The 55,549-nt window shown below is 76.2% G+C and carries 59 protein-coding genes (1 of these 59 cut by a window edge); 35 read left to right on the forward strand and 24 right to left on the reverse strand.

Translation table 11 applies throughout. From position 1 onward, the window contains the following. Positions 1 to 112: 112 nt before the first annotated feature. Positions 113 to 1,606, reverse strand: coding sequence for a DUF349 domain-containing protein (locus tag ACI79Z_RS18875; RefSeq protein WP_456903484.1), 1,494 nt, complete (start codon positions 1,604 to 1,606; stop codon positions 113 to 115). A gap of 40 nt (positions 1,607 to 1,646) precedes the next feature. On the opposite strand from ACI79Z_RS18875, the gene ACI79Z_RS18880 reads away from it, so the two are divergent. Genes ACI79Z_RS18880 through dapF form a run of 3 tightly spaced genes read left to right on the forward strand, consistent with a single transcriptional unit; the run spans position 1,647 to position 4,152 of the window. After that, the gene (locus ACI79Z_RS18880) at positions 1,647 to 2,351 is read left to right on the forward strand and encodes a hypothetical protein (protein WP_456903485.1); all 705 of its coding nucleotides are present in this window, start codon (positions 1,647 to 1,649) and stop codon (positions 2,349 to 2,351) included. Next, complete coding sequence (gene miaA, locus ACI79Z_RS18885; RefSeq protein ID WP_456903486.1) at positions 2,348 to 3,265, forward strand: tRNA (adenosine(37)-N6)-dimethylallyltransferase MiaA; 918 nt, start codon at positions 2,348 to 2,350, stop codon at positions 3,263 to 3,265. Before ACI79Z_RS18880 ends, miaA begins: the two co-directional genes overlap by 4 nt. Next, positions 3,262 to 4,152, forward strand: coding sequence for a diaminopimelate epimerase (dapF, locus tag ACI79Z_RS18890; RefSeq protein WP_387993645.1), 891 nt, complete (start codon positions 3,262 to 3,264; stop codon positions 4,150 to 4,152). Before miaA ends, dapF begins: the two co-directional genes overlap by 4 nt. Here the strand turns inward: dapF and ACI79Z_RS18895 are convergent, their stop codons facing one another. After that, positions 4,153 to 4,356: a hypothetical protein gene (locus ACI79Z_RS18895; protein WP_387993642.1), complete on the reverse strand. Its 204-nt coding sequence runs from the start codon at positions 4,354 to 4,356 to the stop codon at positions 4,153 to 4,155. Between the two features lie 125 nt (positions 4,357 to 4,481). On the opposite strand from ACI79Z_RS18895, the gene hflX reads away from it, so the two are divergent. The 3 genes from hflX (at position 4,482) to ACI79Z_RS18910 (ending at position 7,875) form a co-directional block, all read left to right on the forward strand. After that, positions 4,482 to 5,972, forward strand: a complete 1,491-nt coding sequence (gene hflX, locus ACI79Z_RS18900; RefSeq protein WP_456903487.1) for a GTPase HflX — start codon at positions 4,482 to 4,484, stop codon at positions 5,970 to 5,972. 114 nt (positions 5,973 to 6,086) lie between these two features. Continuing rightward, complete coding sequence (locus tag ACI79Z_RS18905) at positions 6,087 to 6,833, forward strand: phosphatase PAP2 family protein (RefSeq protein WP_456903488.1); 747 nt, start codon at positions 6,087 to 6,089, stop codon at positions 6,831 to 6,833. Then, entirely contained in the window at positions 6,805 to 7,875 is a 1,071-nt protein-coding gene (locus ACI79Z_RS18910) for a hypothetical protein (RefSeq protein WP_456903489.1), read from the forward strand. Before ACI79Z_RS18905 ends, ACI79Z_RS18910 begins: the two co-directional genes overlap by 29 nt. Positions 7,876 to 7,903: 28 nt before the next feature. On the opposite strand, the gene lexA is transcribed toward ACI79Z_RS18910, so the two are convergent. After that, positions 7,904 to 8,683: a transcriptional repressor LexA gene (gene lexA / locus ACI79Z_RS18915; protein ID WP_456903490.1), complete on the reverse strand. Its 780-nt coding sequence runs from the start codon at positions 8,681 to 8,683 to the stop codon at positions 7,904 to 7,906. 236 nt (positions 8,684 to 8,919) lie between these two features. Here lexA and ACI79Z_RS18920 point away from each other — a divergent pair, with 236 nt between their 5' ends. The 5 genes from ACI79Z_RS18920 (at position 8,920) to ACI79Z_RS18940 (ending at position 16,162) form a co-directional block, all read left to right on the forward strand. Then, a complete protein-coding gene (locus ACI79Z_RS18920; RefSeq protein WP_456903491.1) occupies positions 8,920 to 9,555 on the forward strand; it encodes a LysM peptidoglycan-binding domain-containing protein in 636 nt (211 codons plus the stop codon). A gap of 117 nt (positions 9,556 to 9,672) precedes the next feature. Then, entirely contained in the window at positions 9,673 to 10,260 is a 588-nt protein-coding gene (locus ACI79Z_RS18925) for a hypothetical protein (RefSeq protein ID WP_456903492.1), read from the forward strand. A gap of 487 nt (positions 10,261 to 10,747) precedes the next feature. Next, positions 10,748 to 11,293 (forward strand): transcriptional regulator NrdR, encoded by a 546-nt coding sequence (gene nrdR, locus ACI79Z_RS18930; protein ID WP_387992657.1) that lies wholly within the window; start codon positions 10,748 to 10,750, stop codon positions 11,291 to 11,293. A gap of 136 nt (positions 11,294 to 11,429) precedes the next feature. Then, entirely contained in the window at positions 11,430 to 14,306 is a 2,877-nt protein-coding gene (locus ACI79Z_RS18935) for a vitamin B12-dependent ribonucleotide reductase (protein WP_387992660.1), read from the forward strand. Between the two features lie 401 nt (positions 14,307 to 14,707). Next, a complete protein-coding gene (locus ACI79Z_RS18940) occupies positions 14,708 to 16,162 on the forward strand; it encodes an FAD-binding oxidoreductase (protein WP_387992663.1) in 1,455 nt (484 codons plus the stop codon). A 115-nt stretch (positions 16,163 to 16,277) separates the two neighbouring features. On the opposite strand, the gene ACI79Z_RS18945 is transcribed toward ACI79Z_RS18940, so the two are convergent. Continuing rightward, positions 16,278 to 16,583 (reverse strand): hypothetical protein, encoded by a 306-nt coding sequence (locus ACI79Z_RS18945; RefSeq protein WP_387992666.1) that lies wholly within the window; start codon positions 16,581 to 16,583, stop codon positions 16,278 to 16,280. Between the two features lie 298 nt (positions 16,584 to 16,881). On the opposite strand from ACI79Z_RS18945, the gene ACI79Z_RS18950 reads away from it, so the two are divergent. Genes ACI79Z_RS18950 through ACI79Z_RS18965 form a run of 4 tightly spaced genes read left to right on the forward strand, consistent with a single transcriptional unit; the run spans position 16,882 to position 21,030 of the window. Beyond that, positions 16,882 to 18,573: a multicopper oxidase domain-containing protein gene (locus tag ACI79Z_RS18950; RefSeq protein ID WP_387992669.1), complete on the forward strand. Its 1,692-nt coding sequence runs from the start codon at positions 16,882 to 16,884 to the stop codon at positions 18,571 to 18,573. Then, positions 18,570 to 19,685, forward strand: a complete 1,116-nt coding sequence (locus ACI79Z_RS18955; RefSeq protein ID WP_456903493.1) for a flavin-containing monooxygenase — start codon at positions 18,570 to 18,572, stop codon at positions 19,683 to 19,685. The genes ACI79Z_RS18950 and ACI79Z_RS18955 overlap by 4 nt, the downstream gene beginning before the upstream one ends. Further along, the gene (locus tag ACI79Z_RS18960) at positions 19,642 to 20,520 is read left to right on the forward strand and encodes a DJ-1/PfpI family protein (RefSeq protein ID WP_456903494.1); all 879 of its coding nucleotides are present in this window, start codon (positions 19,642 to 19,644) and stop codon (positions 20,518 to 20,520) included. Before ACI79Z_RS18955 ends, ACI79Z_RS18960 begins: the two co-directional genes overlap by 44 nt. A 42-nt stretch (positions 20,521 to 20,562) precedes the next feature. Beyond that, positions 20,563 to 21,030: a hypothetical protein gene (locus ACI79Z_RS18965; RefSeq protein ID WP_456903495.1), complete on the forward strand. Its 468-nt coding sequence runs from the start codon at positions 20,563 to 20,565 to the stop codon at positions 21,028 to 21,030. Positions 21,031 to 21,052: 22 nt separating this feature from the next. Here ACI79Z_RS18965 and ACI79Z_RS18970 read toward each other — a convergent pair whose 3' ends face one another. Then, the gene (locus tag ACI79Z_RS18970; RefSeq protein WP_387992680.1) at positions 21,053 to 21,265 is read right to left on the reverse strand and encodes a hypothetical protein; all 213 of its coding nucleotides are present in this window, start codon (positions 21,263 to 21,265) and stop codon (positions 21,053 to 21,055) included. 169 nt (positions 21,266 to 21,434) lie between these two features. Between ACI79Z_RS18970 and ACI79Z_RS18975 the strand changes: the two genes are divergently transcribed. Continuing rightward, positions 21,435 to 21,632: a hypothetical protein gene (locus ACI79Z_RS18975; protein ID WP_456903496.1), complete on the forward strand. Its 198-nt coding sequence runs from the start codon at positions 21,435 to 21,437 to the stop codon at positions 21,630 to 21,632. 10 nt (positions 21,633 to 21,642) lie between these two features. Here ACI79Z_RS18975 and ACI79Z_RS18980 read toward each other — a convergent pair whose 3' ends face one another. Further along, positions 21,643 to 22,116: a hypothetical protein gene (locus ACI79Z_RS18980; protein ID WP_387992686.1), complete on the reverse strand. Its 474-nt coding sequence runs from the start codon at positions 22,114 to 22,116 to the stop codon at positions 21,643 to 21,645. 251 nt (positions 22,117 to 22,367) lie between these two features. Between ACI79Z_RS18980 and ACI79Z_RS18985 the strand changes: the two genes are divergently transcribed. The 5 genes from ACI79Z_RS18985 to ACI79Z_RS19005 all read left to right on the forward strand — a co-directional run bounded on the left by ACI79Z_RS18985 (position 22,368) and on the right by ACI79Z_RS19005 (position 26,272). Continuing rightward, complete coding sequence (locus ACI79Z_RS18985) at positions 22,368 to 23,063, forward strand: SemiSWEET transporter (RefSeq protein ID WP_456903497.1); 696 nt, start codon at positions 22,368 to 22,370, stop codon at positions 23,061 to 23,063. A gap of 55 nt (positions 23,064 to 23,118) precedes the next feature. Next, the gene (locus ACI79Z_RS18990; RefSeq protein ID WP_456903498.1) at positions 23,119 to 24,012 is read left to right on the forward strand and encodes an SDR family oxidoreductase; all 894 of its coding nucleotides are present in this window, start codon (positions 23,119 to 23,121) and stop codon (positions 24,010 to 24,012) included. 39 nt (positions 24,013 to 24,051) lie between these two features. Continuing rightward, positions 24,052 to 24,708 (forward strand): ATP-dependent Clp protease proteolytic subunit, encoded by a 657-nt coding sequence (locus ACI79Z_RS18995; RefSeq protein WP_387992868.1) that lies wholly within the window; start codon positions 24,052 to 24,054, stop codon positions 24,706 to 24,708. After that, positions 24,705 to 24,947, forward strand: a complete 243-nt coding sequence (locus ACI79Z_RS19000; RefSeq protein ID WP_456903499.1) for a hypothetical protein — start codon at positions 24,705 to 24,707, stop codon at positions 24,945 to 24,947. Before ACI79Z_RS18995 ends, ACI79Z_RS19000 begins: the two co-directional genes overlap by 4 nt. Before the next feature lie 347 nt (positions 24,948 to 25,294). Then, positions 25,295 to 26,272 carry an NAD-dependent epimerase/dehydratase family protein gene (locus ACI79Z_RS19005; RefSeq protein ID WP_387992698.1) on the forward strand — a complete coding sequence of 326 codons (978 nt, stop codon included), beginning with the start codon at positions 25,295 to 25,297 and terminating at the stop codon, positions 26,270 to 26,272. Here the strand turns inward: ACI79Z_RS19005 and ACI79Z_RS19010 are convergent. The 3 genes from ACI79Z_RS19010 to ACI79Z_RS19020 are packed head-to-tail and all read right to left on the reverse strand — an operon-like array spanning position 26,257 to position 30,038. Then, entirely contained in the window at positions 26,257 to 28,386 is a 2,130-nt protein-coding gene (locus tag ACI79Z_RS19010) for a phosphotransferase (RefSeq protein WP_456903500.1), read from the reverse strand. The genes ACI79Z_RS19005 and ACI79Z_RS19010 overlap by 16 nt on opposite strands. Then, positions 28,383 to 29,177 (reverse strand): SDR family oxidoreductase, encoded by a 795-nt coding sequence (locus ACI79Z_RS19015; protein ID WP_387992704.1) that lies wholly within the window; start codon positions 29,175 to 29,177, stop codon positions 28,383 to 28,385. The genes ACI79Z_RS19010 and ACI79Z_RS19015 overlap by 4 nt, the downstream gene beginning before the upstream one ends. Positions 29,178 to 29,231: 54 nt before the next feature. After that, positions 29,232 to 30,038, reverse strand: coding sequence for an alpha/beta fold hydrolase (locus ACI79Z_RS19020; RefSeq protein WP_387992707.1), 807 nt, complete (start codon positions 30,036 to 30,038; stop codon positions 29,232 to 29,234). A 163-nt stretch (positions 30,039 to 30,201) separates the two neighbouring features. Here ACI79Z_RS19020 and mgrA point away from each other — a divergent pair, with 163 nt between their 5' ends. Both mgrA and ACI79Z_RS19030 read left to right on the forward strand, forming a co-directional pair. Next, entirely contained in the window at positions 30,202 to 31,233 is a 1,032-nt protein-coding gene (gene mgrA, locus ACI79Z_RS19025) for an L-glyceraldehyde 3-phosphate reductase (protein ID WP_387992710.1), read from the forward strand. A gap of 31 nt (positions 31,234 to 31,264) precedes the next feature. Then, positions 31,265 to 31,825 carry a putative glycolipid-binding domain-containing protein gene (locus ACI79Z_RS19030; protein ID WP_456903501.1) on the forward strand — a complete coding sequence of 187 codons (561 nt, stop codon included), beginning with the start codon at positions 31,265 to 31,267 and terminating at the stop codon, positions 31,823 to 31,825. A gap of 19 nt (positions 31,826 to 31,844) precedes the next feature. Here ACI79Z_RS19030 and ACI79Z_RS19035 read toward each other — a convergent pair whose 3' ends face one another. Next, positions 31,845 to 32,351, reverse strand: a complete 507-nt coding sequence (locus ACI79Z_RS19035; RefSeq protein WP_387992716.1) for a MarR family winged helix-turn-helix transcriptional regulator — start codon at positions 32,349 to 32,351, stop codon at positions 31,845 to 31,847. Positions 32,352 to 32,439: 88 nt separating this feature from the next. On the opposite strand from ACI79Z_RS19035, the gene ACI79Z_RS19040 reads away from it, so the two are divergent. Beyond that, positions 32,440 to 33,147 (forward strand): GTP cyclohydrolase II, encoded by a 708-nt coding sequence (locus ACI79Z_RS19040; RefSeq protein WP_456903502.1) that lies wholly within the window; start codon positions 32,440 to 32,442, stop codon positions 33,145 to 33,147. A gap of 3 nt (positions 33,148 to 33,150) precedes the next feature. Further along, positions 33,151 to 34,032, forward strand: a complete 882-nt coding sequence (locus tag ACI79Z_RS19045) for a dioxygenase family protein (protein WP_387992722.1) — start codon at positions 33,151 to 33,153, stop codon at positions 34,030 to 34,032. A 137-nt stretch (positions 34,033 to 34,169) separates the two neighbouring features. On the opposite strand, the gene ACI79Z_RS19050 is transcribed toward ACI79Z_RS19045, so the two are convergent. The 6 genes from ACI79Z_RS19050 to ACI79Z_RS19075 are packed head-to-tail and all read right to left on the reverse strand — an operon-like array spanning position 34,170 to position 40,216. Further along, positions 34,170 to 35,354 carry an alpha/beta hydrolase family protein gene (locus ACI79Z_RS19050; protein WP_456903503.1) on the reverse strand — a complete coding sequence of 395 codons (1,185 nt, stop codon included), beginning with the start codon at positions 35,352 to 35,354 and terminating at the stop codon, positions 34,170 to 34,172. A gap of 13 nt (positions 35,355 to 35,367) precedes the next feature. After that, positions 35,368 to 36,132: an SDR family NAD(P)-dependent oxidoreductase gene (locus ACI79Z_RS19055; RefSeq protein WP_387992728.1), complete on the reverse strand. Its 765-nt coding sequence runs from the start codon at positions 36,130 to 36,132 to the stop codon at positions 35,368 to 35,370. Beyond that, positions 36,129 to 37,112: a fumarylacetoacetate hydrolase family protein gene (locus ACI79Z_RS19060; RefSeq protein WP_387992731.1), complete on the reverse strand. Its 984-nt coding sequence runs from the start codon at positions 37,110 to 37,112 to the stop codon at positions 36,129 to 36,131. The genes ACI79Z_RS19055 and ACI79Z_RS19060 overlap by 4 nt, the downstream gene beginning before the upstream one ends. Next, positions 37,112 to 38,050 (reverse strand): VOC family protein, encoded by a 939-nt coding sequence (locus tag ACI79Z_RS19065; protein WP_387992734.1) that lies wholly within the window; start codon positions 38,048 to 38,050, stop codon positions 37,112 to 37,114. Before ACI79Z_RS19065 ends, ACI79Z_RS19060 begins: the two co-directional genes overlap by 1 nt. A gap of 14 nt (positions 38,051 to 38,064) precedes the next feature. Continuing rightward, a complete protein-coding gene (locus tag ACI79Z_RS19070; RefSeq protein WP_387992737.1) occupies positions 38,065 to 39,195 on the reverse strand; it encodes an FAD-dependent oxidoreductase in 1,131 nt (376 codons plus the stop codon). Positions 39,196 to 39,205: 10 nt separating this feature from the next. Next, the gene (locus tag ACI79Z_RS19075; RefSeq protein ID WP_387992740.1) at positions 39,206 to 40,216 is read right to left on the reverse strand and encodes a cyclase family protein; all 1,011 of its coding nucleotides are present in this window, start codon (positions 40,214 to 40,216) and stop codon (positions 39,206 to 39,208) included. A 109-nt stretch (positions 40,217 to 40,325) separates the two neighbouring features. Between ACI79Z_RS19075 and ACI79Z_RS19080 the strand changes: the two genes are divergently transcribed. From ACI79Z_RS19080 to ACI79Z_RS19090, 3 genes are all read left to right on the forward strand, one after another. After that, positions 40,326 to 41,288 carry a LysR family transcriptional regulator gene (locus tag ACI79Z_RS19080; protein ID WP_387992743.1) on the forward strand — a complete coding sequence of 321 codons (963 nt, stop codon included), beginning with the start codon at positions 40,326 to 40,328 and terminating at the stop codon, positions 41,286 to 41,288. An 85-nt stretch (positions 41,289 to 41,373) separates the two neighbouring features. Next, entirely contained in the window at positions 41,374 to 41,955 is a 582-nt protein-coding gene (locus tag ACI79Z_RS19085) for a hypothetical protein (RefSeq protein ID WP_456903504.1), read from the forward strand. Between the two features lie 157 nt (positions 41,956 to 42,112). Further along, positions 42,113 to 42,484, forward strand: a complete 372-nt coding sequence (locus ACI79Z_RS19090) for a VOC family protein (protein WP_456903505.1) — start codon at positions 42,113 to 42,115, stop codon at positions 42,482 to 42,484. Between the two features lie 3 nt (positions 42,485 to 42,487). On the opposite strand, the gene ACI79Z_RS19095 is transcribed toward ACI79Z_RS19090, so the two are convergent. Then, a complete protein-coding gene (locus ACI79Z_RS19095; protein WP_387992749.1) occupies positions 42,488 to 42,640 on the reverse strand; it encodes a hypothetical protein in 153 nt (50 codons plus the stop codon). 60 nt (positions 42,641 to 42,700) lie between these two features. Here ACI79Z_RS19095 and ACI79Z_RS19100 point away from each other — a divergent pair, with 60 nt between their 5' ends. After that, positions 42,701 to 43,090, forward strand: a complete 390-nt coding sequence (locus ACI79Z_RS19100; RefSeq protein ID WP_387992752.1) for a hypothetical protein — start codon at positions 42,701 to 42,703, stop codon at positions 43,088 to 43,090. Between the two features lie 6 nt (positions 43,091 to 43,096). Here the strand turns inward: ACI79Z_RS19100 and ACI79Z_RS19105 are convergent, their stop codons facing one another. Beyond that, positions 43,097 to 44,668, reverse strand: coding sequence for a Na+/H+ antiporter (locus tag ACI79Z_RS19105; protein ID WP_387992755.1), 1,572 nt, complete (start codon positions 44,666 to 44,668; stop codon positions 43,097 to 43,099). After that, positions 44,668 to 44,925 carry a ubiquitin carboxyl-terminal hydrolase 14 gene (locus tag ACI79Z_RS19110; protein ID WP_387992758.1) on the reverse strand — a complete coding sequence of 86 codons (258 nt, stop codon included), beginning with the start codon at positions 44,923 to 44,925 and terminating at the stop codon, positions 44,668 to 44,670. The genes ACI79Z_RS19105 and ACI79Z_RS19110 overlap by 1 nt, the downstream gene beginning before the upstream one ends. A gap of 132 nt (positions 44,926 to 45,057) precedes the next feature. Here ACI79Z_RS19110 and ACI79Z_RS19115 point away from each other — a divergent pair, with 132 nt between their 5' ends. Further along, positions 45,058 to 45,987, forward strand: coding sequence for a hypothetical protein (locus ACI79Z_RS19115; RefSeq protein ID WP_456903506.1), 930 nt, complete (start codon positions 45,058 to 45,060; stop codon positions 45,985 to 45,987). 4 nt (positions 45,988 to 45,991) lie between these two features. Here ACI79Z_RS19115 and ACI79Z_RS19120 read toward each other — a convergent pair whose 3' ends face one another. Further along, positions 45,992 to 46,249 (reverse strand): mycothiol transferase, encoded by a 258-nt coding sequence (locus tag ACI79Z_RS19120; protein ID WP_456903520.1) that lies wholly within the window; start codon positions 46,247 to 46,249, stop codon positions 45,992 to 45,994. Here ACI79Z_RS19120 and ACI79Z_RS19125 point away from each other — a divergent pair. Together ACI79Z_RS19125 and ACI79Z_RS19130 are read left to right on the forward strand one after the other, a co-directional pair. Beyond that, positions 46,186 to 46,386, forward strand: a complete 201-nt coding sequence (locus ACI79Z_RS19125; protein ID WP_456903507.1) for a hypothetical protein — start codon at positions 46,186 to 46,188, stop codon at positions 46,384 to 46,386. The two genes, ACI79Z_RS19120 and ACI79Z_RS19125, sit on opposite strands and share 64 nt — an antisense overlap. Next, a complete protein-coding gene (locus tag ACI79Z_RS19130) occupies positions 46,383 to 47,189 on the forward strand; it encodes an SDR family oxidoreductase (RefSeq protein WP_387992767.1) in 807 nt (268 codons plus the stop codon). The genes ACI79Z_RS19125 and ACI79Z_RS19130 overlap by 4 nt, the downstream gene beginning before the upstream one ends. Here the strand turns inward: ACI79Z_RS19130 and ACI79Z_RS19135 are convergent. From ACI79Z_RS19135 to ACI79Z_RS19145, 3 genes are all read right to left on the reverse strand, one after another. After that, positions 47,186 to 48,583 (reverse strand): NAD(P)/FAD-dependent oxidoreductase, encoded by a 1,398-nt coding sequence (locus ACI79Z_RS19135; RefSeq protein ID WP_456903508.1) that lies wholly within the window; start codon positions 48,581 to 48,583, stop codon positions 47,186 to 47,188. The two genes, ACI79Z_RS19130 and ACI79Z_RS19135, sit on opposite strands and share 4 nt — an antisense overlap. Positions 48,584 to 48,735: 152 nt before the next feature. Then, entirely contained in the window at positions 48,736 to 49,686 is a 951-nt protein-coding gene (locus tag ACI79Z_RS19140) for a GGDEF domain-containing protein (RefSeq protein ID WP_387992773.1), read from the reverse strand. A gap of 96 nt (positions 49,687 to 49,782) precedes the next feature. Continuing rightward, complete coding sequence (locus ACI79Z_RS19145; RefSeq protein ID WP_387992776.1) at positions 49,783 to 50,727, reverse strand: S1C family serine protease; 945 nt, start codon at positions 50,725 to 50,727, stop codon at positions 49,783 to 49,785. Positions 50,728 to 51,052: 325 nt separating this feature from the next. On the opposite strand from ACI79Z_RS19145, the gene ACI79Z_RS19150 reads away from it, so the two are divergent. The 3 genes from ACI79Z_RS19150 to ACI79Z_RS19160 are packed head-to-tail and all read left to right on the forward strand — an operon-like array spanning position 51,053 to position 54,133. After that, positions 51,053 to 52,189 carry a carboxylate-amine ligase gene (locus tag ACI79Z_RS19150; protein WP_456903509.1) on the forward strand — a complete coding sequence of 379 codons (1,137 nt, stop codon included), beginning with the start codon at positions 51,053 to 51,055 and terminating at the stop codon, positions 52,187 to 52,189. Continuing rightward, positions 52,189 to 53,460: an erythromycin esterase family protein gene (locus tag ACI79Z_RS19155; protein ID WP_456903510.1), complete on the forward strand. Its 1,272-nt coding sequence runs from the start codon at positions 52,189 to 52,191 to the stop codon at positions 53,458 to 53,460. Before ACI79Z_RS19150 ends, ACI79Z_RS19155 begins: the two co-directional genes overlap by 1 nt. A 4-nt stretch (positions 53,461 to 53,464) precedes the next feature. Next, positions 53,465 to 54,133 carry an alpha/beta hydrolase gene (locus ACI79Z_RS19160; RefSeq protein ID WP_387992785.1) on the forward strand — a complete coding sequence of 223 codons (669 nt, stop codon included), beginning with the start codon at positions 53,465 to 53,467 and terminating at the stop codon, positions 54,131 to 54,133. 64 nt (positions 54,134 to 54,197) lie between these two features. Here the strand turns inward: ACI79Z_RS19160 and ACI79Z_RS19165 are convergent, their stop codons facing one another. Beyond that, positions 54,198 to 55,549, reverse strand: partial view of an NAD(P)/FAD-dependent oxidoreductase gene (locus ACI79Z_RS19165; RefSeq protein WP_387992788.1) — the 3' portion only. It continues 94 nt past the right edge of the window; the window shows 1,352 of its 1,446 coding nt (coding positions 95-1,446); its start codon lies beyond the right edge, outside the window — the gene reads right to left on this strand; it ends in the stop codon at positions 54,198 to 54,200.

The following is a 55,549-nucleotide window of genomic DNA, read 5'->3' on the forward strand; positions in this document are numbered from 1 at the left end:
CCGCCCGTCCCCGGCGGGGGTTGTTGAGGGTTTGCCCGGTCTGGGGCCACCCCGGCGACGGGGGGGGGGCCCCGCCGGGCCCGGGGGGGGGCCCCCTCCCGTGTGCGGACGGCTAGCGGCGGGAGGACCGTTCGGCCTCGGCCAGCCACTCGCGGCGGGTCTCGAGGTCCGCCTGCGCCCGGGAGATCCGCTTCGCGTCCCCGGAGGCCTCGGCCTTGGCCAGCTGCTCCTCGGCCTTGGTGACGGCGGCCCGCATCGAGGCGACCATCGGGTTCTCCGGCGCGGTGCGTACCCGGCCGGCGTCCGCGGCGCCGCGGACCCGCTGCTCGACGGCCTGCATGCGGTCCTCCAGCGAGCGCATCGCGCCGCGCGGCACGTGGCCGATGGCGTCGTAGCGCTCCTGGATCCGGCGCAGCGCGGCCTGGGCGCCGCGCAGGTCGGTCGACGGGTCGAGCTTCTCGGCCTCGGCCAGCAGCTCCTCCTTCGCCTGCTGGTTGGCCAGCTGCTCGGAGTTGCGCGCCTTGTCCGACTCCGCGCGGGCGGTGAAGAAGACGTCCTGCGCGGCGCGGAACTGCTTCCACAGGTCGTCGTCGCCGTCGCGGCCGGTGCGCGGCACCGCCTTCCAGCGGTCCATGAGCGACCGCATCGCGGCGCTGGTCGGGCCCCAGTCGGTCGACGTCGACAGCCGCTGCGCCTCGGCGATGAGCTCCTGCTTGGCCGCGCGCGCCTCGCCGCGCTGGGCGTCGAGGGCGGCGAAGTGCGCGCCGCGGCGGCGGCCGAAGGCGTCCCGGGCGGCCGCGAAGCGCGACCACAGCGCCTCGTCGGTCTTCCGGTCGATTCCGCGGATGGTCTTCCACTCCTCGACGATCGCCTTGAGCCGGTCGCCGGCGGCCTTCCACGACGTCGACTCCGCGGCGATCTGCTCCGCCTCGGCGGCCAGCGCCTCCTTGCGGGCGACCTGCGCGGCGCGGGCGGCGGCCTTCTCGGCGCGCGACTCGGCGGCGGCGGAGTCGGCGGTGTCGACCATCGCGCGGGCGCGGGCGGCCAGCCCGTCGAGGTCGCCGACGGCGGTGGCCGCGGGGATGGTGTCGGCCAGCGCCTGCGCCTTGGCCTTGATCTCGTTCGGGTTGCCGGTGTGCGCCTTCAGCCGGGCCTCGAGCAGCCCGACCTCGGTCGCCAGGTCGTCGTAGCGGCGGGCGAAGTGCGCCAGGCCCGCGGCCGGGTCGCCGGCCTGCCAGGAGCCGACCGCGCGCTCGCCGTCGGCGGTGCGCACGTAGACGGTCCCGTCCTCGTCGACCCGGCCCCACTGCGCGGGGTCCGACGCCGCCTCGGCGGCCGGCGCGGTCACCACCCCGGCGGGCGGCGCGGCCTCGGGGGTGACGGCCTCGTCGGTGGCGGTCTCGGCGGCGGTCTCGGCGGCGGGGGTCTCGGCGGCGGGGGTCTCGGCCTCGGGAGCGCTCCCGCCCGCCGCCGGGTCGGCCAGCGCCGCCGCGTCGGGGGTGGGCGCGGCGGGCGTCCCGGCCTCCGGGGTGACCGCGTCGGGACCCGCCGTCTCGGGCGTGGGGACCTGCTGCGACCCGTCTCCGGGGTTCGTCGTGCTCGACACGCACCGCAGTGTCCCACGCCGCATCGGCGAGACTGCTCCGGTGAGCAGCAGTCCCGCCGCAGCCGTCCCGGTCGCGTTCTGCCCGTGCCCGCCGCTGCTGCTCCCCGAGGTCGCCGGACGGGCCGCCGCGGACACCGCCGCGCTGCGTGCCGCGTGCACCGACGCGGTCGCCGCGCTGGTGGCGGCCGCACCGGGCCCGGTGGTCGTCGTCGGCCCCGACGCGGAGGGCCGGCACGGCCCGGGCGACGCCGGGGACCTGCGCGGGTTCGGCGTGGACGTCGAGGTGCCGCTGGACGGGGAGGTGCGGCCCGGCGGCCGGCGGTTGCCGCTGTCGCTGACCGTCGGCGCGTGGCTGCTGCGCCGCGCCGGACACCCCGGCCCGCGCGTCGGCGTCGGCCCCGGCGACCTCGCCGCCGCCGTCGCGGAGCTGCCCGGTGCCGGCCTGCTGGTCATGGGCGACGGCTCCGCGCGCCGCAGCGAGAAGGCGCCCGGCCACCTCGACCCCGCCGCCGCGCCCTTCGACGCCGCCGTCGCCGCGGCGCTGGCCGCCGGGGACGCCGCCGCGCTCGCCGCGCTGGACCCGGCCGAGGGGGAACGGCTGCTGGCGGCCGGCGTGCCGGCCTGGCGGGCGGCCGGCGCGCTGCTGGCCGGCCGGGACGTCGCCGCCGAGCTGCGCTTCGACGACGCCCCGTTCGGCGTGGGCTACCTCGTGGCGTCCTGGACGGCCGCCGGGACCACACCGTGACGCCGCCCGTCGTCGCCGTCGTGGGGCCGACGGCGACCGGCAAGACCGCGCTCGCGGTGACGCTGGCGCAGCGGCTCGGCGGCGAGGTGGTCAACGCCGACTCGATGCAGCTCTACCGCGGCATGGACATCGGCACCGCCAAGCCCGACCTCGCCGAGCGGCAGGGCGTGCCGCACCACCTGCTCGACGTCTGGTCCGTGCGGCAGGCGGCGTCGGTGGCCGAGTACGCGCGGCTGGCGCGGGCGGAGGTGGACCGGCTGCGGGCGCGCGGGGTGCTGCCGCTGCTGGTCGGCGGGTCGGGGCTGTACGTGCGCGCCGTCCTCGACGACCTCGACATCCCCGGCACCGACCCCGCCGTGCGGGCCCGGCTGCAGGCGGAGCTGGAGGAGTCCGGCCCCGCCGCGCTGCACGCCCGGCTGGCCGCGGTCGACCCCGCCGCCGCGGCGGCGGTCCTGCCGTCGAACGGGAGGCGGATCGTGCGCGCGCTGGAGGTCGTGGAGATCACCGGCCGGCCGTTCCGCGCGACGCTGCCCGAGCCGCGGCCGCACTACCCGGCGGTGGTCGTCGGCCTGGACCGCGAGCCCGCCGAGCTCGACGAGCGGGTCGCCGCCCGGGTGGACCGGATGTGGGCCGCCGGGTTCGTCGCCGAGGTCGAGGCACTGGTGGCCGAGGGCCTGCGCGAGGGTCCCACCGCCTCCCGGGCGCTGGGCTACGCGCAGGTCCTCGCCCAGCTCGACGGCGCGCTCACGCCCGCCGAGGCGCGCGAGCGGACGGTGGGCACCACCCGCCGCTTCGTCCGCCGGCAGCGCTCCTGGTTCCGCCGGGACGCGGCGATGACGTGGTTCGACGCCGCCCGCCCCGACCTCGCCGACGCCGTCGGGACGCTGCTCGCCGGCCGTACGATCGGGCGGTGAGCGACCGGTTCCTCCTCGGGCACGGCACCGAGAACGACTTCGTCGTCCTGCCCGACCCCGACGGGGACCGCTGGCCCGAGGACCGCCTCGACGCCGCCCTCGTGCAGCGGCTGTGCGAGCGCCGCGCCGGCCTCGGCGGCGACGGCGTCCTGCGGGTCGTGCGCAGCCGGCACGTGCCCGACGCGGCCGCCGTCCTCGGCGACGCCCTCGACGCCTGCGAGTGGTTCATGGACCACCGCAACGCCGACGGCTCGCACGCGGAGATGTGCGGCAACGGCATCCGGCTGTTCCTGCACGCGCTGGTCACCGAGGGCCTGCTCGACCGCGCCGCCTGCGCCGACGGCGTGCTGGTCGGCACCCGGGGCGGCCCGCGGCGGGTCGGCGCGGGCGCCGACGGCACCTACTGGGTCGACATGGGCCCGGCCCGGCCGTTCGGCCGCGGCGAGGCCACCGTCGGCGGCCAGGCGTTCCCCGGTCAGGCGGTGTCGATGGGCAACCCCCACCTGGTCTGCCTGACCGACGCCGACCTCGACGCCCTGGACCTCGGCCGGCAGCCGGGCTTCGACACCGGCCTGTTCCCCGAGGGCGTCAACGTCGAGTTCGTGCGGGTGCTCGCGAGCCCGGCCGAGGGCGCCGACGCGCACGTGCGGCTGCGGGTGCACGAGCGCGGGGTGGGGGAGACCCGCTCCTGCGGCACCGGCGCCTGCGCCACGGCGTACGCGGCGCTGGCGGCCGGCGCGGACGACGCCGCGGTGCGCGGCACCGTCGTCGTCGACGTCCCCGGCGGCCGGCTCACGGTGGACGTCTCCCCGGAGACGACGGTGCTGCGCGGTCCCGCCGTCGTCGTCGCCTCCGGCGAGCTGACCCGGGAGTGGCTCGGCGCCTGACTAGGGGTTGTCCGGGGTGTCGGCGCGGGTCTCGGGCTCGTCGGTCGGCGCCTCGGGCTTGTCGCCGGGGCCCACGTTGCCGGTGCCGCGCGGCTTGCCGGCCCCGGTGTCCTGGTCGGCGCCGCCGAAGGGGTTGCGCGGCACCTCGAGGCCGACGGGGTCGCGGCCGGGGTCGTCGGTGCCGGCGTCGCTGCTGGTGCTCACGGGAGTTCCTCCTCGGCTGTGGTGTCCGTCCCGCCCTACCCGCCTCCCGGCGGGATGCACCTGACCCGTTCCGGTGTTGTAGGGGGCGTATGACGACTGCAGAGACGACAACCCAGGTGACCGGCGTGGCCTCGCGTGTCACGCTGGACGTGATGACGACCGCCCCCGAGAGCACCCCGCTCGACGACGACACGCTCGCCGAGACCCGTCCCGCGCCGGCCGGCCAGTGGGACGAGGACGACGACACCACCGGCTCCTACGCCCTGGAGGCCCGTGGCGCGCTGCGCCGCGTCGCCGGGCTGTCCACCGAGCTCGCCGACGTCACCGAGGTCGAGTACCGGCAGCTGCGCCTCGAGCGCGTGGTGCTCGTCGGTGTGTGGACCGAGGGCACCCAGGCCGACGCCGACCGCTCGCTGGCCGAGCTCGCCGCCCTGGCTGAGACCGCGGGCTCCCAGGTCCTCGAGGCGGTGAGCCAGCGGCGGGACAAGCCCGACGCCGGCACCTACGTGGGCTCGGGCAAGGCCAACGAGATCCGCGACATCGTGGCCGCGACCGGCGCCGACACCGTGATCTGCGACGGCGAGCTGACCCCCGGCCAGCTCAACGCGCTGGAGAAGATCCTCAAGGTCAAGGTGGTCGACCGGACCGCGCTGATCCTCGACATCTTCGCCCAGCACGCCACCAGCCGGGAGGGCAAGGCCCAGGTCGAGCTGGCGCAGATGCAGTACATGCTGCCGCGCCTGCGCGGGTGGGGTGAGTCGATGTCCCGGCAGGCCGGTGGGCGTGTCGCCGGCGGTGGCGGCATCGGTACCCGCGGCCCCGGTGAGACCAAGATCGAGACCGACCGGCGGCGGATCCGGTCCCGGATGAGCAAGCTGCGCCGGGAGATCACCGGCATGGTCACCGCCCGGGTCACCCAGCGGCAGTCCCGCAGCCGCAACGCCGTCCCGAGCGTGGCGATCGCCGGGTACACCAACGCCGGCAAGTCCAGCCTGCTCAACCGGCTGACCGGCGCGGGCGTGCTCGTGGAGAACGCGCTGTTCGCCACGCTGGACCCGACGGTGCGCCGCGCCATGACGCCCGACGGCCGCGAGTTCACGCTCACCGACACCGTCGGCTTCGTGCGGCACCTGCCGCACCAGCTCGTCGACGCCTTCCGCTCCACGCTGGAGGAGGTGGCCGGCGCCGACCTGCTGCTGCACGTCGTCGACGGCTCCGACCCCGACCCGCTCGGCCAGATCGACGCGGTGCACGTGGTGCTGCGGGAGATCGACGCCGCGGCGGTGCCCGAGCTGATCGTCGTCAACAAGGTCGACGCCATGACCGAGGACGACGTGCTGACCCTGCGCCGGGCGCTGCCCGGTGCCGTCTGGGTCTCCGCGCGCACCGGTGAGGGCCTCGAGCAGCTGCGCGAGGTCGTGGCCGCCCGGCTGCCGCACCCGGACGTCGAGGTCGAGGTGCTCGTGCCCTACGACCGCGGCGACCTGGTCGCCCGCGTGCACCGCGACGGCGAGGTGCTCAGCGAGGAGCACGAGGCTGCCGGCACCCGGCTGACCGCCCGCGTCGACGGCGGGCTGGCCGCCGCGCTCGAGCGGTTCGCCGTCCCGGTCGGCTGACCGCCACTGCACCCAGGGCCGCCCGGGTGCCCGGCTCCGCGCCGGGTGCCCGGGCGGCTCGCCGTTCCGGCCCGCCGAGGTCACGGACGGGTCACGGCCCGGTACCGTGATCCGGTGACCAGCGGCGTGGTGCGGCGCACTCCCGGCGCGCCGGCCGGGCGCCCGGAGCGGGCCGCCCGGCCGCCCGCCGTGGTGGGTGCCGGGCGCCCGCCGTGGTGGCTGCTGGTCGTCGCGTTCGCGGTCACCGTCGGGGTGACCGTCGACCTGCTCAGCCGCGGGGTGCTCGAGCGGCTGGACCTCGAGGTCTCCGAGGTGGTCAGCGCCTGGGACCTGCGGAACTCCCCGGCCTACTGGCCGGTCTGGGCGGTCACCCAGATCGGCGGCCGCGGGACGATCCTCATCGTGCTCGCCGCCCTGGTCGGCTGGCTGTGCCTGCGGGAACGGACGCTGCTGCCGCTGGTGCGGGTGGTCACGGCGCTGGCGCTGCTCACCGTCGTCGTCTACGCGTTCAAGTTCGGCACCGGCCGCACCGCGCCCGCCTATCCCGGCTCCTTCTTCCACCGCGACGGCGCCAGCTACCCCTCCGGGCACGTGGCCAACGCCGTGCTCATGTGGGGCGTGGCGCGCTGGCAGGCGGTCGAGTACGGGCTCGGGCCGCGGGTGCAGCGCACGCTGTGGTGGCTGGCCGTCGTCGGGCCGGTGGCCACCGGGATCGCGATGGTCTCGCTGGACTTCCACTGGGTCACCGACGCCGTGGTGGGCGCGGCCGTCGGGCTGCTGCTGCTGGGCGTGGTTCACGCACTCGACGCGCTGGTGCTGTCACGCTGGGCGAGTGCCCGAGCCGGCCGCCCGTCCGCGTAGCGCCGCCCGGCGGGCACCGGCCGTCCTGCTGACCGCGGGCCTGCTCGCCCTCCCGGCGGCCCCGGCCGCCGCCGAGGAGCCGGCCGCCCCGTCGGTCCGCTGCCAGGTGACCGACCCGCGGCTGGCCGAGCTCTCCGGCCTCGTCGACGTCGGCGACCGGATGCTCGCCGTGGTCGACGGCGGAGACCAGGTGGCGGTGTACGTGCTCGACGACGCGTGCCAGGTGGTCGACGTGACCACCGCGCCCGTGGACCCCTACGACCCCGAGGACCTCGGCGTCGGTCCCGACGGCACCGTGTGGCTGGCCGACACCGGCGACAACACCACGGTCCGGACGACGGTCGCGCTCGTCGCGCAGCGCCCCGACGGCGGGACGGCGCTGTACCGGCTGACCTATCCCGACGGCCCGCACGACGCCGAGGCGCTGCTGCTGGCCCCCGACGGCACCCCGTACGTGGTGACCAAGGAGGTGCTCGGGGCCAGCCACGTCTACCGGCCCGCCGCTCCGCTGGTCGACGGCGGCACGGTCGCGCTGGCCGACGTCGGCACGGTCGCGTTCACGCTCACCGGCACGCCGGGCGGGCCCGTGGGCCGGGCCGGTCAGCTGCTGGTCACCGGCGGGGCGGTCGCCCGCGATGGCAGCCGCATCGCGCTGCGCACGTACACCGACGCCTACGTCTGGCCGCTGACCGGTGCCGACGTCCCGGGGGCGCTGGCCGGCGAGCCGGTGCGGATCGCGCTGCCCGAGGCGCCGCAGGGGGAGGCGGTGTCGTTCACCGCGGACGGCCGCGCGCTGCTGGTGGCGGGCGAGGGCGTGCCCGGGGACGTCACCGCGGTACCGGTCCCGGCGGGGTCCGCGCCGCCCGCGCCGGCAGGGTCCGACGCCGCCGACGTCTCACCGTCGGCGCTGCTCGGCGGGGACTCCACGGGCCTCTCGCCGGTGACCGCGGGCGTGGCCGCCGCCGTCGTCGCGACCGCGCTGGTGTGGATCGGCGGGCGGCTGCGCCGCCGCCGGTCCGGTGGTCCGCCCGCCGGCGCCTGAGCTCCGGCGCCGGCGGGGGACCTGCGGCTCAGACCCGCCGCAGGACCGTGACGACGCGGCCGAGGACGGTGGCCTCGTCGCCGGGGATCGGCTCGTAGGCCGGGTTGTGCGGCAGCAGCCAGACGTGCCCGTCGCGGCGCTTGTAGGTCTTCACGGTGGCCTCGCCGTCGAGCATCGCGGCGACGATCTCGCCGTTCTCGGCGGTGGGCTGCTGGCGGACGACCACCCAGTCGCCGTCGCAGATGGCCGCGTCGACCATCGAGTCACCGGCGACGCGCAGCATGAACAGCGTGCCCTCGCCGACGAGCTCGCGGGGCAGCGGGAAGACGTCCTCGACGGCCTGCTCGGCGAGCACCGGGCCACCGGCCGCGATCCGCCCGACCAGCGGCACGTAGGTCGGGGCGGCCGAGCCGTCGGCGGCCGCGGCGGGTGCCGCCGGGGCGGCCTCGCCCGGGGTCTCGCCGGGCAGCCGCACGTCGAGCGCGCGGGGCCGGTTGGGGTCGCGCCGCAGCCAGCCCTTCTTCTGCAGCACCGACAGCTGGTGGGCGACCGACGACGCCGACGACAGGCCGACCGCCTCGCCGATCTCGCGGACCGAGGGCGGGTAGCCCCGCCGCTCGATCGAGTCGCGGATGACCTCGAGGACCCGGCGCTGGCGCTGGGTCAGGCCGTCGCCGGCCTCACCGCGGTCGGGGAACGTGCGCACGGCGCCCGTGCCGTCCGCGCCGGCGCCGCGCTCCGCGGCCGGACGGCGGGTCGCCGTGCCGCCGCCCCGGGTGCCCTGGCCGGTCCCGCTCGTGCCCGCCACGTCTCCTCCTCGCCGGCCGCGTCCCCGCGGCCCGTCCGTCGCCCTCCCGGCCCGGGGCCGGTCGGCGGGCGGTGCGCCCGCACGGACCGTAGCGCGCCGGCGCCGCAGGTTCAAACGTGTGTTCGAAGGACACGCCGCGCCGCTCTCGCACTCGTCGGACCCGTGCGGTAGACATCCGGACAGACGTTCGATCGAACACGCGTTCGATGCGGTCGACCTGATCAGGAGGAGCGGTCATGGGCAGCGTGCGGCAGGCAGTGCTCGAGTTCGACGCGGCGGTCCGGGTCCCGTGGCGGCCGCCGCTCCGCGGGGAGGGCGTGACCGCGCCCGGCGGCGCGCGCCGGCCCGCGTCCCCGGGTGGCGCCGACCGGCCGGCGCAGCGCGCCGCCCTGCCGGGCTCCGGTCCCCGCGTCACCGGGCACCTGCGGCCGGTGCCCGACCGTCCCGCCACGGCTCCCGCGCGCACCGCCGGCCCGGCCGCCGAGGGGCCGCGCACCCGCCGCGACCCGGCCCGCCCGAGCGGGCGGCCGGTGCGCTCGGAGCCCGCCCGGGCCGGCGTCCGCGCGCGGTGCGCACCGGCCCCGGCGCCGGTGCGGCTGACCCGCCGCGGGCGCCGCCTGGTCACCGTGCTGGTCCTCGCCGCCGGTGTCGGCGGCGCCGCCCTCGGCCGCGAGTTCCTCGCCCCCGACGACGGCCTGCGCCTGGCCGGCGAGAGCAGTGTCGTGGTCGGGAGCGGTGACACGGTGTGGTCGATCGCCGCGGAGGTCGCCGGCGCCGGCCAGGACGTGCGCGCGGTGGTCGACGCGATCCAGGCACTCAACGACCTGGAGGGGGCGGCCGTCGTCCCCGGGCAGGTGCTGCGCCTGCCCTAGGTGCTCCGCCCGGCGTCGTCGTCACGAGAAGTGACGAGAGCGCGCCGGTGACTTCGTCAACCATCCGGGCCCGGTCGTTCACGGTCCGGAGTCATCAGGGCACCTACGGTCAGGAGCGTGTCAGCAGCCGTGAACAGCAGTGCAGCGGTGACCTTCCGCTCCCCGCAGGACGTCGAGGTCCTCGTGGACGGCGCCTGGGTGCCGGGCGCCATGCTCGGCTGGCGGCACGACGCGACCGGCGGCTGCGAGGCCCGGGTCCGGCTGCGCGACGCCGGGGTGGCCGTCGGGGAGCAGGAGGCCTGGGTGGACCTGGCCGCCGTCCGGCTGCCCGAGCGGCACCTGACGCTGGCGTCCGGCCGCGCCGACGGTGCCGCTGACGCCACGGGGACGGTCGTGATGCCGGCCGTCGGCCCGCGCGCCGTCGTCCCGGGGGCGCGCCCCGCGCGCCGGGGCGTCCGCCGGCACGGTGGCGACGTCACCGCCGAGCAGCCCGCCGTCGTCCCGTCCGCCGTGGGCCGGCACCGCGCGCCCGGCGGCTCGGGCCGGCACCGCGCGGCGACCGCCGAGATGCCGGTCGTCACCTGCCCGGCCCCGGCCGGCGGTGCGGTCGCCGACGAGCCGGACATGCTGACCCGCCCGATCCGGCTCGGTGACCTGGTGCCCCACCCCCGCGGCGGTCGTCCCGCCGTCCGCCCCACCGCCTGACCCGTCGCCGGGGGCGTGTCCCGGCGGCCCCTCCGCACACCTCCACCGGCGTCCCGGGGAGGCGCCTGCGCGCCCTCCGGGTGCCCGCCCGCGTCCCGCCGGCGGCGGCCGGATACACCCGCACGACCCCTCCCGCGCGCCGACACGCGCGGCACCCCGGCGTGTCGTGTGACGGGAGGGAGCCCTGCTCGCGCCTGGTCACCACGGGGTCACGGCCGGATCTCGGTGGAAGAGACACGCGGGTTCTCGTCTTGCAGATGTAGTGGAGCGCGGCCTACTGTCCCCCTACATCTAGTAGTTGCACCGATGGAAGTCCTCCACAGGCCGTCCTCAGGACCTCCACGGGGTGTCCACCGGATGTCCCCAGAGGGGTCCACAGACAGACGCAGGCGGGCGGGTCCGGCAGGACCGGACGAGCCCGCCGGCACGAGCCGCCCGAGCCGGGTCCCCGGCCGGGCGGGTCTTCCGCGGAGGGAGGTGAACCGCAGTGCGCTGCCCGTTCTGCCACAACCCCGACAGCCGCGTGATCGACTCGCGCGAGGCCGACGAGGGGGCCACCACCCGTCGCCGCCGCTCGTGCCCGGCCTGCGGCCGCCGGTTCACCACCGTCGAGGAGGCGGTGCTCGCCGTCGTCAAGCGCAGCGGGGTGAGCGAGCCGTTCAACCGGACCAAGGTCGTCGCCGGCGTGCGGCGTGCCTGCCAGGGCCGGCCGGTCGACGAGGACCAGCTCCAGCAGCTGGCCCAGCAGGTCGAGGACGCCATCCGCGCCAGCGGCGTGGCCGAGGTCCCCAGCCACGAGGTGGGGCTGGCCATCCTGCAGCCGCTGCGCGAGCTCGACGAGGTCGCCTATCTGCGCTTCGCCAGCGTCTACCGCGCCTTCACCTCGGTCGAGGACTTCGAGAAGGAGATCACCGAGCTGCGGGCCCGCCACCACCGCGGCGGCACCCCGCCGCTGCCCGGGCTGCAGATCGAGCCGCCGGCGCCGCGCCGCCGGGGCTCCGCCCGCACCCCCTCCACCGCCCGCGACGGCTGACCGCCGCCCGCGCGACCAGACGTGCGCCGGCAGCGTCGCCGGCCCTCTCAGCACCACCGGAACCGTCAGCAGGACCAGATAGGAACAGGGTGGCTCTCTTCCCCAGCCGCCCGCACCACTCACCGAGGGAGAGCTCGTGACCGAGATCGAGGACCGCCCGGCAGGCCGTACGCGCCGGGCCGCCAAGGCGCCGACCAGGGGGAAGGGCCTGAAGGTCAAGCGGGTCTACACGACCGCCGGCGTCCACCCGTACGACGAGGTGACGTGGGAGCGTCGCGACGTCGTCATGACCAACTGGCGTGACGGCTCGATCAACTTCGAGCAGCGCGGCGTCGAGTTCCCCGCCGAGTGGAGCATCAACGCCACCAACATCGTCACCACGAAGTACTTCCGCGGCGCCGTCGGCACCCCGCAGCGGGAGACCAGCCTGCGTCAGCTCATCGACCGGGTGGTGCTCACCTACGGCGCGGCCGGTCGCGAGCACGGCTACTTCGCCACCGAGGGCGACGCGGAGGTCTTCGAGCACGAGCTGACCTGGATGCTGCTGCACCAGGTGTTCAGCTTCAACAGCCCCGTGTGGTTCAACGTCGGCACGAGCGCGCCGCAGCAGGTCAGCGCCTGCTTCATCCTCGCCGTCGACGACACGATGGACTCGATCCTCAACTGGTACCGGGAGGAGGGGCTGATCTTCAAGGGCGGCTCCGGCGCCGGCCTGAACCTCTCCCGCATCCGCTCGTCCAAGGAGCTGCTGTCCTCCGGCGGCACCGCCTCCGGCCCGGTCAGCTTCATGCGCGGCGCCGACGCCTCCGCCGGGACCATCAAGTCCGGTGGCGCCACCCGGCGCGCGGCCAAGATGGTCGTCCTCGACATCGACCACCCCGACATCGAGGAGTTCATCGAGACCAAGGCGCGCGAGGAGGACAAGATCCGCGCGCTGCGGGACGCCGGGTACGACATGGACCTCGGCGGCAAGGACATCACCAGCGTCCAGTACCAGAACGCCAACAACTCGGTCCGGGTCTCCGACGAGTTCATGCGCGCGGTGGAGGACGGCACCGACTTCGGCCTGCGCGCCCGCCTCGACGGCTCGGTCATCGAGGAGGTCGACGCCCGGGGGCTGTTCCGCAAGGTCACCCAGGCCGCCTGGGAGTGCGCCGACCCCGGCATCCAGTACGACGACACCATCAACGACTGGCACACCAACCCCGAGACGGGCCGGATCAACGCGTCCAACCCCTGCTCGGAGTACATGAGCCTGGACAACAGCTCGTGCAACCTGGCGTCCCTGAACCTCATGAAGTTCCTCAAGGACGACGGGACGTTCGACGCCAAGACCTTCGTCAAGGCCGTCGAGCTGGTCATCACGGCGATGGACATCTCGATCTGCTTCGCCGACTTCCCGACCGAGCCGATCGGTGAGACCACCCGCGCCTACCGGCAGCTGGGCATCGGCTACGCCAACCTCGGCGCGCTGCTGATGGCCACCGGCCACGCCTACGACTCGCGCGGCGGCCAGACCCTGGCCGCGGCCATCACCTCGCTGATGACCGGCACCGCCTACCGCCGCTCGGCCGAGCTGGCCGGCATCGTCGGCGCGTACGAGGGCTTCGCCCGCAACGCCGACGCGCACGCCCGGGTGATGCGCAAGCACGCCGCCGCCAACGACGCCATCCGCCCGGTCGGCGCCGACGACGCCGACGTGCTGCGGGCCGCCACCGCCCAGTGGCAGGAGTGCCTGGAGATCGGCGCGGACAACGGCTGGCGCAACGCGCAGGCCTCGGTCCTCGCCCCCACCGGGACCATCGGCTTCATGATGGACTGCGACACGACCGGCATCGAGCCGGACTTCTCGCTGGTCAAGTACAAGAAGCTGGTCGGCGGCGGGTCCATGCAGATCGTCAACCAGACGGTCCCGCGGGCGCTGAAGAGCCTCGGCTACCAGGACGAGCAGGTCGAGGCGATCGTCGAGTACATCGCCGAGCACGGCCACGTCGTCGACGCCCCGAGCCTGCGCCCGGAGCACTACGAGGTGTTCGACTGCGCCATGGGCGAGCGGGCCATCTCCCCGATGGGCCACGTCCGCATGATGGCCGCGGTGCAGCCGTTCATCTCCGGCGCGATCAGCAAGACGGTCAACATGCCGGAGACGGCGACCGTCGAGGACGTCGAGAACATCTACTTCCAGGGCTGGAAGCTCGGCCTCAAGGCACTGGCGATCTACCGCGACAACTGCAAGGTCGGCCAGCCGCTGTCCGACGCCAAGGCCAAGAAGACCACTGCCGACGGTGGGGCCAAGGCCGAGGTGGAGGCCGCCCCGGTCGCCGCGACGTCGCACCCGGTCCGCCGCCGGCTGCCGAAGAAGCGGCAGAGCATGACGACGTCGTTCAGCGTCGCCGGCGCCGAGGGCTACATGACCGCCGGGATGTACGAGGACGGCAGCCTCGGCGAGGTGTTCCTCAAGCTCGGCAAGCAGGGCTCGACCCTGGCCGGTGTCATGGACGCCTTCTCGATCGGCATCTCGATCGCGCTGCAGCACGGTGTGCCGCTGGAGACCTACATCCAGAAGTTCACCAACATGCGCTTCGAGCCGGCCGGCATGACCGACGACCCGGACATCCGGATCGCCCAGTCGGTGATGGACTACATCTTCCGTCGCCTGGCACTGGACCACCTGCCGGTCGAGACGCGCGCGACCCTCGGCATCTTCACCGCCGAGGAGCGGGCGGCGCAGGTGTCGGGCACCTACGGCGGCTCCGCCTCGACGGCGGAGGTCGTCGAGGAGGAGGTCGACGTCGAGGCGCTGCGCGGCTCGGTGCCGACCGAGGCGCCCGCCAAGCCGGAGCCGGCCGCCGAGAAGCCGGTGAAGGAGGCCCACTCCTCGGCCGAGCTGCTCGAGCTGGTCACGGGCAACGTCACCGACGCGCCGCTGTGCATGACCTGCGGCACGAAGATGCGTCCCGCCGGCAGCTGCTACGTCTGCGAGGGCTGCGGCTCCACCAGCGGCTGCAGCTGACCTGACCGGTCAGCGACGTCCTGCACCGGCGGCAGGACGTCGCTGACCGATGACCGACCCGTCCACCGGCCCGGTCCCCTCGCGGGGCCGGGCCGGTGGCGTTCCGTGGGCCCGAGGAACGGTGGGAGCGACGTGGACCGGGTGCTCCGTCCCGCTCGGCTGAGAAGGCGAGCGGGCCGGAGGCTCCGCACGGGCACCACCCACCGCACGGCAGGTCTCCGGCATGACCAGGCGGCGCGCTGGGCCAGCCACGGGTCACCACACGCCGGGACCCGCCGGTCGACCGGGGATCCGGGGGAACGCGCACGGGTGTCCGGCCGCGGATCACGTGCGACGGTGCTCCATCGCTTCCCAGCGGTCACGGACCACCGGAGGCGATCTCGAGTCCGCAGGGAGTCGCCATGCCGCTCGACCATGCTGTCCTCACCCGCCTGGCCCGGTCCGTCGCCGGTGAGGTGCTGCAACCGGCCGACCCCGGGTTCGCCGCGGCACGGGCCGGGGCCGTCTGGAACGGCGCCATCACGCGCCAGCCGGCGCTGATCGTGCGGCCTACGTCGGCCGAGGAGGTCGCGCGGACCCTCGCTGTCGTGCGCGAGGAGGGGGTGGACCTGACCGTGCGCGGTGGCGGCCACAGCGGAGCCGGGAACGCCGTGGCCGAGGACGCCGTCATGATCGACCTGTCCCGGATCGCCGGCGTCCGGGTGGATGCGGAGGCCCACCGGGTGCACGTGGGAGGCGGCGCGACGTTGGCCGCCGTCGACGCCGCGACCGCGCCGCTCGGACTGGCCGTGGCCGGCGGCACGGTCAGCCACACGGGCGTCTCCGGCCTCACGCTGAGCGGCGGACTGGGCTGGTTGACGTCCCAGCAGGGGCTGGCGTGCGACAACCTGGTGGCCGCCACCCTGGTCACCGCCGACGGGCGCACCGTGACCGCCTCCGAGGACACGGAACCCGAGCTGTTCTGGGCACTGCGCGGCGCCGGCACCAACTTCGGGATCGTGACCGAGCTCGTGTTCGCCCCGCACGAGCTCAACCCCTTGGCGAACGTGGGCATGTTCTTCTGGCGACCGGACGACGCCCTCGAGCCGCTGCGCTTCCTCCGTGAGTACCTGTTCGACCTCCCGGCCGGGATCACCGGTGCCGTGGTCGGGATGTCCGCGCCGCCCGAGCCGTTCGTGCCCGAGGAGCACCGCGGCGAGCGTGGCGTCGCGGTGCTGGTCGCGGGCTGGGGCAGCGCCGAGGAGCACGCCGCGGCGATCCGGCCGCTGCGGGAGCGCGACCCGCTGTTCGAGATGGTCACCCCGATCCCGCACGTGGCGCTGCAGCAGATGCTCGATGACGCCAACCCGTGGGGCATCCGCGCCTACGACAAGGGGCTGAACCTCGACCGGCTGAGCGACGATGCGCTCGCGGTCATCCTGGAGCGGCTCCCCCTCATGCGCTCGCCGCTCTCCTACGTGCCGATGTTCCCGCTCACCGGCCGGTACAGCGAGATCTCCGACGACGCGACGGCGTGGGGCAGCCCCCGACGTCCGCACTGGGCGCTGGCTCTCCTCGCCATGGCCCCCGACGACGAGTCCTATGCGGCCGACCGCGCCTGGGTCCGCGACCTCTGGAACGCCTTGCGCCCCTACGCCCCCGACGACGGGACGTACCTGAACTTCGAGGCCGACACCGACGACCGGCGGGTGCGAGCCTCCTACGGGGAGCGCAAGTACCGCCGCCTCGCCGAGCTCAAGGCCGTGTGGGACCCGGACAACGTCTTCCGGCACAACCCCAACATCCCGCCCGCCCCGGCCGGCATCCCCTCGCCCCGCGAGGCCGTGCCGGCGCGGACCGGCGGGACCGTCCGCTGACGCCGGCGGCGCTCGTCGTCCGGCACGTCGGATCGGGATCGTTCCGGACGGCCCTCCACGTGGTGACCGAGACCGCTCCCGGGTCCCGTCCTCCGGGCCCTCCGGTGGAGTCCGGTCAGGGCAGCCGCGCGAGCAGCGCCCGGGCGAACGTCGCGGCCGCCGGGTCGGCCGGCTCGTGCGTCGCCGCGGCGCGCAGCCAGCCCGCGAGCGGCGCGGCCAGCGCGGGGGAGAGAGCCGCGATCCACGCGCCGGTCCCGGCCCGCGCCTCGGCCACGTGCTCGGTGCTCCCGTCGGGGAGGTGTGCGACCACCTCGGGGCGGGTCGCCAGCAGTCCGCCGGTCCGCCAGTCGCCGGGGGGCGTCCGGGCGGCGAGCGCCTCGAGGCGGTCGGCCGCCGTCCGCAGCAACTGCTCGGGGTCCACGGCCGGATGGTGCCCGACGCTGCGACCGGGGGGCCCGGGACCAGGGTCTCCTGCTCCGGCCGGGCGCCGGGTCTCGACTCCCTGGGCGCCGCCGGGCCGGACCATCGCCGAGCGTCTGGACAGCCCACACCCGGCGGCGGTGCACTACCGGTCCGCACAGGAGGCGCCATGACTGCGGAGCACGTCGTCGAGCCCGCCCGCGCCGGTGCACGCGGCGCCGCGGACTCCCTCGGATCCCCTCACGTCGCCGGCGGCACCCGGAGCTGAGGCTCCACGCTCACCGACAGGAGGACGTCCCGTGGACACCTTCCTCTCCACCGACCTCACCGACCTGCCCGAGGCCGTCGCGCCCGAGGTGATCGAGCTGCGGAACGGCGAGGAGCTGCGGCTGCGCCCGGCTCCGGTCGCCAAGCGGATCGGGAACAGCACGGTGCGGATGCTGGCCTACAACGGCTCGATCCCCGGTCCCACGCTGAGGGTCCGGCAGGGCTCGGAGGTCGTCGTGCACGTCGTCAACGGCACCGACCTCGACACCACCGTGCACTGGCACGGGCTGCGCCTGGAGAACCGCTACGACGGCGTGCCGCACGAGACGCAGACCCCGATCCCGCCGGGCGGGGAGTTCAGCTACCGCATCCAGTTCCCCGACCCGGGCCTGTACTGGTACCACCCGCACGTCCGCGAGGACGTCACCCAGGAGCTGGGTCTCTACGGCAGCATCCTGGTCGACCCGGCCGAGCCGGACTACTGGCCGCCGGCGCACCGCGACGTGGTGCTGACCCTCGACGACCTGCTGCTCGAGGACGGCGCGATCGCCCCGTTCAGCCGCACCGAGACCAACTACGCGGCGATGGGCCGCTACGGCAACGTGATGCTCACCGGCGGGGAGACCGACCCGGCGTTCACCGCACGGACCGGCGAGGTCGTCCGGCTGTGGCTGACCGACACGGCCAACAGCCGGGTCTTCCGGGTGGCCGTGCCCGGTGCCCGGATGAAGCTCGTCGGCGGCGACAGCGGCCGGGTGGAGCACGAGGAGTTCGTCGCCGACGTCGTGCTGGCCCCGTCGGAGCGGGCGGTCGTGGACGTGCTGTTCGACCGGGCGGGCGAGTTCGCACTGGAGCACCGCACCCCGAACCGGACCTACCGGTTGGCGACGATCACCGTCACCGGCGAGGTCGCCGAGCCGCCGCTGGCCGAGCGGTTCGAGGCGCTGCGGACTGCGCCGGAGCTGGTGGCCGAGCGGGAGCAGCTCGGTGCGTGGCTGGCCGCGGCGCCCGACGAGGTCCTCGCGATCGTCGCCGAGATGGACGACCGGGCCGCGCCCGCGACGGCGGGACCGGCGACCTACGCCTGCCCGATGCACCCCGAGGTGGTCAGCGACCAGCCGGGGCGCTGCCCGAAGTGCGGCATGAAGCTGATGGCGACCGCCTCGGGCGGGAGCCACGGTCACGACGCGGGCCACGGTCACGACGCGGGCCACGGTCACGACGCGGGCCACGGCGCCGACGCCGCGGAGACGTCGGCGACGGGTCACGACGCCGCGCACACCCACCACCCAGGTCCCGCCCCCGCCGACGGGATCGAGTGGGAGGACGAGATGGCCGAGACGAACCGGGCCACCACCACGGAGACGATGCGCTGGAAGTTGCTGGACCGCACCGCCGGCCGCGACGGGCTCCCCGTCGACTGGCACTTCACCGCCGGTCAGCGGGTCAAGATCCGGCTGGTCAACGAGATGGACTCCGACCACCCGATGCACCACCCGTTCCACGTCCACGGCGCCGGCCGCTTCCTCGTCCTCGCCCGGGACGGGACCCCCGAGCCCAACCTGGTGTGGAAGGACACCGTGCTCATCCCGACCGGTCAGACCGTCGACCTCCTGCTCGACGTCACCAACCCCGGCCTGTGGATGGCGCACTGTCACATCGCCGAGCACATGCACGCCGGGATGATGTTCAGCTTCACCGTGGACCGGGGAGCGACGCCGTGACGGCGCCGACCGAGCCGCTCGACGTCGTCGTCGTGGGCGGCGGTCAGGCCGGCCTGGCGGCCGCCTGGCACCTGCGCGAGCGGGGACTGCGCTTCCTGGTCCTGGAGGCCGCGGCGGAGATCGGGCACACCTGGCGCACGCGCTGGGAGTCGCTGCGGCTGTTCACCCCGGCCGAGCACGACGCGCTGCCCGGCCTGCCGTTCCCGGCACCGGCCGGCACCTACCCGGGCAAGGAGGCGGTCGCCGACTACCTGCGCGACTACGCCGCCGCCTTCGACCTGCCGGTGCGGCTGGACGCGCGGGTGACCGGGCTGCAGCGCACCGGTGCCGGGTTCCGGATCAGCACCGCCGCGGGGACCTACAGCGCCCGGCAGGTCATCGTGGCCACCGGACCGTTCCAGACCCCGTTCGTCCCGCCGCTGTCCGCCGGGCTGGACGGGTCGGTGACCCAGCTGCACAGCTCCGGGTACCGCAGCCCCGACGCTCTGCCCGAGGGGCCCGTGCTGGTCGTCGGCGGCGGCAACTCCGGCTTCCAGATCGCCGAGGAGCTGGCCCGGACCCGGCCGGTGCAGCTGTCGGTCGGCGCGGCGTACCCGGCGCTGCCGCAGCGGCTGCTCGGCCGCGACCTGTTCTGGTGGCTGACCCGGCTGCGGCTGATGCGGGTGCCCGCCGGTTCCCGGCTCGGCCGGCGGATGCAGTCCCGCGGCGAGTTCCTGATCGGCAGCAGCCGGCGGGGCCTGCTGCGGGCGGGTGTCCGGTTCCGGCCGCGGCTGGCCGACGCCGCCGGCCGCACGGTGCGGTTCGCCGACGGCACCAGCGGGGAGGTGGGCGTCGTCGTGTGGGCGACCGGCTACCGGCCCGACCACTCCTGGATCGACGTCCCGGGAGTCCTGCGCGACGGCCGTGTGGTCCACACCCGCGGGATCACCGACGTCCCCGGGCTGTACTTCCTCGGCCTGTCCTGGCAGCACACCCGCGGCTCGGCGCTGCTGGGCTTCGTCGCCGACGACGCCGCCCACGTGGTCGACGCCGCCGCGAGGAGCAGCGCACCCGTACCCGGGCCACGCGGTGCGCCCGACGCGCAGGCGACCCCCCACGACGTCCGGCACTGAACGCCGAGCACCGGGAGGAGACCGCCATGTCCGGCACGGAGGAGGTCCTCGCGTTCCCGGTCCACCCCGGCGTGACGCCGCTGGACCTCATCGGCCCGCTCACCGTGCTGAAGACCCCCGGCATCGGGGCGCGCGGTACCGCACCGTCGTGGTCGGCGAGTGCGCCGAGCAGCTGGCCACCGACACGCCGCTGGGGCTGCTGCCGGCCGCCACCTTCGCCGAGGTGCCGGACCCGTGGGCGGTGATCGTGCCCGGTGGCGGGGCGAGCACCCTCACCGCGACGGAGGACGAGGCGCTGCTGTCCTACGTCCGCTCGGCCGCCGTCGGGGCGGAGGTCGTCGGGTCCACCGGCAACGGGGCGCTCGTGCTGGCCGCCGCCGATCTGCTGCGCGGCGCGCGGGCGGCCGTGCACTGGGCCTACCGGGAGCCGCTGGAGAAGGTGGGCGCCATCGCCGCCCGGCAGCGGTGGCTCGTCGACGGCCGGCTGCACACCGCCGCCGGCGGCACCGCCACCACCAACTGGTTCTACTCCGGGATCCTGGAGCGCCTGGGTGCCACGTACCACCAGCGGAGGTGGGTCGAGGACGGCGACCTGGTCATGTCCGCCGGCGTCTCTGCCGGCATCGACATGGCACTGCACCTCGCCGCCCGCCTGACCGACGAGGCCACCGCCCGCCGGGTGCAACGAGCCGTCGACTACGACCCGCGACCACCCTGGGGCGGCATCGACTACGACCGGATCCCAGGTCTCCCCCGCGCCGTGCGCGGCGCGATCGGGCTGACCGCGCCGGTGGCCGCCGGGCGCGCCAGGCGGCTCACCCGCGCCGGACGCTGACCCGCGGTCGGACCGGCGTCGCGTCAGGGAGGGGAGGAGGGGGTGACCGCCTCCGGGAGCGCGCCGCACGCGCAGCGCCGCAGGGCGACGGCCGCCGGGGTGCGCGGCCTGCGCGCACCGATCGCCTGGGGCGTGGTCTGGGGCTGCCTGCAGGCCGCGTCGCCGCTGGCCTTCCCCTGGCTCGACGACGCCACCGTCTACTCGATGGGGCTCGTCCTGATCGCTGCGGTCTACATCGGGTTCAGCGTGGCCGACGGGCGGGGCAGGGTCGTCGCCGTCGAGACCGTCGTCGCCGGCGTCTTCGTCGTCGTCGCCGCGGCGGGGGTGACCGGCTCGGCCTGGCTGCTCGTGGCCGGCCTGGCCGGCCACGGCCTGAAGGACCTCTGGCAGCACCGCACCGGGTTCGTGGCCGGCACCCGCTGGTGGCCGCCGTTCTGCGCCGCCGTCGACGCCGTCGCCGCCGCGCTCCTCGCCGTCGGGATCGTGGCCGACGTCCACCTCGGGTGGTGAGCCGGCGCGGTGGTGCCGGCGCTCAGGCCGCGGTCGGCACCGTCCGGGCCAGTGCGGCGGTGAGGGTCAGCCGGAGGTCGAGCAGGTCGTCGAGCGCCTGCTGGGCCGCCTGGCACAGCGTGAAGCCCTCGCCGCTCGGGGAGTCGCGGAACCCGTCGCGGGCGGTGCCGAGCTCCTGGTAGGCGACCACGATGCGGCGGTCGACGTCGGGGACCTGGGGACGAGGGAGCGACACGTCGCCTCCTCCTGCGGTTCGGTGGTGCCGGGAGGGGGTTCCCGGTCGTCCGTGCGGCGCTCTACCCACCCGGGGCCGTGCGCACGCACGTTCCGCCGCGCGGGCACCGGGCACCCGGACGGGGGAACGCCGCCGGGGGAGTGTCGGTGCCGTTCCTACGGTGAGGACCGTGACCCGTCGCACCGTCCCGTCCTGCCCCGACTGCGCCGGGTCCCCGCGCGCGGTCCCGCTCCTCTTCGGGCTGCCCTCCGCGGAGGCGTTCGACGCGAGCGACCGCGGTGAGGTCGTGCTGGGCGGGTGCCTGCTGACCGAGGGCGAGCCGCTGCCCGACCGGGCCTGCCCGCAGTGCCGGCAGCCGCTGTCCTGACCGTCGCGGGTCAGCCGATCCCGCACTCGTCGCGCAGGTAGGCCTCGACGTCGTCGCTCGCCGTGTCCAGCCCGTTCCCTGCCTCCTCCAGTGCCGCGACCGAGTCCGCGTCGGTGAGGTCGAGGTCGGCCACCGCGTCGGCCATCCGGTCCAGTCCGGTCCGCATGGTGTCCCAGTCGTCGGCGATCGCCTCCGGCGCGGTGATGTCCCGCATCTCCTCGGCGAGCTGACGGAAGACGTCGGGGACCGAGGTGTCGCCGCCGGCCTCGTCCACGGCCGCCTCGACCCGCTGGTCGAGGTCGGCTGCCCGGGTGCAGAAGTCCTCCCCGGCCGTGTCCTCCGCGGGGGAGCTGGTCGCCGGGGAGTCGGCTGCGGAGCCCCCGCCGTCGCCCGAGCCGCCGTCGTCGCCGGAGCACGAGGCGAGCAGGACGATGCCGAGGACCGCGGCCACCCCGGCCCGGACAGGACGCAGCTTCTGGCGCATGGAGCGACCGTCCCGCGACCGGCGGCCCGGGGGCAGGGTCGAAGGACCGCTCGGGGCGAGCGGGGTCACAGCGAGCGAGGTCACAGGAGGATCACGGCCGATCGGGTTCCGTTGCGGACGGCGAGCGCCGATGACCCGTGCGGTCACCCGTGGATCCGCTCAGTGACGAGGGACCCGGCCCGGTGGAGCGCCGTCTCCCGGCCGGTGGCCGCGCCCCGCGCTCGTCCTCCTGAACGGATCCCCGCACCACCATGCCCGCCGTCCTCGGCATCGTCGCGTCCACCCTCAGCATCGCCGTCGTCTGGCCCCAGGTCCGGCTCTCCTGCCGGCACGGCCGGACCCGGGGACTCTCGCCCACGGGCAGCTGGCTGGCCGTCGCGCTGAACCTGGCCTGGCTGACGTTCGGCCTGCTGGCGCACGACCCGGCCCAGGTGGTCACCAACGCCGTCGTCGGCGCGGGCAACGCCGCGGTGCTCGCCGCCCTGCTGCTCACCCAGCCGGCGCTGCGCACCCGGCGGGTCCTGGCCCGCACCGCCTCCGGCGCCGCCGGGCTCGCCGCCCTCGCCGGGGGCTGCCTGGTCGCGGTGGACCTCGGCGCCGCGCCGGCCGCGGCCGCCGCCGTCCTCGCCTCCGTGGCCGCGGTCGTCGGAGTCGCCGCCGCGGTGCCGCAGCCGCTGGGCCTGCTGCGCGACCGCACGCAGGACGTCTCCGGGCTCTCGCCGGTGCGGTGGTGGCTCGGCGCCGGGTCCTGCGCCGCGTGGACCGGCCACGGCCTCGCGGCAGGGCAGGTGGCCATGGCGTTGTCGGCCGCGGTCGGGCTCGCGTGCGCCCTCGTCACCTGCGCGGTGCTCGCCTCCCGCCGGACGCCGGCGCCGGTCGTCCCGCTGCCGGTCCGCCGCCCGGTCCGCCCCGCCGAGGCGCGCCCGGTACTGGCCGCCGCGGCCTGAGGACGCCGCCCGGGCGAGGATCGGGCGACGTCCGCACCCACCCCGAGGAGTCGCGTTGAGCCCGAGCCCCGTCGCCGTCACCGGCTCGACCGGACAGGTCGGGGGCCGGGTCGCCCGCCGGCTGTCCGCCGCCGGCGTCCCGCAGCGCCTGCTGGTCCGCGACCCGTCCCGCGCGCCGCGGTTGCCGGGCGCGACCACCGTCGTCGCGCCGTACGCCGACGGCGACGCCGTCCGCCGGGCGCTGGAGGGCGTGGGGACCGTCTTCATGGTGTCGGCGTCGGAGTCCGCCGACCGGGTCGACCAGCACCGCGCCTTCGTCGACGCCGCCGCGGCCGCCGGCGTGCGGCACCTCGTCTACCTGTCGTTCCAGGGCGCCGCCCCGGACGCGACCTTCACCCTCGCCCGCGACCACTGGGCCACCGAGGAGCACGTCCGCGCCCGCGGGCTGCGCTCCACGTTCCTGCGCGACGCGCTCTACGCCGACTTCCTGCCCGGCCTGGTGGGGGAGGACGGCGTGATCCGCGGCCCGGCCGGCGACGGGCGGGTCGCCGCGGTCGCCCAGGACGACGTCGCCGACGCCGCGGTCGCCGTCCTCCGCGAGCCCGCCGCCCACGCCGGGCGCACCTACGACCTCACCGGTCCGGAGGCGCTCACCCTCACCGAGGTCGCGGCCACGATCACCGCCGTCACCGGCCGCCCGGTCCGGTACCACGCGGAGACCGTCGAGGAGGCCTTCGCCTCCCGCGCCTCCTACGGCGCTCCGGACTGGCAGGTCGAGGCGTGGGTGTCGACGTACACCGCGATCGCGGCCGGGGAGATGGCCGCCGTGAGCAGCGCCGTCCCCGGCCTGACCGGTCATCCGGCCACGCCGTTCGAGCAGCTGCTGCGGGCCGGCGACCGAGCCGCCCGCGCCATTCCGCCGACAGCGGAAGAATTGCGCGAATGGTGAAACGGGACCATTCGGGGGCGCATTCCTGCTGCGTTCCCGATTGACTGCGGCCGTCCGACCCCGGCGGCCCAGGAGGTACCGACCGTGCAGACCCCGACCGGCTCCCCGTCCTTGCACGACGCCGTCGCCGACCGCCTGCTCCGCGAGCGCATCGTCGTGCTCGGCAGCGAGGTGGACGACGACGTCGCCAACCGCCTGTGCGCGCAGATGCTGCTGCTCGCGGCCGACGACCCGCGACGCGACGTGCACCTCTACGTCAACTCACCCGGCGGCTCGGTGACCGCCGGGATGGCCGTCTTCGACACGATGCAGGCGATCGGCTGCGACGTCGCCACCTACGCGTTCGGGACGGCGGCCTCGATGGGGCAGTTCCTGCTGACCGCCGGCACGCCGGGCAAGCGGTTCACGCTGCCGCACACCCGGATCCTCGTGCACCAGCCCTCAGGCGGGCTCGGCGGCACGCAGTCCGACGTCGCCGTCCAGGCCGAGGCGCTGCGCCGGCTGAAGCGGGACCTCGACGAGCTGCAGGCGCTGCACACCGGGCAGACCGTGGAGCAGATCGAGCGGGACTCCGACCGGGACCGCTGGTTCACCGCGCAGGAGGCCGTCGCCTACGGGCTGGTCGACCACGTCGTCGCCTCGGCCGCGGCGCTGCCCGGCCCGGCGCTGGTCCCCACCGGGTGGGGCGCGCCGTGACCGACTGGCTCACCGCGACCCTCGACGGCGCCCGCGCGGCCGAGCTCCGGCGGTCGGTGCGGCACCACCGCCGGGTCGCCGCCGCGGCCCGCCGACGCCGCGCCCGCCGGCTGGCCGCCCGTGCCGCCGCTCTCGCCGAGCGCTCCGCCGTCCTCGCCGCCCGGGCGGCGCTGCTGTCGCCCGGATCCCGTGCGGGTGCGCAGCCGGGGCGCGGGGCGGACCGACGGGCGGTCGTCTGACCTGCGCTCTCCCCTGTGGATGCGTTGCCGCCACGTCCTGCGGCACCGGGCTGGCGGCACGAGTCGGCCGCCGACGGCACCCTCACCGTCACCACCCCCACCGGCCTCACCGCGACGACCAGCCCACCGCCCCACCAGGCGGGGCCGGGAATGTCCCGGCGGACGGTGCGTTGGAGAGGGTGCCGGTCCGGTCCATGCCCCCGGGCCTCACCTCCTGCCGCTGCGAGCGGCCACTCGCCGAGAGGCGGCTATCGGGCCGGCGCTGAACGGTCCGGCCGCCCGGTCCACCAGGACCGGGCGGCCGTCCGCGTGCGGGGACCGGCCGGGGACGTGCCAGGGTGGCGGGCGTGCGTGTCCTCGTCACCGGGAGCTCCGGCCACCTCGGCGAGGCGCTGGTCCGCGTGCTGCGCGACGCCGGGGACGACGTCGCCGGCCTGGACCTGCTGCCCTCGCCGTGGACCGACGTCGTCGCCTCGGTTACCGACCGCGCTGCGGTCCGGGACGCCCTCGCCGGCGCCGACGCGGTGCTGCACACCGCCACGCTGCACAAGCCGCACGTCGGCACGCACGGCCGGCAGGCGTTCGTCGACACCAACGTCACCGGGACCCTGGCCGTCCTCGAGGAGGCGGCGGCCGCCGGTGTCGGGCGGGTGGTGGCCACCAGCACGACCAGCGCCTTCGGCCGCGCGCTGACCCCCGCGCCCGGCGAGCCCGCCGCGTGGGTCACCGAGGCCGTGCCGCCGCGGGTGCGCAACGTCTACGGCGCCACCAAGGTCGCCGCCGAGGACCTCTGCGAGCTCGTCGCCCGCGACACCGGCCTGCCCGTCGTCGTCCTGCGGACCTCGCGCTTCTTCCCGGAGGGCGACGACAGCGACGACGTCCGCAGCGCCTACGCCGACGACAACGTGAAGGTCAACGAGCTGCTGTACCGGCGGGTGGACCTCGCCGACGTCGTCTCCGCCCACCGCGCCGCCCTCGACCGCGCGCCGGCGCTCGGGTTCGGCCGCTACGTCGTCAGCGCCACCACGCCGTTCGGCCGGGACGACCTGGTGCAGCTGCGCACCGACGCCCCGGCCGTCGTCGGACGGCTCTTCCCCGACGTCCCGGCGCTGTACGAGCGGCTGGGCTGGCGGCTGTTCCCGTCGATCGACCGGGTCTACGTCAACGCCGCCGCCCGCGCCGACCTCGGTTGGACGCCGGAGTGGGACTTCCGCGCCGCTCTCGACGCCCTCGCCGCCGGGCGCCCGCCGCGCAGCGAGCTGGCGCGGACGGTCGGCGCGAAGGGCTACCACGCCGTCCCGACCGGCCCCTACACCGTCCGCTGACCGGGGGACTCCAGCACCACGACGTCGTCCTCGTGCAGGCCGGAGGCCACCAGCGTGCCGCCGCGCTCGGCGACCGCGGTGACGAAGCCGTAGCCGGCGTCGGTGGCGCGCAGGTCGTGCACCCGGCGGCCGTCGACCGGGTCGAACGCCATCACCCAGGCGATCGGCGTCGCCTCCGGCCGCACCCGCTCCGGCACGTTCCACAGCAGCAGCCGCAGCACGCCCGGCAGCGGCAGCAGCCGGTCCAGCAGCGCGTTGCGCGGCGCGGCGATCGCCACCCACAGCAGCCCGTCGCTGCCGAGCGAGGCGTTGTCGGGGAAGCCGGGCAGGTTCTCCACCAGCGGCTCGGTCGTGCCCGCGCGCTCCCCGGTCAGCCAGTACCGCAGCACCCGGTAGCGGGAGGTCTCGGCCAGCAGCAGGTGCGAGCCGTCGGGCGCCCGCACCAGCCCGTTGGCGAAGCCGAGCCCGGACAGCACCGTGGTCACCGTGCCGTCGGGGTCCCGCCGCACCAACCGCCCGGTGGCCGAGTGCTCGAAGAAGTCACCGAGGTGGTGCTCGACGTCCCACCGGGTGGTCGACGTCGTGAACCACACCGTCCCGTCGGGCGCCGCGACGACGTTGCTCGCGAAGGTCACCGGCTCGCCGTCGACCTCGGACACCAGCACCTCCACGTCGCCCGAGACGCCCACCCGCAGCAGCCCGAGGTCGTGGTCGCAGACGAGCACGCTGCCGTCGGCGCGCGGCTCCACCCCGAGCGGGCGGCCGCCGGTCCGGCCGACCGGCGTCCGCTCGCCGGTGACCGGGTCGATCCGCACGACGCTGCCGTCGCGCAGCCCGGTGACCACCAGGCCGGCGTCGTCGAAGAGCACGTCCTCGGGGCCGGAGTCGCCGGTCGGCAGCCGGCGGGCGACACGCAGCGGCGCGGTCGGGCCGGGGTCGGCGAACGCCGGCGGCGTCCACCGGCGCGGCCGGATGCGGCGGCGGGTGAGCAGCGGACTGCCGACCTGCGCCGCGGCGCGGTCGGGGGTGAGCCGGCCGGCCCGCCGGATCACCGCCAGGCAGCGCCGCTCGAGCAGCCGGACGGCGAGGCCGAAGGAGCGGAACGCCGGGTTCGTCGTCTGCCCCGCCCGGTAGCGCGCCCACACCTGCTGGGCGATGACCGCGACGCGGAACAGGCCGAACACCTCGTACCAGGCCCACTCGGCGTTGGTGACCCGCTGGCCGGTCCGCGCGCTGTAGTACGCGACCACCTGCTCGCGGGTCATCATCCCGGGCAACGTCGTGGGCTGGCGGCTGAACCGGCGCATCAGCGGGCCGTCGTCGGCCTGGATCCAGTAGCCGAGCGCGCTGGCCAGGTCCACCAGCGGGTCGCCGACGGTGGCCAGCTCCCAGTCGAGCAGGCCGACCGGGCGGGTGGGGTCGGCGGGGTCGAGGACGACGTTGTCGAACCGGAAGTCGTTGTGCACCAGCGTGTGCGGCCGGTCGGCGGGCTGGTGCTCGGCCAGCCACGCGGTCACCCGGGCGAAGGCGGGCACGTCCCGCGTGCGGGCCCGCGCGTACCGCTTCGTCCAGTTCTCCTCCTGGCGGCGCACGTAGCCGGGGCCGCGGTCGAGGCCGGCCAGCCCGGCGGCCCGCACGTCGACCGCGTGCAGGTCGACCAGCATGTCGACGACGTTGCGGCACAGCCGCGCGACCTGCTCCCGGTCGAGGTCCACGCCCGGCGGCAGCGAGCGGCGGGGGATCGGCCCCTCGACCCGCCGGACGACGGAGAACGGCGTCCCGATGACGGCGGTGTCCTCGCACAGCGCGACGGTGCGCGGCACGTGCGGGAGGACCCGGCCCAGCGCGTCCTGGACGCGGTACTCGCGGGCGACGTCGTGCGCGGTGCCGGTGTGCTCCCCGCGCGGCGGGCGGCGCAGCACCAGGTCGCCGTCGGGGTAGCGCAGCAGGTAGGTCAGGTTGGAGACGCCGCCGGCGAACTGGCGCACCTCGGGGACGGCGGACAGGTCGACGCCGGCCCGCGCGGGGTCGGCGTGCGCGGCCAGCCAGGCGGCGACGGCGGGGACGTCGAAGGCGTCCTCGGCCCGGACCGGGCGCGCGTCGGTGGCGGTCACGAGAGCCGCCGGACGACGGAGAGCGGCAGCACCCGCATCGCGACGCCGATCGGCACCCACGGCCAGGCCGGCACGTACGCCTTCGCCCTGCGCGCCTCGATCGCCTCGACCATCGCGCGCACGCCGGTCCCGGTGTCCACCCTGAACCGGGTGGCCTGCTGCACGTGCTCGTTCATCTCCGACCGGATGTAGCCCGGGTACACCACGGACACGTCGACGCCGGGGATGCGCTCGGAGCGCAGCCCCTCGGCGAGTGCCGCCACCCCGGCCTTGGTGGCCGCGTAGGTGGTCGTGCCCCTCCGCATCCCGCGCAGCGCGGACATCGACGAGACGAGCACCAGGTGGCCGCGGCGCTGCCGGCGGAACACCTCCAGCGCCGCCTCGCACTGCGCCAGCGCGCCGACGAAGTTGGTCATCGCCGTCTCGCGGTTGGCGTCGGCGCGGCCGGTGCCGAGCGGGGCGCCCTTGCCCAGGCCGGCGTCGACGACCACCCGGTCGAGCCCGCCGAAGGCCTCGTCGAAGCGGCGGAACACCGCGGGCACGGCGTCGGCGTCGGTGACGTCGAGCGCCGCCGTCTCCACCCGCCGGCCGCTCGCCGTCCGGATCCCGTCCGCGAGGGCGTCCAGCCGGTCGGTCCGGCGGGCGCACAGCGCGAGGTCCCAGCCGCGGGCGGTGAACTGGCGCGCCATCTCCGCGCCGAGCCCGGAGCTCGCCCCGGTGACCAGGACGACGCCCCTGCCCGGGCGGGCCTGGGGGGAGGACGGACCGGGGCCGGGGGAGGAGGAGGGCACCGGGGCACGCTAGATCCGGCCGGTCCCGGCCCGGTGCCCGGGGCCCGGGCGGCCTCAGGTCCGGACGGCGGGACGCACCTGGGCCAGCACGAAGGCGGCGACGACGTCGTGCACGGCGTCGCGGTCGTGCTCGTTGAGGACGTCGTGCAGGTCGCCCGGGAAGGTGCGCAGCGTCGCCCGCGGCAGCCGCGCGACCAGCGCGCGGGAGTTCTCCAGCGGGACGACCGGGTCGGCCCCGCCGTGCAGGACCAGCGTCGGGACGTCGGGCCGGCCCCGGGCGAGCCCGTCGGCCACCGCGGACCACGAGCGGACCACCGCCTCCAGGGTCTGCCGGGGCACCGGCCCGCGGTTCACCAGCGGGTCGGTGCGCAGCGCCTCCAGATAGCCGGGGTGGGTGCTGAACACCTCCGCCGGGTCCGGGGGCTCGACCTCCCCGGCGAGCATCGCCTCGATCACCGGCACGGGGAGGGCGGGCGGGTCGGAGACGACCAGCGCCTCCGCCAGGTCGGGGGACCGCTGGGCCAGCAGCAGCGCGGCCACGCCCCCGCCCGAGTGGCCCATCAGCACCAGCGGCCGGCCGGGGTGCCGGGCCCGGGCGATCGCGGCCAGCGTGCGGAGGTCGTCGGCCTGGTCGTCCCGGCTGAGCATCAGATCGCGCGCGCCGTCGCTGCGGCCGTGGCCGATCGCGTCCAGGGCGTGCACGGCGATCCCGTCGGCGGCCAGCCGCCGGCCGAGGGGCGCGTAGAGGCCCAGGTGCTCGCCGAAGTCGCCGTGGTGGAGGACGACGACGGCGCGGGCGTCGCCGTCGGGGAGCCAGGCGTCGTGGTGCACGCGGCCCCGGGTGCCGTCGAAGAAGGGCATCGCGGCCCCTCCCTCCGGGTCGGGCGGACGGGCCCCGCGCCGGTGATCGTCCTCGCCGTCGCCCCGGTGCAGCGGGGTCCCGCCCCCTCCCGGGGGAGGGCCCGGCGCTGCGTCACCGGGGGCGCCCGGTTCGGCTCCCCGCGTGCCGGGCAGGATCGTCGTCATGACGTATGCCGCAGCCGAGGGCCGCTACGACTCGATGACCTACCGCCGGACCGGCCGCAGCGGCCTGGACCTCCCGGCGATCAGCCTGGGGCTGTGGCACAACTTCGGCGACGACGTGCCGCTGGACCGCCAGCGCGCCATCCTCCGCCGGGCCTTCGACCTGGGCATCACGCACTTCGACCTGGCCAACAACTACGGCCCGCCCTACGGCAGCGCGGAGACCAACTTCGGCCGGCACCTGCGCGACGACTTCCGCCCCTACCGCGACGAGCTGGTGCTCTCCACCAAGGCCGGCTGGGACATGTGGCCCGGCCCCTACGGCCAGGGCGGCGGCTCGCGGAAGTACGTGCTCGCCAGCCTCGACCAGTCGCTGCGGCGGATGGGCCTGGACTACGTCGACGTCTTCTACTCGCACCGGCCGGACCCGACGACGCCGCTCGAGGAGACGATGGGGGCGCTGGACACCGCCGTCCGGTCGGGGAGGGCGCTCTACGCCGGCATCTCCTCCTACTCGCCGGAGGACACCGCGAGGGCCGCCGCGATCCTCGCCGACCTCGGCACGCCGCTGCTGATCCACCAGCCCAGCTACTCGATGCTCAACCGCTGGATCGAGACCGAGGGCCTGCTCGACACCCTCGCCGACGTCGGCGCCGGCTGCATCGCGTTCTCGCCGCTGGCGCAGGGGATGCTCACCGACAAGTACCTCGGCGGCATCCCCGAGGGCTCGCGGGCCAGCCAGGGCAAGTCGCTGTCGCCGGACCTGCTCACCGACGAGGCGATCACGCACGTCCGCGCGCTGGGCGAGCTGGCGGCCGAGCGCGGGCAGTCGCTGGCGCAGATGGCGCTGGCCTGGGCGCTGCGCGACCCGCGGGTGACCAGCGTGCTCATCGGCGCCAGCAGCGTCGCCCAGCTCGAGCAGAACGTCGGCGCGCTCGAGCGGCTGGACTTCAGCGACGAGGAGCTCGCCCGCATCGACCGGCACGCCGTCGACGCCGGCATCGACCTGTGGGAGGGCGCCCGCACCGCCTGAGTCCGTCGGTGGCCGCGCCTAGCCTCCGCGCATGGACCCCCGGGTGGTGGCGTGGCGGCGGACGGACGAGGACGCCGGGCACAGCCTGGCCCGCGTCGAGCGGCGGGACGGCGGCTGGCTGCTCCACGGCACCGAGGTGCTGGCGGGCCCGGGGACCGTCCTCGCCTGCACGTTCCGCGTGCGGCTCGACGAGACGTGGGCCACCCGCGCGGTCGAGGTCTCGTCGGTGTCCGCCGCCGGAGAGCGCCGGCTGGCCCTGTCGGCGGACGACCACCGCCGGTGGACCGTCGACGGCGAGCGCGCCCCGGAGCTCGACGGGTGCGTGGACGTCGACGTCGCCGCCACTCCGTTGACCAACACCCTCCCGATCCGGCGGCTGGCGGACCTCGGCGTCGGCGAGGAGGTGACGACGCCGGTCGCCTGGGTCGACGTGCCGGCGCTGGGGGTGACGCGGGTCGACCAGACCTACCGCCGGCTGGGCCCGCTGCGGTGGCGGTACTCCGACGACGCGCACGGCGCCTTCGAGCTCACCGTCGACGACGACGGCCTGGTCGTCGACTACACCGGCATGGCCACCCGCGTCGCCGGCTGACTCCGCGGCGGCCGCGGACTCACCGGTCCCGGCCGCGCGCCTCCGCCGCCGCCAGGCCCGTGGCCAGGCGGCCGTCCGGGTCGAGCCGTTCCAGGAGCGCCCCGGCGACGTCGGCGAGCTGGCCGACCTGCTCCGGCGTCAGCGCGTCGATCACGTGCTCGCGCACCGTCGCCAGGTGCCCGGGCGCGGTCTCGCGGACCTTGGTCCAGCCGGCGTCGGTGAGCCGGGCGTTGGTGGCCCGCCCGTCGGAGGGGCACGGCGCCCGCTCGACCAGGCCGCGCTCCTCCAGCCGCCGCACGACGTGCGACAGGCGGGGGAGCGTGGCGTTGGTGCGGGTGGCCAGCTCGGTCATCCGCAGCGTGCGCTCCGGCGCCTCGGACAGCATCGCGAGCACGTGGTAGTCGAAGTGGGTCAGCCCGGCGTCGCGGCGGAGCTGGCCGTCCAGCACGCCGGGCAGCAGCTCGACGACGGCGACCAGGCGCAGCCAGGCCCGCATCTCGTCGTCGTCCAGCCACCGGGGTCCCACGACGACATCGTCCCACCCGGGTGCTTGTCGCTTCAACCAACGGGGACTAGGGTCATCGGTTGTAGGTACAAGTGACGTGGAGGCCGCAGTGACCCTCTCCCTCGACCCGGACCTGGTGTCCCCGGTCCCCTCGGCGACGGTGCGCACCCGGGTGACCGTGCCGCTGCGCTTCGCCGACGGGTACGCCACGACGGCCGAGGTGGTGACCTTCGACGGGCTGGCCGACGGCCGGGAGCACCTGCTGCTGGGTCTCGGCGACTGGCGCGGCGCGCTGACCCGCTCGGCGGCCGGCGGGCAGGCGCCGCTGGTGCGCCCGCACAGCGAGTGCCTCACCGGCGACGTCCTCGGCTCGCAGCGCTGCGACTGCGGCCCGCAGCTTCGCGAGGCCGCCGAGCGGATCGCGGACGAGGGCGGCTTCCTGCTGTACCTGCGCCAGGAGGGCCGCGGCATCGGCCTGTACGCCAAGCTCGACGCCTACGCGCTGCAGGACGCCGGCCTGGACACCTACGAGGCCAACCGGGCGCTGGGCCGCGGCGAGGACGAGCGCGACTACACGGCCGCCGCGCAGATGCTGCAGGCGCTCGGCGCCGACCGGGTCAGGCTGCTGTCGAACAACCCCGACAAGGCCGCGCAGCTCGAGCTGCTCGGCGTCGCGGTCACCGAGCGGGTGCCCACCGGCGTCCACCTGTCGGCGGCCAACGCCCGCTACCTCGCCGTCAAGCGCGACCACACCCAGCACACCCTGGACCTGCACACCCTGGACCTGCACACCCTCGACCTCCCGCTGGCGGGCTGACCCGTGCACCCCACCGCCGCCGCGGACGCGCTCGTCGACCCCCGGCACCCCTTCGCCGCGCACCTGCGGCACGTCGCCGGGCTGGGGCAGCACCGCCCCTGGACGCCGGACGACGGCCCGCTGCCGGCGCTCTACCTCAGCCACGGCGCGCCGCCGCTGTTCGAGGACGCCGCCTGGATGCGCGAGCTGGCCGCCTGGGCCCGGGCACTGCCCCGGCCGCGGGCGGTGCTCATCGTCAGCGCGCACTGGGAGTCCGACTCCCTCGGCATCACCAGCACCGTGCCCACCGAGCTCGTCTACGACTTCGGCGGTTTCGACCCGATGTACTCGCGGATGCGCTACGACACCCCGGAGTCCGGCGAGCTGGCGCGGCAGCTGCTCGCCGTCCTGCCGGAGGCGGCGCACGTGTACGAGCACCGCGGCCGGGGCCTCGACCACGGCGCGTGGGTGCCGCTGAAGGTCATGTACCCGGAGGCCGACGTCCCGGTGCTGCAGCTGAGCCTGCCGACGCACGACACGGCGACGCTGCTGGCGCTGGGGGAGCGGCTGCGGCCGCTGCGCGAGCAGGGCGTGCTGGTGGTCGGGTCGGGCTTCATGACCCACGGCCTGCCGTACCTGACCCGCGAGATGCTCGGCGGCGCCGTCCCCGGCTGGTCGGCGGACTTCGACGCCTGGGCCGCCGACGCGCTCGCCCGGGGCGACGTCGAGGAGCTCGCCCGCTTCCGGCTCCGGGCGCCCGGCCTGCGCTACGCCCACCCGACGGTCGAGCACTTCACGCCGCTGTTCGTCACCCTCGGCGCCGCGACCGACCCGACGGCCGGCGTCACCACCGCGATCGACGGCTTCTTCATCGGCCTCGCGAAGCGCTCGTTCCAGGTGGCGTAGCGCCCGGTCGTCGCCGAGTGGCCGGTCACCGGGGTCATCGGGCACCCGAGACCCCCGTCGCTGACCACTCGCACCCGGTGTCGACCTGCTGCCGTCTCGGCGCCCCGGAGACGGCAGCAGGTCGACGACCGGCGGGGTCAGGCCCGCTGGGCGCCCAGCTCGGCGAAGGTGTCGGCCACCCAGTCGGCGATGAAGGTGCTCACGAACGGCAGGTGGTCCAGGCCGATGTGCTCGGTCGCGCCCTCCTCGGGCGTGAACACCCGCAGCTCCCGCTTGGGCGAGTTGACCGCCTGGTCGTGGGACCGGTGCGCCATCTCCAGCGGGATCTGCCGGTCGTTGGCCCCGTGCGCGACGAGGAACGGCACGCGGATCCGCTCGACGACGCCCTCGAGGGTCACCTGGTCGGCGAAGTCGAGGAACGCGTCGAGGTGGTCCTCGTCGCCGTCGACGCCCCACACCCACAGGACGTGCTCCCAGTAGTGCGGCACCGGCCGCTCGCCCTCGCGCTGACGGCGGCGCCGCTGCACCGCACCCCAGTCGTGGTTGGCGCCCCACGCCACGCACAGGGCGAACCGCGGCTCGAACGCGGCGGCCCGCGGGGCGTAGTAGCCGCCCAGCGACCAGCCGACGATGCCGATGCGGGAGGCGTCGACGTCGGACCGCTGCTCCAGCCAGTCGACGGCGGCGCCGGCCCACGCCTCGGTGTCGACCCGCGCGGTGAGCCCCTGCAGGCGCAGCGCCTCGCCGGTGCCGGGCTGGTCGAGCATCAGGCAGGAGATGCCGCGCGCGGCCAGCTCCTCCCAGTGGTTCGAGGCGTACATGTGCTCCTTGGTGGAGTCCAGCCCGTTGACCAGCACCACCACCGGGACCGGGCCGTCGTCGGCGGCCGGCGCCTGGGAGAAGTAGGCCGGCAGCGTCGTCCCCTCGTAGGGGACCGCGACGCGGGAGACGCGCGGGCTGTGCGTGTCGAACGCCTTCTGCGCGATCTCCAGCATCCGCCGGTAGGTGGGCACCCGGTCCGGGTCGGAGTGGGCGAGCATCCGCTCGGCCTGCGCGAGGTAGTTGCTGGCGCGGAACCACAGCTGCCCGGCGGTGCGCACGTGCCCGGCCTTCTCGGCCGCCTCCGCCTGGCCGACGAGCTGGTCGGTCAGCGCGGTCCAGGCGCGCAGGAAGTCCGGCGTCCCGGCGTCCTCGCCGGCGTTCGCGGCGTCCTTGATCGGCCGGCAGGCGCGGTCGACCTCGTCGATGAGCCCGCCGGAGTTCAGCGTGGCGACGACGCCGAGGTTCCAGGTGTAGGGACCGGTGGGGAAGTACTCGAACACGGGGCGGTTCCTCTCAGGATGCGGCCGGCGCCGCGGCGGACACGGCGTCGCTGATCGACTTCACGCCGCCGTGGGCGGTCATCCCGCCGTCGACGGGGATCTCGGCGCCGGTGATGAACGAGGCGCCGTCGCCGAGCAGGAAGGCGACCAGCGGCGCCACCTCGTCGACGGTGCCGGTGCGGCCGAGCGGGGTCTCGGCGACGTTGGCGGCGCGGAACGCCGGCGCCGCCGAGGCGGTCATCGGCGTCTCGACGTAGCCGGGGTGGATCGTGTTGACCCGGATGCCGCGCGGGCCGAGCTCTAGGCAGGCCGCCTTGGCCAGCCCGCGCAGCGCCCACTTGGACGCGGTGTAGGCGACCGGGAAGTGCCCGGTCAGCGCGGCCACCGAGCCGACGACGACGACCGAGCCGCCGCCGGTCATCAGCGGGGTGAGCGCCTGGATGCCGAGCAGCGTCCCGGTGACGTTGACCTCGGACACCCGGGCGAGGTCGGCGGGGGCGAGGTCGGCCAGCCGCGCCCGCCAGGTGACCCCGGCGTTGGCGACCAGCCCGTGCACCCGGCCGTGCTCGGCGCGGAGGTCCTCGGCCAGCGCGGCCCAGCCGGCGGCGTCGGTGACGTCGAGCCGCCGGTAGGCCGCCCCGCCGAGGTCCTCGGCGGGGCCGTCCTGCACGTCGGTGGCGACGACGGTCGCGCCCTCGGCGGCCAGCAGCCGGGCCTCGGCCGCGCCCTGCCCCTGGGCCGCGCCGGTGACGACGACGACCCGGCCGGTCAGGCTCACGCCGGGCGCTTGCGGGTGCGCGGCCGCGGCCGGGCGGCCCGCACCGGCGGCAGGTCGACGCCCTCGACCACCCGGTTGCGGATGGTGCCGATGCCCTCGACGGTCATCTCCACGACGTCGCCGGGCCGCAGCGGCGGGGGAGCGGCCTCGCCGCGGCGGCCCCACAGCTCGGCCAGGCAGCCGCCGTTGCCGCAGGTCCCCGAGCCGAGCACGTCGCCGGCGCGGACCTCGGTGCCGCGGGAGGCGTAGGAGACGAGCTCCTCGAACGGCCAGCCCATGTTGGACAGCAGGTCCTGGCCGACCTCGGTGCCGTTCACCGACACCCGCATGTCCAGCGCGAGGAAGCCCTCGTCGTCCCGGAAGGGCTCCAGCTCGTCGGCGGTGACCAGCCACGGGCCGAGCGTGGTGGCGGAGTCCTTGCCCTTGGCCGGGCCGAGGTTGACCTTCATCTCGCGGGCCTGCAGGTCGCGCGCGGACCAGTCGTTGAGCACCGTGTACCCGAAGACGTGCTCGCGGGCCTGCTCCGGCGTCAGCGAGGCGCCGTCCCGGCCGACGACGACCGCCACCTCGAGCTCGAAGTCGAACCGCTGCGAGCCCGGCGGCACCGCGACGTCGTCGTGCGCGCCGACCAGCGCGTACGGGTTGGTGAAGTAGAACGTCGGCGCCTGGTACCACTCGTCGACCACGCCGGCGACGCCGTCGATCGCCTTGCGCACGCCCTCGACGTGCTCCTCGAACGCGACGAAGTCGCGCACGGTCGGCGCCTCCAGCGGCGGCAGCAGGCGGACCGACCCCAGCGGCACGGCCGGGCCGCGCAGCGCCTCCTCGCCGGCCGACAGCGCGGCGGGCAGGCCGGCGCGGACCAGGTCGAGGACCGTCGTCCCCTCCGGCAGGGCGTGCAGGCCGGCCGTGCCGTCGGGGAGGTCGCTGACGACGCCGGCCCGCACCGCGCCCCCGGAGGACCAGGTGGCGAACCGCATCAGACCGGGGGAGCGACGAACAGACCCTTGTCGGGGTCGTTGAACGACTTCCTCGCGACGAACTCGTTCATCGCGTTCGCGGTGCCCCACTGGTCGCTGACCTCGGGGTTGCTGAAGTCGTAGACGTGCGGGTGCCAGGTGTCCTCGTCGAGGACCTCGAGCTCGGTCGTGTACTCCACGGTGTTGCCGTGCGGGTCGAGGAAGTAGGAGAAGGTGTTGTTGCCGGCCAGGTGGCGGCCCGGGCCCCAGATCTTCTCCACGCCCTGGCGCAGCAGCCGGCCGGTGCCGCGCATGTACTCGTCGAGGCCGCGCAGCTCGAACGAGGCGTGGTGCAGCGAGGCGTGCGGACCGCGGGCGATCGCCATCGAGTGGTGCCAGGCGTTGGTCCGCATGAACCACATCATGTTGCCCATCCGCGGGTGCATCAGGGTGTCCGACAGCGAGAACGCCAGGTGCTTCTCGTAGAAGGCAAGGGTGCCCTCGGGGTCGGCGGAGTTGATGACCACGTGGGACAGCCGCACCGGGATCGACTCGCCCTCCTCGATCGCGCGGTGCTGCCGCACGGCGACGTCGGCGCTGACCTCGATCGTGCGGCCCTCGTTGTCGAAGAACCGGAAGCCGTAGCCGCCACCGGGGGTCTGCAGGTCGGTCGGCTCGTGCACCAGCTGGACGCCGTCGCGGGCCAGGTTCCCGGCCAGGGTGTCGACGTCGGCCCGGTCCTTGGCGCCGAAGCTGATCAGGTCGATCCGCTTGTCGGTGGCCTCGCGCAGCCGGACGACGTACTGCTCCGGGCTGCCCTCGGCGGCGAGGAAGGCCAGGCCCGAGTCGGAGTGCTCGGCCTTGAGGCCCCAGGTGCCGGAGAAGAAGTCGAGCTGCTTGGCGAAGTCGGGCACGGCCAGGTCGACGTGCCGCAGGTGGGTGATCAGGCGCTGGGTCATGGGGTCTCCCTGGGTTACGCGGGCTGGGCGACGAGCTGGGCGATCGAGCGCATGAGGCCCGGGATGTCGCCCTGCACGTGGTCGAGCTGCCACTGGGCGAGCTGGTTGGAGGCGTCGACGACGGTCTTCGCGCGGTCGAAGCGGCGGGCGGTGAAGGCGTCCCACAGGTCCTGGTCCAGCGCGGACCGGGTGAGCAGCAGGTCGGTGAGCGCGTAGGCGTCCTCGAGCGCCTGCGCGCCGCCCTGGGCGATGGTGGGCGGGCAGGTGTGCGCGGCGTCGCCGACCAGCACCACCCGGCCGCGGTTCCACGGGGCGGGCAGCACGTGGGTCTCGAACCAGGTGTAGTTCACCCGGGACGGGTCGGTGAGCGTCTCGCGGACGTCGTCCCACGGACCGTGGTAGGCCGCGGCGAGCTGCCGCATGGTGGCCAGCTGCTCCTCGGGCGTGAGCGTCGAGCGGTCCTGCGCCGGCTCCACGATGTAGGCGTAGAGCGAGTCCTCGCCGGTCGGGCAGTAGCCGGCGATGAACGACGGCCCGCCGTAGTACAGGTCGGTGCGGGTCACGCTCGCCGGCCGCGGGCCGAACGCGCGCCAGATGCCCATGCCGACCGGCTTGGTCTCCAGCTCGATGCCGAGCGCCCGGCGGGTCCACGAGCGCAGGCCGTCCGCGCCGACGACGAGGTCGTACCGGCCGGTCGAGCCGTCGGCGAAGGCGACGTCGACGCCGGTCGCGTCCTGGCGCAGCTCGGTGTGCGTCGTCCCGAACCGGACCTTGACGCCGACCTCGGCGGCGCGGTCGGTGAGGATGCGCGCCAGCTCCGGGCGCGACATCCCCATGACGGCGGGCAGGTCCGGGCCGCCCGTCTTCGCGTCGGGGACCTCCGCGACGACGGTGCCGGCCGGGTCGGGCGCCCGGATGCCGGTGACGTCGAAGGCGTACCCGGCGGCGGACACCCGCTCCCACACGCCCAGGGTGCGTAGCTCGCGCAGCGCGTTGCCCTGCAGCGTGATCCCGGAGCCGAGGGCGGTCACCTCCGGCTTGATCTCGACCAGCTCGACGGCGACGCCGGCCTCGGCCAGGCGGATGGCGGTGGCGGCGCCGGCGAGGCCGGCACCGACCACCAGGACGTTGCTGACGGCGGGCATCGGGGGCCTCCTACTTGACGGCGATCGGGTTGACGGGGGCGCCGACGGCGCCGGTCACGGGCAGGGGGGCGGCGGTGAGGAAGAACTCCCACACGCCGTCGGCGGCGCAGTCGGCCGCGAGGGCGTCGAGGTCCCACAGCTCGCCGAGGAACAGCCCGATGTTCGGGATGCACACCTGGTGCAGGGGCTGGAAGGCGACGTCGAACTCGTTGGGCCGCACCTCGAAGCCCCAGGTGTCGGTGGCGACGCCGGCGATCTCGGTGGCGTGCAGCCAGTCGGCGGTGGTGAAGCTCAGGCCCGGCGCGGGACCGCCGGCGTAGTCGCCCCACCCCTGCCCGGCGGCGACCGAGCGGCGGGCCCGGGTGAGCTGGCCGGTGCGCACCAGCAGCAGGTCACCGCGGCCGACCCGGGCGGACCCGCCCTGGGCGGCGATGGTGGCCTCGAGGTGGTCGGGGGTGATGGCGAAACCGTCCGGCAGCTCGCCGTCGGTGCCGATCGCGCGGCCGACGTCGAGCAGCACGCCGCGGCCGGCGATCCGGTCGGCGACGGTCTCGATGCCGGTGACGGCGTCGCCGAGGCTGGTGACGACGTCGCCGGCGCGGCGGCCGTTCCAGGCGTTGCCGTGGTCGAAGATGTGCCCGAGGCCGTCCCACTGGGTGGACGCCTGCAGCGGCATCGCGATCACGTCATCAGCGCCGCCGATGCCGTGCGGGAAGCCCTGCACGCCGCGCTCGGCGTCGGTGCCGGTGTCGAGCATCGTGTGCACCGGGTTGGTGCGCCGGCGCCAGCCCTTCTGCGGGCCGTCGGCGTCGAACCGCTGCGACAGCGAGAAGGCAGCGCCGCGGCGGACCAGCGCGGCGCCCTCGCGGCGCTTGTCCTCGGTGAGGAAGTTGAGCGTGCCGAGCACGTCGTCGGCGCCCCAGCGGCCCCAGTTGGAGCACCGCTCGGCGGCGGCCTTGATCGCCGTCTCGGGGTCGGTGCGGTCGAGCTCGGCGGGGTCCAGCCAGGTGCGGTCGGGCACGGTCGCGTCTCCTTCGTCGTGACGCGGACCACGGTCCGTCACCCCGGGCGGGGGAGGGAAGACGAGATGTCTGATGGGGGTCATAGACGGCGCCGATACCGTCGGCGTCGTGAACCTCGCGAGCCTGGACCTCAACCTGCTCGTGTCCCTCGACGCCCTGCTCCAGCAGCGCAGCGTCACCCGGGCCGCGGCGCAGATGGGGCTGTCCCAGCCGGCGCTGTCGGCGTCGCTGGCCCGGCTGCGCCGCCACTTCGGCGACGAGCTGCTCACCCGGGTCGGCAACGAGTACCGGCTCACCCCGCTGGCCGTGCAGCTGCGCGAGCTGGTGCGGGTGGCGCTCAGCGGCGTCGAGCGGGTGTTCACCGCCCAGCCCGGGTTCGACCCCGCGTCGTCGACCCGCGAGTTCTCCGTGCTGGTGAGCGACTACGTCGTCGTCGTCCTCGGCGACACCATCGCCGCGCTGCTCGCCGAGGAGGCGCCGCACACCCGGCTGCGGCTGACCCCGCACTCGCCGGCGATCGTGGAGACCGCGTCCTCGGCGCTGCTCACCACCGACCTCATGCTGCTGCCGCACGGGTTCGCCGCCGACCTGCCGCACCGTGACCTCTACCGCGACGAGTGGGTGTGCGTGGTCGCCGCCGACAACCCCGTGGCCGAGCGGGGGCTCACCGTCGAGGACCTCGAGGAGCTGCCGTGGGTCGCGACCTACCACGGGCAGACGGCGTCCACCCCCGCCGCGCGGCAGATGCGCCAGCTCGGCATCGAGCCGCGGGTGCAGGTGGTCAACGAGAGCTTCCTGACCGTCCCGGCGCTGGTGGCCGGCAGCGACCGGATCGCGTTGCTGCAGCGCCGGCTGGTCGACCTGCTGCCGCTCGGCTCGGGCATCCGGGCGCTGCCGCCGCCGTTCGAGGCCGGGCCGCTGGTCGAGGCGATGTGGTGGCACCCGGTGTACGACGACGACCCCGAGCACCGGTACCTGCGCGACGTCGTCTCCCGGGCGACGGAGCTCGCCGTCCCACCGGGCGGGCGGGAGGGCATCGACCTGGCTGATACGGCACCCCGGGAGAAGTGATCTCCGCTCCGGGCGGGCGGTACCGACACCCGCCGTCCCGTGACGCCGGTCACGGGACCGGCGCCCGTCCTCCCCGGAGACGCCCGTGTCGGTCCGCGACGCCGGACCCCTCACCGACGAGGTGGCCGTCGACCCCGCCACCGGCCGCCCGGCCGGCCGCGCGCAGGCCCCGGTCCTGCCGCGCATCCAGGACGCCTTCGCCGGCACGTCGGGCGTCGAGACGCTCACCCCGGTGGTGCTCACCGCGCCGGCGCTGGTCATCGGCCTGACCGCGAGGGTCGCCGGCCGGATCGTCGACCGGGTCGGGCGCGAGCGGCTGCTGGTCGGCGCGCTGCTCGCCGACTACTCCTCGGGCCCGCGGCGGGAGCGCTGCTCCGGCCTGCAGGTCGTGTTCACCACCGTGGCCGCCTGCTGTTCCTCGCCCTCGGCGGCGCGCCCGGGTCGCACTCGTGGCGGACGCCGTTCCGGCTCTCCGCCGTCAGCCTGCCGCTGGCCGTCGCGGCGGCGCGGTTCGTCCGGCAGCCCACCCCGGCCGCCCGCTCGGAGAGGCTGCCCGCGCTGCCCTGGGCCCGGCTGGCCGCGCCGGTCGGGGTCACCCTGCTCGGCGGGCTGGTGTTCCACGTCCTGGTCGTCGAGCTGTCGTTCGAGCTCGACGCGATCGGCGTGACCGCCACCGGCACCATCGGAGCGGTCGGCGCGATCAGCTCGCTCGGCACCGCGGTGGCCGCGCGCACCGACCGGCCCGCCCGGCACCGCCCCCGCACCCCTGGACCTCCGGGGTGCGGGGGCGGTGCACTGGGCGCCCCGCGCCCGAGGAGGTCCCCGTGGACGTCACCGTCGTCTCCGTGCCCGTCACCGACCAGGACGCCGCGCTGCGCTTCTGGACCGGCCAGGTCGGCCTGGCGGTGCTGCGCGACGCGGAGTTCGCACCCGGCATGCGCTGGGTGCAGGTGGGCACGCCGGGCTCGGGCACCTCGCTGACGCTGGTCACCTGGTTCGACCGGATGCCGCCGGGCTCGCTGCAGGGCCTGGTGTTCGAGGTCGACGACGTCGACGCCGAGTACGCGCGGATGACCGGTGCGGGCGTCCCGTTCGAGGGGCCGCTGACGACCGAGGCGTGGGGCCGGCAGGCGGTGTTCGCGGACCCGGACGGCAACCGGTTCGTGCTGAGCAGCCGCGCCCGGGCGCCGGCCTGAGGCTCAGCGGCGGGTGCGCTCCCGCATGCCGAGGGCGGCGGTGACGAGCAGGAGCCCCAGGCCGACGAGGACCAGCCAGAACAGCCCCTCGACGACCCACCCGACGATCGTCACGACCAGCCAGACGACCAGCAGCAGACCGAGCAGACGCAGCACGGGGACCTCCGGGGGACGGCTGCGGCCAGCCTAGGCCCGGACCGGGGCAGGATGGCCGGGATGGACGACGACCCGTGGGACCTCCTGCTCGCCGGCCTGCCGCCCGCCACCGCCGACCTCGTCCGCGCCGCGGACGCCCTCGTCCGCGAGGCCGACCCCGGCGTCGTGCGGGTGGTGTGGCCGCGCCAGCGCACCGTCGGCTACGGCGTGGGCCCGCGGAAGAACTCCGAGCACTACGCCTACCTCGACGTCTACGACCGGCACCTCAACCTCGGCTTCAACCGCGGCGCGGCGCTGGCCGGCGCCGGCCTCGACGGCGGGCTGCTCGAGGGCACGGGGACGTCGTTCCGCAAGGTCGCCGTCCGGGACGCCGCCGTCCTCGCCGACCCGCGGCTGCCCGGCCTGCTGCGGGCCGCCCGCGAGGAGCGGCTGGCCGCGCTCGGCCGGTGAGCGGTCCTACTCGCGCAGCAGGGTGACCTCCTCCAGGTCCATCTCGTGCTGCACGCGCCGGAACACCTCGTCGTCGATGCGCCGCGCGTCGCGGTACCGGACGAACACCTCGCGCTCGGCCTCGAGCATGGCCCGGCGCATCCGCCGGTAGACCGCGCTCGGCGTCTCGCCGCCGCCGGCGACGGGGCCGCCGAGCCGCTCCCACGCCGCGTTGGTGCGCGCCTCCATCCGCTGCCGCAGCTCGGCGACGGTGGCGGCGTGCAGCGGGTCGCCGTCGTCGAGGCTGTCGAGCCGGGCCACGGCGGCCCGGCCGGCGTCGTTCTGGGCCTGCGCCTCGGCGAGGGCGTCGGCGGCCTCGTCCGAGGCCTGCACGCCCAGCCGCCGGATCACGGCCGGCAGCGTCAGCCCGTGCAGCAGCAGGGTGCCCACGGTGACCACGAAGGTCAGGTAGACGATCTCGTCGCGCCCGGGGAAGGGCGCGCCCGACAGCGTGGTCAGCGGGATCCCGGCCGCCGCGGCGAGCGAGACCACGCCGCGCATCCCGGCCCAGGAGATGACGGCGGGGTACGTCCACGGCGGCGGGGTCCAGTCCGGGCGGCGGCGGGCCAGCGGCCGCAGGTAGGTGGTGGGGAAGACGAACACGACCCGGGCGGCCAGCGCGACGAGCACGAGGAACAGGCCGACCGCCGTCAGCGCGCCCACCGACGGACCGACGCCGGTGACCACCGCCCGCAGCTGCAGGCCGATCAGCGCGAAGACCGTCGCCTCGAGGACGGTGTCGGCCGCCTGCCACACCGCGCGGTCCTGCAACCGGGCGACCGGGTGCGCCGCGGGGGAGCGGTGCCCGAGGTAGAGGCCCGCGAGGACCACCGCGAGGACGCCCGAGGCGTGCACCTCCTCGGCGACGGTGAAGCCGATGAACGGGACGAGCAGGCCGAGCGCGCTCTCCAGCACGCCGTCGCGCAGCAGCCGGCGGATGCGGTGCACCAGCCAGCCCAGCGCCCAGCCGATCGCGGCGCCGCCGGCGGCGGCGAGGACGAACACGCCCACGCCCTCGGCGATGCCGTAGCCGGCGCCCGCGGCGACCGCGACGGCGACCCGGTACACGGTGAGCGCGGTGGCGTCGTTGACCAGGCTCTCGCCGCCCAGGATGGTCATGACCTTCCGCGGCAGGCCCAGCCGGCGGCCGACCGAGGTGGCCGCGACCGCGTCCGGCGGGGCGACGACGGCGCCGAGCACCAGCGCCGAGACCAGCGGCAGGCCCGGCACCAGCCACCACGCGGCCAGCCCGACGGCGACCGTGGTGAGCAGCACCGCCCCGACGGCGAGCATGCCGATCGCGCGGAGGTTGGCCCGCAGCCGCAGGTAGGAGCTGTCCAGCGCCGCGGAGTACAGCAGCGGCGGCAGGACCAGCGTGAGGATCAGGTGCGGGTCCAGGGCGTAGTCGGGCACGCCCGGCAGGAAGGACACCGCGAGCCCGACCAGCACCAGGAGCAGCGGCGGGGAGATCCCCAGCCGCCGGGCCAGCGCACTGACGGCGAAGGAGCCGGCGAGCAGGCCGACGAGGGGCAGTTCCATCACACCAGCGCCTGGTCGACATAGCACCAGCGCCAGTCCTCGCCCGGCTCGACCGAGCGGACGATGGGGTGGCCGGTGGCGCCCGCGTGCGCGGTGGCGTGCCGGTTCGGGGAGGAGTCGCAGCAGGCCACGTGCCCGCAGGACAGGCACATCCGCAGGTGCACCCACCGGCTGCCGATGGCCAGGCAGTCGCCGCAGCCCTCGTCCGAGTCCGGCGAGACGTCGCGGATCTGGTCCAGGTGCCCGCACGTCGTCATCACGGTCCCCCTCTCGTCGCGGCTGTCGCCGGGAGTCGACCACCCGCGCGACGCGGGCGGCAACGTCCCCCGGCCGGTCCGCTCTTCCCGTGGCAGGGTCGGCGGCGACCGTGCGAGCCGGGAGGAGGCGCCGTGGACCTCGACGAGGTCGCCGAGGAGCTCTACGCGGTGCCGCCCGGGCAGTTCGTGGCCGCCCGCACCGAGGCCGCCCGCCGCGCCCGGGCCGCCGGGGACCGGGCGCTCGCGCGGGAGATCGGCACCCTCACCCGGCCCACGGCCGCGGCGTGGGCCTGCAACGTCCTGGTGCGCGAGCAGCCCGACGAGATCGCCGGTCTCGTGGAGCTCGGCGACCTGCTGCGCGAGGCGCAGCAGACCCTGGCCGGCGACGAGCTGCGGCAGCTGGGCACCCAGCGCTCCCGGCTGCTGGCCGCGCTCACCCGCCGGGCCCGGGCGGTGGCCACGCGCCGCGGCACCCCGCTCAGCGACGCCGTCGCCGACCAGGTGGAGGAGACGCTGCGGGCCGCGCTGGCCGACCCGGACGCGGGGGAGGCGCTGCTGGGCGGCCGGCTCACCGCGCCGCTGTCCTCCCGCGGCCTCGGGCCCGGCTTCGGCACCCGCCCGGACCTGCGGGTGGTGCCCCCGCCGCGGACCGGGCGCACCGCGCCGGCACCGGAGCGGAACGCCCGGGCGGACGCCGCCCGGCGCGCGGCGGAGGAGCGGCGGCGGGCCGCGCAGGAGCGGCGCGAGCGCGAGCTGGCCGCGGCCCGCGAGGAGGCGGGGACCGCGGAGCGCGAGGCCGCGGAGGCGGAGGAGGCCGCCCGGGCCGCGCACGAGCGGGCCGGGCGGGCCGCCCGCCGGCAGGAGGAGCTCACCGCCCGCGTCGGGGAGCTGGAGGCCGAGCTCGAGCGGGTGCGTGCCGACGCGGAGGCGGCCGGGGCCGAGGCGGCCCGGACCGGCCGGCGGGCGGCGGCGGCCGACCGGGCGGCGCGGCGGGCGGCCGCCGACCGCGACCGCGCCGCCGACCGCGTCACGGAGCTGGAACAGGCGCCGCTGGAGGCCTGACCCGTCAGCCCGTCGTCTTCTGCCCGTCGAGGGACTCGCGCAGGACGTCGGCGTGCCCCGCGTGCTGCGCGGTCTCGGCGATCACGTGCAGGAACACCCGCCGCGCCGACCGCACCGCGCCCGGCGCGAACCACGGCGCCTTCGCCCACCGGCCGATCCGGCGGCGCACCTCGTCGGCCGGGGCGGCGACGTCGGCCCGTGACCGGGGAGCGCCCGGGCGGCTGCCGGGTGCGCGTCGACGGCGACGACCTCGACCGGGCAGCGTGCGCGCTGGTCGTCACGGGTGCGCCGTTCACCGTCCTGGGCCCGCCGGAGTTCGCCGCGCACCGGCGGGAGGCGGCCGCCCGCTGCACCGCCGCCGCGCGGGCCCCTGACGCCGCCCCCAGCATGGGGGCATGACGGAGTCAGCGGGCCGCGTCGCGGTCGTCACCGGGTCGGAGTCGGGCATCGGGCGGGCGGTCGCGGTCGCGCTCGCCGAGCAGGGCTGCGACGTCGGCATCACCTGGTACCGCGACGAGGCGCACGCGCAGGGCACCGCCGACGAGGTGCGGGCCCGCGGGCGCCGGGCCGAGGTGCGCCACGTCGACCTCACGCAGCTGCCGGGCGCCGCCGCCGTCGTCGACGACCTGGCCGACGCCCTCGGCGGCGTCGACGTCCTGGTCAACGACGCCGGCACCGGCCACTCCACGCTGGTCCTGGACACCGACTACGAGACCTGGCGCGAGGTGCTGGCCACCGACCTCGACGCGGCGTTCCTCTGCCTGCAGCGCGCGGCCCGCCGCATGGTGGCCGCCGGGCGGGGCGGGCGGATCGTGAACGTGACGAGCGTGCACGAGCACCAGCCGCGGGTCGGCGCGGCCGCCTACTGCGCGGCCAAGGGCGGGCTCGGCCTGCTCACCCGGGTCGCGGCGATCGAGCTGGCCGAGCACGGCATCACCGTCAACGCCGTCGCGCCGGGGGAGATCGCCACACCGATGACCGGCCAGGAGGACGAGGACCCGACCGCGCCCGGCCACGAGCGCCCCGGCGTCCCGGTCGGCCGGCCCGGGGACGCGCACGAGGTGGCCGCCGTCGTCGCCTTCCTCGCCTCGCCCCAGGCGTCCTACGTGACCGGCTCCTCGTACGCCGTCGACGGCGGCATGCTGCAGATGGGCCCGATGGCGGGCTCGCACCTGACCGGCGACGACTGGCGCCGTCCCTAGGCGGCCAGCAGCTCCAGCAGCCGGGCGCGGTCGGGGCCGGGGAACGGCCGCGGCGGGTCGGGCACCGCCGCGGCCACCCGCTCGCGGACCAGCGGCACGGCCAGCAGGTCGGCCAGCGGCGCCATGCACAGCCGGTACTCGAGCATCGCCCGGAACACGTCGGCGTCGCGCATCGCGACCCCGAGGAAGGCCGCGAGCTCCGGGTACAGCGGCGGCTCGGGCGCCCCGCGCCGGGCGGCGTCCATCTGCGCCAGCCGGGAGCGGTCCTCGGCCAGCTGGTCGGTGACGAACGGCCCGACCCGCCGCTCGGTCGCCGCGTCGAAGGCCGCGGCCAGGTCGGCGGGCCGGTCCAGGTCGCGGGCGACCGCGGCGCGCAGCAGCGCGGCGTGCGCGATGCCGACCGACAGGCCGCGGCCGGCCGACGGGTTGGTGCACGCCCACGCGTCCCCGACGGCGGCGAAGCCGGTCACCACCGGCCGGCCGTCGACGGTGAAGCGGCGGCTGCGGTCCAGGCCCCCGGCCATCGCCGTGACCCCGCCCAGCGGCCGCCCGTCCAGCCAGTGCGCCTGCAGCGGGCAGGCCGCGACCACCCGGTCGAACACGGCGGGGTCGCGCAGCTCGCGCAGCGGCCGGTCGCCGGTCTGCCCGAACACGGTGACCGACCAGGTGTCGTTGTCGCCGTCGAGGGTGAGCAGCGAGACGCTGCCCAGCGGCATGAGCCCGGGACCGCGGCGCACCGGCCGGTCGGGGCCGGTGAAGTAGCGCGTGTAGTAGACGAACCCCGAGGCCTGCGCGCGCTGCTCCGGCGGCCGGGCGCCGAGGTCGGCCAGCCACTGCGCCGAGCGGGTGCGCCGGCCGGTGGCGTCGACGACGAGGTCCGCCCGCAGCTCCTCGCCGGCCGCCGTCCGCACCCCGCCGGTGTGCGGCACGCCGCCGGTCGCGGACGGGCCGGGCAGGAGGCCGGCCACCTGCACGCCGCGGCGGACGGTGACCCGCGGGGTGTCCTCGGCGGCGGCCGCCACGGTGGACTCCACCACCGGACGGCGCCCGGTGACGAAGCGCAGCCGCTCGTCGGCCTCCCGGGGCTCACGGTCGGCGATCCCCGGGGGCAGCAGCGCCGTGTAGTCGACCCACACGCAGCCGGCGGCCAGCAGCCGGTCGGTGAGCCCGGGGAGCTCGTCGTCGGCGACCGCGCGGAACCGGGCGAAGAGGTTGTGCGGCTGCCGGAACTGCGCGACCCCGGTGCGCCGCCAGGACTCCCACGCCTCGGCGGGCGTGGTCGGGGCGCCGTCGGGGTCGGACTCGAGGACGGTGACGTCGTGCCCGTCGGCCGCGAGCATCATCGCGGCGCACAGCCCCACCACGCCGCCGCCGCACACCACCACCGAGGCCATGGCCGCCCCCTCGCGCCCGGGACGGCGCGCGCGACCGGTCGCCGGGCGGGCCCAGGGTGGCACCGGCGGCGCCGCCCTGGCGGTGCCGCGGTCGGGCGGCGGCGGGGTCCGTGGCGCGTCGGCACCGAGGGGTGCCGGGCCGACGCGGGAGGTCAGCCGGCGGCCGAGTGGCGGGCGCGCTTCTCCCGGTACAGCGCGGCGTCGGCGCGGGCCAGCGTCGCGGCGAGGTCCTCGCCGGGCCGGGCGCCGGCCGCCCCCGCCGACCACGCCCCGACCGAGACGGCGCGCAGCCGGTCCAGCAGCTCGGCGGCGCGGTCGGTCCCGGTGCCGGGCAGGCAGAGCACGAACTCGTCCCCGCCGAGGCGGCCGAGCAGGTCGGAGCGGCGCAGCTCCCGGCTCCAGGCCGAGGCGAGCGAGCGCAGCAGCGCGTCGCCGGCGGAGTGGCCCCCGGTGTCGTTGACGGCCTTGAACCCGTCGAGGTCGAGGACGACGACGGTCAGCGGCTCCCCGGTGCGCTGCGCGTGGGCGAGCAGCCGGGCGGACTCGGCCTCCCAGGCGCGGCGGTTGGCCACCCCCGTCAGCGGGTCGGTGCCGGCCGCGCGGCGCAGCGCCCCGGACTGCCGGATCTGCGCCTCGGTGAGCACCGCGACCGTGGCGACGGCGGCCAGCCAGGCCGAGAGGAACCCCTCCGGCGCCGCGGCGAGCGCGCCCGCGGTGACGACGGCGACCCCGCCCGCGACGTGCAGCCGCGCCTGCGCGGGCGGCAGCACGTGCCCGGCGAGCACCCCGAGCGCCACCACGACCGGGCCGAGGCCGACGACGCCGACCGCGGTGACCGAGCGCCAGGCGAGCACCGCGGTGAGCAGGGACAGCAGCGCGAGGGCGGCGTGCACGACGGCCATGGGGGAGCGGCCCGTCGGCGCGTGCTCGCGCACGTGCCACAGCGCCGCGGAGCCGAGCCCGCCGACGACCGCGAGCGCGGTCAGCAGGACGACCGGTGTCCGGGGGTGCATCGGCCACAGCGCACCGGCGGCGCACAGGACGGCGGCGCAGCCGTACAGCAGCGCGAGCAGGCCCAGCCCACCCCTGCGGTCTCCGTGCACGGGTCCTCCCTCCGTCGCGGACGACATCGTCACCCGTCACGCCGGTCCTGAGCGCGACGACGGCCGTCCCCCTCGGAGGGAGGGCGCCGGGGAGGGTCAGCCGGTGAGCTCGGTGGGCACCGCGATGACGTCGACCATCGCCCCGAGCCGGTACACCGTGACCGGCAGCGGCCGGCCGATCGCCTCGGCGAACAGCAGCCGCTGCAGGCTCTGCGCCTCGGCCACCGGCGCCCGCCCGGCCTCCAGCACCAGGTCGCCGGCGCGCAGCCCGGCCCGGTCGGCCGGCGACCCCGGGACGACGTCGACCACCCGCAGGCCGCGGCGCCGGCCGGTGCGCTCGGCCAGCGGGGCCGGCAGCGGCGCGGGGCTGCTGACCAGGCCCAGGTAGGCGCGGCGCACCCGCCCGTCGCGGACCAGCGCGTCGACGATGCGGCGGGTGGTGGCGTTGACCGGCACCGCCAGGCCCAGGCCCCACCCGGCGACGGCGGTGTTGATGCCGACCACCCGGCTGGCCGAGTCGGCGAGCGCGCCGCCGGAGTTGCCGGGGTTGAGCGCGGCGTCGGTCTGGATGACGTCCTCGACCACCCGGGCGGTGCGCCCGTCGCGGGTGGGCAGCGAGCGGCCCAGGCCGCTGACCACGCCCGCGGTCACCGACCCGGCCAGCCCGAGCGGGTTGCCGACGGCGACGACGAGCTGGCCCACCCGCAGCTGCGCGGCGTCGCCGAGCTCGGCGGGCTCGGGCGCGCCGGCGGTCGCCCGGACGACGGCGAGGTCGGACAGCGGGTCGGTGCCCACCACCTCGACGGGCGTCTCGGTGCCGTCGCCGAACACCGCGCGCCCGCTGCGCGCCCGGCCGACGACGTGCGCGTTGGTGAGCATCAGCCCGTCACCGGGGACGACGACCGCGGAACCGGCGCCGCCGCCGCGGCCGTCGGGTGAGGTCACCTGCAGGGCGGCGACGTGCGGGGTGAGGTCGGTGGCGACCGCGGTGACCACCTGGGAGTAGGCGTCCAGGGCCGCGTCGGTGTCGGGTCGGGCCACGGTCCACCTCCGGTCGTGATTACAGCGTTGCACCGACCAGTGGACGCCTCCCCGGGCCGCCCTGCCACCCCCTCCGTTGCGCCCACGGTGAACGGCGGGAGGTGTCCCGCGCGCACTCGTGCTCTGCCCACTCCTGCGGGCAGAGCACGAGCGGCCACGGCGGCCACGGCGGCCACGGCGGCCACGGCGGCACCTGCGGCGTCCCCCTTCGTGCTCTGCACACGTGGGTGTGCAGAGCACGAGCGTGCTGGTCAGCAGGTGCGGCGGGGCCCCGGCGGCCGTAGCGTCGGCCTGCCCGGCGTCCGGACCGGCACCGAGGAGGGGCGTGCGCACCGACGGCCTGCAGACCGAGGGCGGTGCGGTCGGGCGCACCCTCGGCGTCGAGGAGGAGTTCCACCTCGTCTCCCCGGACACCCTGGAGCTGACGCCCGGCCCCCGGGCGTCCGCGGCGGCGCTGGCCGGCGAGGCGGGGGAGCGGGTGCACCCGGAGATCGCCACCACGCAGCTGGAGATCGCCACCGGCGTGTGCACCACGCTCGAGCAGGTGCGCGCGGAGCTGGTGGCCGCCCGCACCGAGGCGGCCGCCGCGGCCGAGCGCGACGGCCTGCTGCTCCTGCCCGCCTCCACCCACCCGTGGGACTCCTGGCACACCATGCCGGTCACCCCGGGCGAGCGGTACGAGGCGATGGTCGACCGCTGGGCCGGGCTCGCGCGCCAGCAGGACATCTGCGGCTGTCACGTGCACGTCGGCGTCCCCGACCTCGACACCGCCGTCGCCGTCCTCGACCGCACCCGCCCCTACCTGCCGGTGCTGCTCGCGATGACCGGCAGCTCGCCGTTCCACGACGGCGTCGACACCGGCTACGAGTCCTGGCGGACGCTGTGGTGGACCCGCTTCGCGCACGCCGGTGCGCCCGAGCCGCTCGGCGACGCCGACGGCTACCGCCGGGTGCTGTCCGCGCTGGTCGCCTCCGGCGTGGTGGCCGACGGGTCGCACCTGTACTGGGACGTCCGCCCCTCGGCGCGGCTGCCCACGATCGAGTTCCGGCTGGCAGACGTCTGCACCACCCTCGACGACACCGTCCTGCACGCCGCGCTGGTCCGCTCGCTGGTGCGCGTGCTCGCCGGGCGGGCGCAGCGCGGCGAGCCGGTGCCGGAGCTGCGCCCGGAGGTGCTGCGCGCGGCGCGGTGGCGGGCGGCTCGCTCCGGGCTCACCGGCCCGCTGTTCGACCCGCTGCGCGAGGAGCTGGTCGACGCCCGCACGGCGGTGACCGGGCTGCTGGCCGAGCTGGAGGAGGACCTGACCACGGCGGGGGAGTGGGACGAGGTGACCGCCCGGGTGCAGGACCTGCTCGGCCGGGGTACGTCGGCGGCGCGGCAGCGGAGCACCTGGCTGCGCACGGGCGACCGCCGGGCGGTCGCGGAGTGGGTCGTCCGCGAGGGGGCGGCCGGGAGGTCCTGATGGACGGCTTCGGGGATCTGGCCCGCCCGCTGCGCGACGACGCCGACCTCGACCCGCTGCTCGAGCGCATCGGGGAGGCGCGCGTGGTGGCGGTCGGCGAGGCCAGTCACGGCACCCACGAGTACTACGCCTGGCGCGCCGCGCTGACCCGCCGGCTGGTCGGGGAGCGCGGGTTCGGGCTGGTCGCGGTCGAGGGCGACTGGCCCGACTGCGCCCGCGTCGACCGCAGCGTGCGGCTGCGGCCCGGGGGCGCCGAGGACCCGCGGACGGCGCTGGACGCGATCGACCGCTGGCCGACCTGGATGTGGGCCAACGACGACGTCGTCGACTTCTGCCGGTGGCTGCGCGGGGTCAACGCGGGCCGCCCCGAGGCCGCGCGGGTGCGCTTCGCCGGCCTCGACGTCTACAGCCTCTGGGACTCGATGCACGAGCTGCTGGCCTGGGTGCAGGAGCACGAACCCGGCCACGTCGAGGCCGCCCGGCAGGCGCTGCGCTGCTTCGAGCCCTTCGGCGAGGACGGCGTCGAGTACGCCTTCGCCCAGCGGTTCGCCCCGGCGGCGTGCGAGGAGACCGTCGTCGCGCTGCTGCGGCGGCTGTGCGAGCAGCGCGGCGCGGACGACGACCCCGACGACCGGTTCTCCGCCGAGCAGAACGCCGCGGTGGTCGTCGGCGCGGAGCGCTACTACCGGGCGATGGTCGGTGGCTCCGCGGAGTCGTGGAACGTCCGGGACGTGCACATGGCCGACACCCTCGACCGGCTGATGGGCCACACCGGCGCGAAGGCCGTGGTCTGGGAGCACAACACGCACGTCGGCGACGCCCGGGCCACCGACATGGCCGACGCCGGCATGACCAACGTCGGCCGGCTGCTGCGCGAGCGGCACGGCGCCGGCGACGTCGTCCTGGTGGGGCTCGCCGGCCACCGCGGCGGCGTCGTCGCCGGGCGGGAGTGGGGCGCGCAGATGGAGCGGATGACCGTGCCGCCCGCGCGCGAGGGGAGCCTCGAGGACCTGCTGCACCGCGAGGTCGGGCACGACGCGCTCGTCGTCGTCCCGCCCGGGGAGCGCCCGGACTGGCTGGACCGGCGGCTCGGGCACCGGGCGATCGGCGTCGTCTACCGGCCCGAGCGGGAGCGCTGGGGCAACTACGTGCCCACGGTGACGGGCGACCGCTACGACGCCCTGCTGTACCTGGAGGAGACGACGCCGCTGCAGCCGCTGCACCTCGAGCGGCCGGACGAGCACGTGCCGCCGATGGCACACGCGGTGTAGTCCGGTGGCACTGCCCGCGGCCGGTGCCGGCCGCCTCGACGCCCGCCCCGGTGCGCAGCCCGCCGGGCCACCGCTGCCGGCCGGCACGACCGCGCTGGAGCTGGGCGGCCCGGAGGCGCTGGTCGCCGTCCCCGGCGGCCCGCCCGGCCCGCGCCCGCTGCTCGTGTTCTGCCACGGGGCGGGCGGGACGGCGGACCAGTCGCTGGCCGCGGTGGGCGACGTCGCCACCGCCCGCGGGGTCGCCGTCCTCGCGACCTCCTCGGTCGCCTCGACCTGGGACCTGCTCGCCGGCGGGCTCGGCCGGGACGTGGCGGTCCTCGACGCGGCGCTGGAGCGGGTCGCCGCCGGCCTCGCGGTCTCCCGGGCCGCGCTCGGCGGCTTCTCCGACGGCGGCTCGTACGCGCTGTCGCTCGGGCTGGCCAACGGCGACCTGTTCGAGGCGCTGCTGGCGTTCTCACCGGGCTTCGTCGCCCCGCCGGGCCGCACCGGCCGGCCGCGGATCTGGATCGCCCACGGCACCCGCGACCGCGTGCTGCCGGTGGCGCGCTGCGGCCGCCGGGTGTCCCGGGACCTCGCCGCCGCCGGTTACGACGTCACCTACGACGAGTTCGACGGCGGCCACGTCGTGACCCCGGACCTCGTGACCGCGGCGCTGGACGCCTGGCTGCGCTGAGCCCGGACGCGCGACGGCCCGGCCCCCTCACCGGGGGTCCGGGCCGTCGGGACGTGCGGGGTGGCTAGGCGGTGCGGCGGCCGACGAAGTCGTGCTGCTGCTCGGCGTTGACCTCGTCCGGCGTGTGCGGGTGGTCCTTCGGCCCGCCGGTCTTCGACGCCTCGAAGCCGGGGCCGAGCTTCTCCAGCGCCAGCCGGCCGTAGACCTGCTGCTGGGTGGCCACCCGCTGCGACCGGCCGCGGCCGAGGAAGCTGACCATCCAGTGCAGCACCGTGGTGACCCGGCTCTTGAAGCCGATGATGTAGAAGAGGTGCACCACCAGCCAGATCACCCAGGCGATGAAGCCCTCGAACTTCATCTTCTTGATGTCGGCGACCGCGGAGAACCGCGAGATGGTCGCCATGTTGCCCTTGTCCCGGTACCGGAACGCGCCGCGCGGCTCCCGGCCGGCGAGCCGGCGCTTGATCTGGTCGGCGGCGTAGCGCCCGCCCTGGATGGCCACCTGGGCGACGCCGGGCAGCCGGTCGGGGTGGTTGGCCATGTCGCCGACGACGTGGATCTCCGGGTGGCCGGGCAGCGTCAGGTCCGACTGGACGGCGATGCGCCCGGCGCGGTCGACCTCGGCGCCGGTCTTCTCGCCCAGCAGCCGGCCCAGCGGCGAGGCCTGCACGCCGGCCGCCCACACCTTGGTGGCCGCCGAGATGCGGCGCAGCTGGCCGTCGGAGTCCTTGACGGTGAGGCCGTCGGCGTCCATGTCCGTGACCAGCGCGCCGAGCTGGACCTCGACGCCGATCTCGTTGAGGTGCCGGCGGGCCTTCTCGCCCAGCTTCGGCCCGAACGGCGGCAGCACCTGCGGCGCACCGTCGAGCAGGATGATGCGGGCCCGCTGCGGGTCGATGTTGCGGAAGTCGCGGCGCAGCGTGCGGTGCGCGAGCTCGGCGATCTGCCCGGCCATCTCCACCCCGGTCGGGCCGGCGCCGACGACCACGAAGGTCATCAGCCGGTCCACCTCGGCGGGGTCGGTGGCGAGCTCGGCCAGCTCGAAGGCGCCGAAGATGCGGCCGCGCAGCTCGAGGGCGTCGTCGATGCTCTTCATGCCCGGGGCGAACTCGGCGAACCGGTCGTTGCCGAAGTACGACTGGCCGGCACCCGCGGCGACGATCAGCTCGTCGTAGGGGTGGATCGTGGTGCGGCCCAGGATGGTGGAGGTGACCGTGCGGGCGTCCACGTCGATGTCCACGACCTCGCCGAGGACCACCTTGGCGTTCTTCTGGTGGCGCAGCACCTCGCGGGTGGCCGGGGCGATCTCGCCCTCGGAGAGGATGCCGGTGGCCACCTGGTAGAGCAGCGGCTGGAAGAGGTGGTGGCCGGTCTTGGCGACCACGGTGACGTCGACGTCGGCGTTGCGCAGGGCCT

Source organism: Geodermatophilus sp. SYSU D00663, from assembly GCF_054050655.1.

Bases quoted from the DNA above. Each gene is read 5' to 3' on its own strand.
- ACI79Z_RS18920 (WP_456903491.1), top strand. From the start codon at position 8,920: ATGGGCAGCGTGCGGCAGGCAGTGCTCGAGTTCGACGCGGCGGTCCGG.
- ACI79Z_RS18940 (WP_387992663.1), top strand. From the start codon at position 14,708: ATGCCGCTCGACCATGCTGTCCTCACCCGCCTGGCCCGGTCCGTCGCC.
- ACI79Z_RS18980 (WP_387992686.1), bottom strand. From the start codon at position 22,116: ATGCGCCAGAAGCTGCGTCCTGTCCGGGCCGGGGTGGCCGCGGTCCTC.
- ACI79Z_RS18985 (WP_456903497.1), top strand. From the start codon at position 22,368: ATGCCCGCCGTCCTCGGCATCGTCGCGTCCACCCTCAGCATCGCCGTC.
- ACI79Z_RS19020 (WP_387992707.1), bottom strand. From the start codon at position 30,038: ATGCCCTTCTTCGACGGCACCCGGGGCCGCGTGCACCACGACGCCTGG.
- mgrA (WP_387992710.1), top strand. From the start codon at position 30,202: ATGACGTATGCCGCAGCCGAGGGCCGCTACGACTCGATGACCTACCGC.
- ACI79Z_RS19030 (WP_456903501.1), top strand. From the start codon at position 31,265: ATGGACCCCCGGGTGGTGGCGTGGCGGCGGACGGACGAGGACGCCGGG.
- ACI79Z_RS19060 (WP_387992731.1), bottom strand. From the start codon at position 37,112: ATGCGGTTCGCCACCTGGTCCTCCGGGGGCGCGGTGCGGGCCGGCGTC.
- ACI79Z_RS19065 (WP_387992734.1), bottom strand. From the start codon at position 38,050: ATGACCCAGCGCCTGATCACCCACCTGCGGCACGTCGACCTGGCCGTG.
- ACI79Z_RS19070 (WP_387992737.1), bottom strand. From the start codon at position 39,195: ATGCCCGCCGTCAGCAACGTCCTGGTGGTCGGTGCCGGCCTCGCCGGC.
- ACI79Z_RS19100 (WP_387992752.1), top strand. From the start codon at position 42,701: ATGGACGACGACCCGTGGGACCTCCTGCTCGCCGGCCTGCCGCCCGCC.
- ACI79Z_RS19105 (WP_387992755.1), bottom strand. From the start codon at position 44,668: ATGGAACTGCCCCTCGTCGGCCTGCTCGCCGGCTCCTTCGCCGTCAGT.
- ACI79Z_RS19110 (WP_387992758.1), bottom strand. From the start codon at position 44,925: ATGACGACGTGCGGGCACCTGGACCAGATCCGCGACGTCTCGCCGGAC.
- ACI79Z_RS19130 (WP_387992767.1), top strand. From the start codon at position 46,383: ATGACGGAGTCAGCGGGCCGCGTCGCGGTCGTCACCGGGTCGGAGTCG.
- ACI79Z_RS19135 (WP_456903508.1), bottom strand. From the start codon at position 48,583: ATGGCCTCGGTGGTGGTGTGCGGCGGCGGCGTGGTGGGGCTGTGCGCC.
- ACI79Z_RS19155 (WP_456903510.1), top strand. From the start codon at position 52,189: ATGGACGGCTTCGGGGATCTGGCCCGCCCGCTGCGCGACGACGCCGAC.